This window comes from Acinetobacter legionensis (assembly GCF_057165765.1).
The window spans coordinates 3,114,259-3,171,929 of the sequence record NZ_CM169896.1; the positions used below are offsets into that span (position 1 = coordinate 3,114,259).

The window sequence follows — 57,671 nt, forward strand, 5'->3', positions numbered from 1 at the left end:
CGTTGCGCTTCAACCAAGTCCACTAAACTTTGCACAGAGGCGAAATGTTGCTTGGTTTCCTGTGATTCAGCATTTAAATGAATGTTATAGCGTTTTTTCAAAGCTAAACCTAATTCTAGGGCATCAATAGAATCCAGCCCTAATCCATCACCAAAGAGTGGTGCATTGGTATCAATATCTTCAATTGAAATATCTTCCAATGCCAGCACATCAATGATCATTTCTTTTAACTCATCAGCAAGATTGCTCATTTGTAGATAACTCTTGTTTAATTAACGCTTGATTAAATAAGTTGTGCAAAAAATGATTGAGCTGTTTCACCTGTTTTGAGTTAACAGCAGCATCATCCAATATATCCTGTACATGTACCGCATCTAACACTTTAATCTGAATGTGAAATGGTTCATTTGGAATGTGATACCACTTTTCATTTTTGGTCAGTGTCGAGGGCGTGCATTCTATCAAAATCGGACGAATTGGAACATTCGCTCGAATCGCAATATTTGATGCACCGCGTTGGAACTCATTCAGTGAGGCACCTCTTTCTGTTCGTGTCCCTTCTGGAAATATCAATAATGAGGCTGCATCTTTTTCTTGGAGTTTTTTAACGCAGTCCAAAATAAATTGCTCAGATCCCTCATTTAAAATATAACCTGCACTACGTACTGGCCCCAATGTAAATGGATTGCGCCAAAGTGCTTTTTTTACAATACAGTTGGCCTTTTCCATTAAGCCAATCAAAATCACCACATCAATCAAGGTTGGATGATTTGCAATGACTAACTCTTGACGGCTATGGGCCAGCTTTTCCAAGCCTTCGACCTCATAGGTCATGATGCCCAATTTAACCATCATTTCAGTAAAGCCTTTAAAGCTATATTTAATGGCTTTTTGCGCACGATCTTGTCTTTTTCTTGTATCAAATGTGCTCACTTTCACCAATGGTGCAACCACACCACCAATCACAATTCCGCCCAAGCCAAAACTTGCAAAACTAAAACCTGTAGCACCAACACGCCAAGCGTAATTTAACTTTTTCTTTACTTTATTGATATTTAGCATTTGACCCAAGCACCCTTTTCCTTCAGGTTTTGATTTTGCCAAAACGCATTAAAATCTTGAGCTTCTAAATATTTGCTTTGTTGCGGTTGCAGATTTTCTACAGCGATTTTTAAATTGGCATTTTCTAAACTGACCACTCCAGCCAATGAAAAAGCTTTAAAATTCTGATACTCATCGTATATTTCAGGCAATGCTTGGTCATAATAAATCACCAAGGCATTTTTGGCATTGTGGTGGGTTTTTAAATAAGCATAAGCTTCGACTAAAGCTTCAGACCATGACGCTGCCAAACTGGTCGCGAGCGTATCATCTTGACAAAATATAGAATACAAACCTGAAACTGCATTATGTACGGAAGTTGAAAAAAGTGTCGGAGATGGGGTCTGGTCTGAAAGGACATCTTTTAAAATTTTAAGTGTTTTTTCTTCATCGCCATATTGTGAGCTCCAAACAATATAGTCGACCTGAATCCCCTGCAAACTTTGAATTGCACTATTCAGTGCAATTTTAGCAATACTTGATAACCGTCTACGTTGCATCGCAGGAATTTTTTCAAGTGCTAAAAATGTATCACCATCTTCGCTCAAGGTGAGCCTAGAAATATTTAATTGAAGCATGTTTTATTCATCAACATCAGCTAATTTAATTGGCTTAAAAAGCCTTCTTTAGACAAATTATAACATTTGAATAACAATAAATACAAAAAATACAATTGAACTTTGTCAAATAATTAGTTCCTTAATTAAAAGATCCTCTTACAATACTATTTTTTACTGCAACAGTTTATTCAATCCCATTTCATCAAGTGGCGTATTATACTTATAAAATGTATTTTGAAAGCTTGTTTACTGTTAATTATCGCTAAGTAATGCTATTTTTTAATGTGACTGTGTTGATGACATACTCAGGGTTTTATACAAAATATTGGCTAGAAATAACAAAGCATTTTGAAAGTGCATTTCTATCTAAACAGCATATCTTTGCTACAACAAACCTAAGCCTTGAGCACAGCTATTTATACAACTCTAGATTGTAATTTTCCTGTAATTGCTAATTTTAAATCACAATCAATATTTTAAGCTGAACATTAGATATCTTTCATAAATCAAAAAATGATCATGTGGAGTGAATCAATTGGTATTGAAAGTTCCTTCTCCCTCTGGGAGAAGGCTAGGATGAGGGGGGATTTTATGTTGATCCATGGTTTTAAAAAGGACTTATGAAACAACTTTATTGCTTGGCATTCCTTTGCCATTGCTGATTGATTGCTACACGTCATGATCAGCCAAACATACATCTAACAGATCAGCCTGCTGCACTTTCCGCAACCCATTGTGAAAATTTACTTGGAACACCTTTAGTATTTTCATCAAAGCCAAAGAATTTAACACCATCTTCAGTATCTGAATAAGCCGCCATGACTTTACCTGTTTTGGTATTGATCGCAATGACGGCCTTACTCGAACCCGCCCCACGTGGGTCATAACCACTGCCTACCAGCCAATCACCCTGACGCTGCATTGCACTGGATACCACTAAAGCTGAAGTGAGATTTGCATATGATTTGCCAACTAATTGCTGAAAACGAGCTTTCCAAGGTGCTGCCTGTATAACGTCATGTGGGTGTTTACCATCTGGTTTCACCATACCCGTTGTTGGAACAGGACGTGTACCACACTTGCTTTTGATTTCTGACTCATAGCCGATATTACCAACTTCTTGCACATCGATAGTACGCCCAACCTTATCGGCACACTCAGCCCATTGTTGTGGTGTTTTTGCCTGTGCAACAATTGGCGTGACCAGTATACCTGCCAATAAAAAACTAAAGATTTTCATGATTTATTTCCTTTAAATATGTACTTAACATCGCGATAACAATACGCTTTAATAACCAGAGCTTTTAACTAGTTTTGGGGTATCTGCTTTTTCGACTGATACCAATTTTGCCAGATCAGTACCATCACTTTCGCCCTTATAAACCGCATATTCTCCAACCGTTACAGTTGCATGTCCTGTATAGCCAATATAGCCTTCCTTGGGTCTTTTGTTGAGTTTCAATGCCTGAGCTGCCTGTTGAGTATCATTGAAACAAAACCAGCGTGAACGGCGATCATCCGGCTTACGCGGTATCAACTGATCTGAAGGCGCACTGGGATGAAAACAGATAACATCACCTGCCACTTCATCATCAAAATAATATGAATATTCTCCATTTACTGTAATTTGACCACGATATTGATCAAATTCCTGTGTGCTTTTTTGCAGTTTCAAGGCATCTGCATGTGCAAACAAGGGCAAAGCTAAAATACTGCCCAGTAAAAAATTAACAGCTTTCATCATTTTTATCCTTTAAAAAGATCCGATCTTTTATTTAAATATATTTTACTTCAAATACTTATCTCGGGTTTATCACAATAGGAGATGTTACTTAAAGCAGAACCGCTATGTATTACCACCAATAAAATATACTGGCGCCCGGTTCGTAATAAGTACTACATGCTGAGTAAACCACTTTACACTCTTGCTTGTTTTTACTTTGACATTCATAAGCAGCTAATGCTTTGGCGCCTGCGGGCGTACGATCAATTCTAATCACAGACTCTTGACCACCTTGAGTCGGATCAGCCAAGGCAACACATTTATTGTTATAGGTAAAGATGACTTCACAATTTTTACCTCCCTTTTTTTGGCAATTTTCCAAGGCTACTTTTTTTGCCCCACGTTCGGTTCTTGTCGCTTGGGCATAACCTGTAGGTCGAGAAGGTGCTGCCTTATCTTCAGCAATCGCGCCCCAACGTTTTTCCCAAAGTGAGGGTTCCCATTTATATGTGCCACCACCGCCACCACCATTACTACCGCCACTTGGAATCGGTGCACACCCTTGCAAGCCTTGCCCACCAATTGGATAATAACCAGGAGGACAATTGCCCTCTGCGGCCACATGGCCTGACCACATCAAAACAACAAACGCCAACACAAGCGTGTTTGCAATCCCCATGAATTGTTTTAAATAGTGTTGCTCTGCGATCGTGAATGTTTTAAACATAATAAAAGCCCTCATGGCCAATAACCATCAATAAATTGAATGATTTTCACTTAGAAAAACAAACAATATATGATCAATTTTCCGATTGATGGAATGTTAATATTTTATCTAACGTTCAAACTTAGATTAAAACTTCTACAACTTTTTTCTGCAAGCCCTTTTTTATTCATTAAATTTTCTATAAGCATTACCAGTAAGATTAAATACAGAACGGCTAAACACAATAATTAAATCATGTGAAAAATCAATACAAAAACATATTTTTAAAACTAAAAAAATTCAGATAAACTCTAACACTGCATACGACATTAAATCGCCAGTAAATATTTCATGCGCTAAGATGATCAAATTAAGTTGTGAAAAATAATTCAACTGATTTTCTAAAAGCAGGAGCAAACTGATCGATTTGAATGAAGACACAAAAGAAAAATCGTGATGTATTGATATACAAAGGAATAAAATGAAACTGACTAGGACATTTACTTTACTCATAGTGCCAATTGTACTCACTGCATGCCAATCCAACAGTGTAAATAAGCTGATCAGAGATCTGCCCTCTCCCGATGGACGTTTTCATGTAGAAGTCCTACAGTGCCGAGCCAACGATGTCATGTTTGGTGGTGCAACACAAGTTCAGGTTTCAGTTCTAAAAAAAGGTGAAACTGAAAAATGTCGATCATTTATTTATGCATTGGCGCAATTTGATGTAAGAACCATCGACTTTGGCGCAAAGGATAATGCTTTACACATAGAGTGGTTGTCAGGCACTGAACTTAGTGTGTGGCATCGTAGTTTTGCAACATCTCAAAGCAAGAATTATATAGGGCCAGATGTACAGCATAGCCAGGCGAACTCTCCAATTAAAGTTATTTTTTCGCCTTTGGCTGCGCAAATTGGAATGCCTTCTCAGATTAAAAAATAAAACGCTATCCACAATAAACCGTTATATAAATCGTCTAGTTTTGATTGCTGTTGTTATGCAACTGCCCTTTATGGGTCAAGTCTGTCCTCCGAGAAGGTTACTGTGATCTAGTTATAGTCTTCTATTTACATTGATCATCCAATAATGACCTATCTATTAGCTCCCAGCCAGAATGCTCAAAGCGGTTTATTTTTTCATGCTTAAACTTAATCAGTAAACCTTCATTGTATGTAGTAAATACTTTTTATGATCACTGGTGAATTTCATGAAATAGATCGCATTTAAGCGCTTTACCTCTTAGCGAATACTTAATCATACCCTTAAAAAGCTGAACTCCTCTGCTATTAATAACTGCTTCAAGCATCTTTCCTATCGCATTATCCCAACTCTAAGCCATTAGCACGCTAAAGCAAATATTCAATAAGATCAGCCCATCATGAGTGCTTCCAATATCCAAATTCAACAATAAACATTTGATATTAAATAAAGTTTAATTCTAATAAAATATTATATCCATCCATTCAATGATCATTTTTATCAAAAAAAACATAGCAAGTTTTATCAATATTAAGCAACGACGTTCTACCCAACACATCTAATAAAAGCCCTCTAAAATAATCACATTAATTCATATACTTTTCATAAAAAGAGATAAGGTCGTCAAATACAAATTAATTATGCACAAAATACAAAGTTATTTATTGTGATGTGCGTCACTATAACCCTGCATTTATTTAAGTACATTACTATTTTATTAAACAGTGCGACTAAGTGTAATTTATTGAAATCATAAAAAATGATTTTAAATAAATATTAAAAATCAACCTTCTAAAATGAATGGGTTTTACTATGAAATTAGCTCTATTAAGTACTGCAACTTTATCTGCTTTAACACTTTCTGTTTCAGCTTTTGCTGCTGATCCTGTAACTGTTAACGGTGGTACAGTACATTTTACTGGTGAAATCGTAAATGCAGCATGTGCTGTAAGTACAGAATCTTCAAATCAAACTGTTGATTTAGGTCAATACCGTACTGCACGTTTAGCTGTTGCTGGCGATAAAACAACTCCAGTACCGTTCCAAATCAAACTTGTTGACTGTGATCCAACAGTTCAAGCAACTGCAGCTGTTGCATTTTATGGTCAGTCTGTAACGTCTAATGCAAACTTACTTTCAGTTGCTGCTGGTGGTACAAACTCTACTGCTGCAACAAATGTAGGAATTGAGATTGCCGATGACACTTCAAAAATCTTAGGTGTTACGGGTGCAAGTTTTTCTACACCTAAAACATTGATCACAGGTGATAACACACTTCAATTCAGCGCACGCTATGTAGCTACAGGTGCATCTACACCTGGTCAAGCAAATGCTGATGCAACTTTTGTAGTGAAATATGAATAATTTATCTGCCTAAGATAATTATTAAATATTTGATTACATGAGCTTATTTACCATGAAAAAGTATATAACCCTGATTGCTGGAATATTAGTAAGTACTCATATTTACGCAGAAAGTTATGTATTTGGTGGAAGAGCTCATTTTCAGGGAGTTTTGATAAATCAAAGCTGTTCAATCTTAATTGAGAATAATGCTGCTGTATCTATTAAAACTCCCAATTCTCCAATTCAAATCAATTTTTCATTATGCCCTGTAAGCATCTACGACAATCTCGCCATTGGTCTATCTGAACAAAATAAGCCAACACATGAGATGTTTTATACAGACCCAAAAGCAAGAAATGATTTTGATATTAATCAAGAATTAAACATTCAAAGTCTTGAACAGACCGGTCTGGATCAGAAATTTATTCGACAAATTGATCGACCTGAACGTTATGACAGTTTCGCTAAAAATAGGATTGGTATTCTCCTCAACCAAACTTCAGAAAAGTCATCCGCTCAAGCATCGAATATTTTAATTTCTGTTTTTTATCCATAAATGAATTCTAAGGACTTATATGAAACTGAACTTATTTAAAAATGGTGTTCTTAGTATAACCTTAGCCTGCTTAGCATCCACCAGCTGGGGCAATAACAATATTATTGGGGGTATATCACTTGGAGCAACTCGTGTTATTTACCCAACCGATGCCAAGCAAGTTTCATTGGCTATTGTCAACAGCAACAATAAAGAACGCTTTTTAATTAACTCGTGGATTGAAAATAATCTAGATGAAAAATCAAAAGATTTTCTTATTACTCCTCCCTTATTTGTCGCAGAAGCAAATAGCGAAAATACATTAAGAATTGTCAATGTTGCCACTAACTTACCACAAGATAGAGAGTCGGTATTTTGGGTCAATGTTAAGGCAATTCCTTCGATTGATAAATCGACTTTGACTGACAAGAATATTTTACAACTTGCTGTTTTATCTCGAATCAAACTGTTTGTAAGACCGATAAATCTAAAAACTAAACCTGAAGCCACATTAGAAACGCTTAAGTTTTCAAAATCAGCAGAAGGAATCATGGTTAACAATCCATCTCCATATCATGTTTCTTTTGTGAACGTTTTTGTTGATAACCAAAAAGTGCCAAATGTGATGGCGAGTCCTTTTGCCCAAACAAAAATTTCAGCGACTTCAGGTAATAAACTGAGTTATCAAACGGTCAATGATTACGGTGGTTTAACAGCTAAAGTTGATTTAGAACTGAAGTAATAATTATGAATAGTCTATTTTCAATGCCATACAATGTTGTATGCGTAAGGAGACATATCAAGCGATATCCAGTGGGTATCGCAATGACTATGCTGATTTCAATCGTAGTCCCAAGAACCAGTCATGCAGAACAGGTTTTTAACCCTGCATTTTTAACAGATAACTTATCCAATTCACAAATCTCTGATTTAAGCAGATTTGAGAAATCGACCCATCAATTGCCAGGCGTGTACCGGGTTGATGTGTATGTCAATGATCAATACGCGTTTACTCGCGACATCAATTTTATTGAAAAATCAGGCATTCAAGATACAACTGGGTTATTTCCGTGTTTAGACAGCAAAACATTGCAGGGATTTGGGGTCAATATTGCCCAATACGAGCAATTGTCTACCTCAAACCCACAATGTGTAGATTTTATTTCAATTATTGAAGGTGCAAATAGCCACTTTCAATTTGATAAACAAAAATTATTGATCAGTTTACCGCAAGCTTCTTTACGCAACCAAATTCGCGGCTATATTCCACCCGATCAATGGGATGAAGGGATCAACGGCTTTTATACCAACTATAATATTTCGGGCTATGACAACTCTAAAACAGATACCAACAGTTTCTTTTTACGTCTGGATAATGGACTCAATATTGGCTCATGGCAGTTCCGACATTCAGGTAGTTTTAACGCTAATTCGCACAATGGTAAAACCACAAATCAATGGAATAATTTAAACACCTATGTACAAAAAACAATTATTCCTTTAAAAAGCCAGCTGGTGCTTGGTGACGGTTCAACAAGTAGCGAAATATTTGATAGCTTTGGTTTCCGTGGCGCACATTTGTCAACTTCTGAGGCAATGTATCCTGACAGTCAGCAAGGCTATGCACCTACTGTTCGTGGGGTTGCAAAAACCAATGCAAAAGTAGTGATTAAACAAAATGGTTTTGTGATTCATCAGGTAAATGTCGCACCCGGACCATTCCTTATCCAAGATTTAAATCCAACCTCAATCAGTGGTGATCTTTTGGTTACCATTGAAGAAAATGACGGTTCGATTCAAAGCTTTCAAGTGCCCTATTCAAGCCTTCCTGTTTTACAACGTGAAGGACGCACAAAATATAGTCTAGTAGTGGGTGAGTACCGCAGTGGATTGGATTCTCAAGATAATCCTTCATTGTTACAGGCAACTGCAATTCACGGTTTAAAAAATGGTATTTCCGTTTATGCTGGGACGCAATTGTCAGATAAATATAAGAGTGCTCTGGTGGGCCTAGGAGCCAACCTTGGAGATTATGGGGCTTTGTCTTTTGACCTTACCCATGCGGACAGTGAGTTGGCAGATCAATCCTCAAGCAGTGGACAGTCTTTGCGTTTTTTATATTCAAAATCATTATTAAGCTCTGGGACAACCTTCCAATTATTAGGCTATCGTTATTCGACCAAGGGTTTCTATACCTTAAATGATGTTGCTTATAATCGTATGAGTGGTTATCACGTTTCCGAAACTCAAGATGGAAATCAAGCCAATACACCAATCATTACGGATTACTACAATTTATATAATTCTAAAAAAGGTCGCTTTGAAGTCAACATCTCACATTCACTTGGAAACTATGGTTCTTTATTTGTCTCAGGCAATCAGCAAACCTATTGGGATACCAACAAAAAAAATGAATGGGTTCAAGCGGGTTATGCAAACTCATGGAAAGCACTGAATTACTCATTCTCAGTCAGCCGTAACAAATATTCTGAGATTAATCAGAGTGACACCATGTATGCCATGAATCTGTCCTTCCCATTGGATAAGTTATGGCCGAAAGCCAATTTCCGTAATCATCCAATCCAAAATGCATACAGCACTTTTTCGACCACACAAAATTCAAATGGTAATGAGTCCTATATGGCAGGTTTAAGTGGCACCTTACTGAAAGATCGAAATTTAAGTTATAGCATCAATCAGGGACAAGTCAGTAAGCAAGGTGATATTGGTTCAGTCAGCCTAAATTACAATGGTAGTTACGGCACAGTAGGTGCAGGTTATAGCTACGAAAAGAACTCAAATCAGTTTACCTATAATGCATCTGGTGGCATTTTAGCGCACCGTGATGGTATTACCTTTGGTCAGCCTTTAGGGAGCACCTCAATCTTGGTTAAAGCACCCGGTGCCAAAGGTGTAAATATCGAAAACTATACAGGCGTTAAAACCGATTGGCGTGGATATGCCATTGTTCCTTATGCAACTGAATATCGTGCCAATCGTGTTGCGCTGAATTCAAATACGTTCAGTAATAATCTCGAAATCAGCAATAACGTTGAAAATGTCGTCCCAATTAAAGGGGCGATTGCCAGAGCAACGTTTAACACCAGTTTAGGTGTAAGAGCACTTATCACGTTATCCCATAACGGCAAGTTTATCCCGTATGCAAGCAGTGTGATTGAAAAAGGAAGTTCAGCCACCAGCATCGTTGCAGACGATGGCCGGGTTTATCTAACTGGACTTCCGCTCAAAGGCACATTGGAAGTGAATTGGGGCGAATCTGCTGAAGGAAAATGTTTGGCAAACTACGATATTTCAGACATGGACCTTAGCAAACCCGTTATTCAATTTGATCTTGAATGTCAATAAGGAGAGATCATATGAAATTTAAGCTTTTAATTTCCAGTATGTTGCTACTTGCTTCAGCTCCATCTTTTGCAGTTGTCTGTTGGAACAGTAAAGGAAATGGTGTTGTGGATGAAGTTTTTTATGATCTATCCAATAGTTTCAGCAGCTCTAATAACGCTGTAGGTAAAATTGTAGAGCTTAAAAAGAATTTTTCTTCGCAAGTTTATGGAACCTGCCCTGCTCATAATTCCAATATTAGTCGAAATAGAACCATGCGTAGTTATGTTTCCGACCTCTCTGTCGTAGAAACGATTGATCGATATAAATACTTACCGATCAACGACTATTTAGTCGGTGCTATGAAAATTACCGATAGCTTTGCGGGAGATTTTTACCCCCCTGCAAATTATGTACAGATGGGTACAGATCCCAATGTAAGTAAAGGCCAACCCTTTGGTATTTGGGATTCAAACTTTACCTTTCGCCTCAAAGTGATTAAACCCTTTATTGACTTTGTGCCTATCCCGAAAAAAACCATGTTTACCGTATATGTCACAACGGGTTCAGCAGATCCATTAAGTATCCCTGTTTATAAGATTAGTTACAGTGGCTCTATTTCGGTTCCACAAAGCTGCAAAATTGGCACAGGTGATTTTTTAGAAATTAAGTTTGGGGAAATTCCAGCCTATGCCTTTAGTCAGGCTGGTCCTAGCAATAAACCCAACAATGTCAATAAACAGAGTCATACCTTAGCAATTCAATGTACCAATATTGATGCCCAAGCAATGCTGACACTTCGGCTTGAAGCTGAAAAAGCCACTGGAGATATGATGATCTCAGATAATCCAGATATTGGCTTTAAGATGTCAGATCAAAACGACAATGTGTTATTGCCCAACAATATCAACAGTGTGATTCCGTTTAATCTCAATCAACAGCCAGCAAATGTGACCATCAAAGCTTGGCCTGTCAGTATCACTGGAAATAAACCAGAAATTGGTCCGTTTAAGTCTAGAGGATATCTCAGAGTGGATTTTGATTAGGAGAAACCAATGAAAAATAAAGCAAGATATATGGCTGCTGCCACAATGATATGTTGTTTAAATATTCATCAGCTCTCTCATGCTCAAAATACCAATGTAGAGCTGGGTCGTGTGAATATTGAACTTTCAGGGATCGTAACTACAGCAACATGTGGCGTGTTAAGTTCTGAACAAGATAAATATATTCAGCTTGGAAGCGTTGCGAGCAAAGACTTACCTAGTATAGGTAGTCAATCAAAGCCAACCCCGATTCATTTTGAGATGAGTAACTGTCCGCCAAATGGTTCTGTGACGATCACTTTTGATGGGCCCCGAAATACTGAAAATTCTGAACTTTTAGCGCTCGATGCCTTAGCCAATAAAGCTGAAAATATTGCCATAGAAATTCGAGATCAAGATAAAAAAAGATTAGCTTTAGGCAAGAAAAGCGAAGCCTTTAGTACAGACATCAATGGCAATGTTTCAGCGATATTTTATGCAAATTATATTGTGACCAAAGCACAAGCCTTAGCAGGCATTGCAAATGCAAATGCTCAATTTTCTATTCAATACGATTAAGAAAATAAAACGATTCATTATTGACGGTTAACACAATTGATTATTCAGACTCTTTAAGGCAAAGCGTTAAGAATTCATCATTCTCATTTGAATGACACCAAAATAGCTGAGAACGTTTATCTATTTTAACCATTCAAATCTCCTCGCAGCTTTAAAGAAAATGAATACATCGCATATAACGACAATTGTTTGATTACTTTAAATAAAAAATAAATACATAGAAATATCTAATGATATGGGGAGAATCCATGAAAACTTTTTTTAAAATAAAAAGTGTGAATAAGGGTATGGCATTTCTATTAGATGATTTTTGTAAAAAAAAAGGGTTAGATTTTTCAAACCCTACTGACTACCATTTAAATGATCATATTCCATTTGGAGAATGGCTCAGGCGGATAAAAGAAATCAACACACAATATCCTCAAGCTGGCGTGGGATTAGACATTGGTGCTTTAGTCCAGCCAAAACATATGGGTATCGTAGCGTATATGGCGCAGTCAAGTAATACTTTAGCAGACTACATCAAAATACTGAGTCGATACGAAAAGCTATGGTTCAATTATATCCCTAAAAAAGTTCTGCTTGATGAAAACTACTTTTCAATCTCATGGGATAAACCCGCTTATTTACAAGTAGGTTTATATACTCAAGAAACGATAGTTGTTGAAGAAATACAGGTTTCTGTGCTCTTTCATCATTTAAAACAACTCATTGATTCAGGTGAAAATATTTTTCATCGTTTAGAACTTGCGATCCCTAAGCCAAATGATATAAAAAAATACCAACAATTGTTTAACTGCCCAATTCAATTTGATGCAAGTCAAACTCGGATTGTGATACTCAGCTCACTACTGGAAACTAAATTAAAATACTATGATCCTATTCTTTTAGAAATTTTATTTGACCATGCCGATATATTACTTAGTAAAATGCCTCAGGAAGATTCATTCTTAGAGTTAGTTAATCTGAGTATGTTGCAAGCACTTGAGAATAATAATGTTCAAATTCACTCTATCGCAAAGTCATTAAATCTATCGGCAAGAGCACTACAAAAATATTTAAAAAATAGAGGTTTATCATTTAAAGAAATCTTATGTAATATTCGGCAAAATTTGGCAAAAAAATATCTGCAAAACCAAAATTTATCCATAACAAAAGTTGCTTATTTACTTGCTTATAAAGACCAAACTTCCTTTAATCGTGCTTTTAAAGCATGGTATGGTGTTTCTCCTTCGATGTGGAGAAAGCAAAATATCAATAAAAAACTGGATATTAATGAAAAGTTTGAAACTCGTTTCAATGAGCAGAATGTTTATGCAAGAGAATAAAATAAGCCCATGCTTTGTAAAACACCGAGAGAATCCAGCATAAGTTGTTATTGTTACTACAAGGCATGAAGAAAAAAACTACAGCGTTCATACATAATACAAACCTTGTACCGCTGTTTTACCCTCAAAGTACAAAGTTTGATTATTTTTCTATAAGCGTAAATGATCCTTTAATCCAAATGCATTACTATGCGCTTTGTAGTTTTATTCTTACGAGTCACAAGAATTCCACAAATTACTACAACTGAGGTTACTCCTAAAGATAAGGTGGTCTCATAACTATATTGAGGCGATAAAAACATATATGCCAATACACTCATAATCACGACAATCACAAACCATGTCAGCCAAGGAAATAACCACATTTTAAAGGTAATTTGCTTCCCTATTTTTTCTAGTTTACGTCTTGAGCGTAACTGAGACACTGCAATCACTAAATAAACCACCAGCGCAATTGAACCCGTTGTTGACAGTAAAAATCCAAAAACTTGCCCAGGGAACATATAATTCACGGCGCAACAAATCAGACCAACAAAAGTTGAAGCAAACACTGCAACTGTCGGCACACCTGCATCATTAATTTTAGTCACAACTTTTGGCGCTTCTTGACGTGTACCCAATGCAAACAGCATACGTGAAGAGGTATATACAGCTGCATTCATACAACTTGCAACTGCAATAAAGACCACCATGTCCATAATCAATTTAGTTTGAGGAACATTGAGACTGACCAAGACATATTGAAATGTCCCCAATTTTTGTAAATCTGGGGAACGCCAATCAACTAAAGCAACCGCAAGGAAAATTGAAACAACAAAGAATAAGATAATTCGGTAAAGCACCAAATTGGTAGCACGTTTAATTTTATCTTGTGGATTTTTAGACTCTGCTGCTGCAATGGAAAGGATTTCAACACCGAAAAAAGAAAATGCTGAAATTAAAATAGCTGATAGAACACCACCCATTCCATGCGGCATAAAACCGCCATTTGAAAATAAATGGCCAATACCACTAACATCGTGCGCTAAAGGCCAAAGCCCAAATACTGCCGATGCACCAATAAAAATAAAAAGCAGTATTGCAACAACTTTAATTAACGCAAACCAAAACTCAAACTCACCAAAACTTTTGGTACTAAAGAAATTGGCTAAACTGAGTAAAATAATAAAAGCAAAGGCATAAATAGCACTGGAAACTTGAGGAAACCATGCATGTAAAATTTCAGCACCTGCAATTGCTTCGATAGGGATCACCAAAACCCAAAACCACCAATACAACCATCCCACGGTAAAGCCTGCCCATGGGCCAATTGCTTTACGGGCATAAGTAGAAAATGAACCTGTATCTGGTTGCGCAACAGCCATTTCACCAAGCATACGCATCACCAGAAAAACGATAATACTGGTAATAATATAAGCCAGTACAGCAGCAGGACCTGCTTTGGCAATTGCAGCTGAAGAGCCCACAAATAAACCAGCACCAATAACGCCACCGATACTAATCATCGTGATATGTCGATTGGAAAGTCCTTCACCTAATTTTGTTGTTTTAACACCATTCATATTTTATTCCTTAAAAATACTTTTAAAATCGTGATCTACATTGTTAAATCCTTATTAAAAATAGAGAAAATTAATGACCTTCCCTCTATACACAAAAAATTAATTTAAGGTGGGCATTGAAAACAGCTTAGCTTCACAAACGTGTGAAGAAGGCCAACACGGGGTAATGGTTTTACGACGCGTATAAAAATGCACTCCATTTGGCCCAAAAGCATACCCATCACGGGTATATATACAGATGCCATCTCCATACTCATGATCATTAATCAGTTGCATCGCCTGTTGCATGGTTTCTATGCGAATCACTTGTAGAACAGGGTCAAAAATTTCTTGCTGATAACTGGTCATGTCTGATGAAACCTGATCAATTAGCGTTGAGTCAACAAAAAATCCAGTCTTATAACCTATAGGTTTGGTATCACAACCATCGACAACGATTTTAGCACCTTGATGTTCAGCACTTTGGATAAAAGCTTGAACTTTATCGTTATGTGCTTGCGAAATGAGCGGTCCAAAGTCATTTTGTTGATCTTCATGATAACCAAACTTCAGTTGTGCAATTTGAAGCACCTGATTCACCAACACGGTATTAGCAAGCGCAAATTGTTTACGGATCTCTACTGTGGCTGGTTGATATAGAGGTTGTTTTCTTGCCGACTTAACAACCAGACTGTCTTGAATAAAATATCCAACCCGCTTGAAGGATTGTATTGCATTAACATCAATCAACTTATCACCATTAAAATTTTCTAAATTGTTCATTACATTTCCTTATCTATTCTCATTCCCTTCTATACCACGTGATTTAGTGTCATTTTTGCTTAAGCGCTCATCTTACTTATTTCACCTGATAAATTGCTTCACCTACTGCATTCATCAAACTCGTTAATTGCACTTCTGTGCTGTTAAACATCGGTCCAAACTGAATGGTATCCCCGCCAAAACGGACATAGAAACCGGCTTTCCACAGTTTCATTCCAATTTCAAAAGCTCGAATCGTGGCATCGCCATCACGCGGTGCCAATTGCAATGCACCAATCAATCCACAGTTCCGAATATCGACAATATGAGGTGAACCTTTTAACTCATGGACAAGCTTTTCAAACCTTGGCGCTAAGTCAGCAGATTGAGAAATTAAATTTTCTTGTTCAAGAACATTCAGCGTTGCTAGAGCAGCGGCACAAGCAACAGGATGGGCTGAATAAGTATAGCCATGGGTGAATTCAATCGCATGTTCGGGTAGATCTTGCTGCATAAATACATTGTAAATTTCATGGCTTGCGACCACACCACCTAATGGAATTGCACCATTGGTAATCTGTTTAGCAAAGGTCAAAAGATCTGGGATAACTTCAAAATATTCTGCCGCAGTCCATTTGCCTATGCGCCCAAAGCCTGTAATCACCTCATCAAAAATCAGTAAAATATCGTGTTGGTCACAAATTTCTCTCAAGCGTTGTAAATAACCAACAGGTGGCACGATACACCCTGCTGAACCTGAAACAGGCTCTACTATTACTGCTGCAATATTAGAAGCATCATGTAATTCAATCAGCTTGAGCATTTCATCAGCCAGCTCAACCCCACCCGTCTCTGCACAGCCTTGGGTAAAACTTAAGTGCGCTTGCAAAGTGTGAGGCAAATGATCAACATCCATCAATTGACCAAACATTTTACGATTGCCGCCTATTCCACCTAGACTGGTCCCCGCCACGTTTACACCGTGATAGCCACGTGCCCGACCAATCAATTTGGTTTTGCTTGGTTTTCCTTGAATACGCCAATAGGCACGTGCGATCTTGATGGCAGTGTCCGCAGATTCTGAACCTGAGTCGGTAAAAAATACGTGCTGCAATTTTTCCGGCATCAGCTGAACAATTTTTTCAGCCAATTGAAAAGATAAAGGATGTCCAAATTGGAATGCAGGTGAGTAATCCAATTTTGCCAATTGCTTACTCACAGCCTTCTGGATTTCAGGCCGTGTATGCCCTGCACCGCACGTCCATAGCCCTGACAATGAGTCATAAATCTTACGCCCAGTACTGTCAATTAAATACGATCCTTTTGCACCCACGATCATGCGCGGATCTTTATGAAAATTACGGTTTGCAGAAAATGGCATCCAATGGGCTTGATAATTTAAATTCATCTGCTCATTTGACTGACTGGCTTCCAATGCGTCATCGCGGTCATTTGATGTATCGATATGGAACATAAGTACTCTTCTTGTTTTGTGGTTATCTCTTGAGTGTACAAAGCGAAATAGTTTTGATAAATTCAAAATATCTTGAGTTTAGATATAAAAAAGCAAAACTAAATGAAACCTAAAAAATTAAACCAAGTTACTGATTTTGATATAAAGTTACTCAAAATATTTAAAACAGTGTGTGATTGTCACAGTTTCACTGCTGCCGAAAGTATCCTTGGGATCAGTCGTTCTGCCATTAGTCTGCATATGAGTGATCTGGAAAATCGCTTAGGGATTCGACTCTGTCAACGTGGTCGAGCAGGCTTCTCCATCACCGATGAAGGTCGAGAAGTTTTACAATATATTGAAGTACTGACCGCTTCGATTGAGGACTTTCGTGCCAAAATCAATCAAATGCATAATCAGCTCAAAGGTGAATTTAATATTGGTATTATTAATAACTTAGTCACGATGCCTAGTGCATATATCACCAATACATTGGCACAGCTTGCGGAAGAAAATACAGAGGTGGTTATTAATATTAGTATGAGCACAGTGTCAGATATTGAGTGCCGTGTTTTGGACAATCGCTTACATGCTGGTGCGATTCCGTTGGTAAGTCCATTGTCAGGTCTAGATTATTTTCATTTATATAACGAAGAGTCTTCACTCTATTGTGGACAAAACCACCCACTCTTTCAGCATTTAGGTGAAATAAGTTTAGATGACTTAAAACGATGCAATACAGTTCTTCCCAATTACGCGATTACCCCCGATGCAATGAAGTTACATCAACGCTTGAACAGTTCAGCGACAGCAAGTGATCGAGAAGGTATTGCTTTTCTGATTCTTTCAGGAAAATTTATGGGGTTTTTACCCGATCATTATGCGAAAAAATGGGTCCAAGATGGTTTGATGCAACCCATTTTAAAGGAGAGAATGCATTATAGTACACCGATATGTCTGATTACACATAAAGGGAAAAACTATAATATTATCTTAAAAACCTTTATGGATATATTAAGAAAAACCGTTCAACCGATAAAATAATATACAAACATTTAAATTTGGTTATTTTTAATACGAATTAAAATATAATCCAACCTAAATAATCAGATTATATTTTAACTTATCACACAACATATTTTTTAATTTATGTTATTTATTTCACATATTAATTGGCTTAATAATAATCTACCACCAATATTTTATGCTGATCACTCTCCAAATCTTGAATTTTTAAATGCGCCATACTATTGGCATTTTTATCAACTAAGCTATTGAAATTAAAGCTATCTATTATGCTGGTTTTTCTCAGTACATCAATCGTATTATCAATCACTTTGCAATTAGAATTATTAGAATCCTTTTCACATGTAAATTCTACAATTTGCCCTTGAAAATGAATCTCCTCTGCGTAAGTGGCTAAACTTAAACTCGATATCGTTGTAAATGTTATTAATAAAAAGGATAGTTTTTTATTTAACTCCATCTCATTCCCCTCTAAAGAAATGGTGTAGTTAATTAATTACATAACCTTATTATTAATACAAGATTTTCCAATCAATAAATAAAAAAATAATTTTAAAAAATATGATTTACATCAATTAATCATATTCAATTGTGACGGTTGCCATAGCTCGTACTTTTCCGGGCATCACTTTGGTTGCAGTCTGATAGTAACGCGCAGTCATTGGCACATTATATTGAATATTATCATTTGACTTTAACGTGCCTAATTCTAGCTTGTCATTTTTAGCAATCACTTTATTCGAATTTTTATATTGTGAAAGCAATTGTACGCCCACACCTGATGCACTGCTTCCTGCGGTATTTGTATTCGCAAGTACATTTTGAGTGCTACTACTCACCGCATCATAATCAAAGCTTAGGCTGATTTTATTGCTTTCTTCATAACCACTAGGGTTTTTACCACCATTACACAAAATGTTGAGATCAAAGGCTTGCTCACCTTGCGTTGAACCGACACCTTTAAAATCAACCTTATTTACGGTTGGCAGTGCCACGGTTTTATTAATATTTCCCAATATTTCACATGAAGAAGACGCAATAGTAATCGCATTCCCATATACCGTACTGGTTAACCAAGGCGGGCTTGGGCGTTCACCAGAACGATAACTACTATATGTGCCTGGAACCAGTGCGCCAGATCCTGTTGATGTTGCCGTTTTAACAATTTCAACAATAAAAAAACCTTCAGCCAAAACACGTCTACCACTCGCACTTCGTGTATAAGGATAATAATCGGCAAAACCAGGAGCTGTTGGTGCTTCCCGGTATAAGCGAATTCCAATCCCATCAATATTGGTGTTATAAACCGAATTACCGATCGGGCTAAGTGAATAGTTTTGAGTTAAAACAGCACCAAGTGTCCCATAACTACCACAACTATACGTCGAACCATTGGGTCTAATTGGAAAAGAGGCTTTGCGTAAAACCTTTCCTACAGGGTCACTTGGTCTCACCACAACACGTCCTACTGCCATGCTCACATCAACAGTAGAGAAACCACGATCTGGTATACATGCAGCATACGTCCCTGAACTCACAGTCCCAGCAATGAGCAAGAGAATACGATTTAAAACTTTACCGTTCATTGACATACACCTTCCGCCATAATCATATTTTGCTTTTTGTCTGCTGCTTGCGCAGAAACGTCATATTGAATGCGGCATTGCTCGTTGGCATTTTCGCCCCATTTTACTGTAACCGAGTCTGCTGTAGTATTGGTTCTTAAGTAAACCATACTACCTTGTGCAACCATCCCAATATTTTCACCTTTTGTATCAAATACTTCTGCTGCAAAAGGTAAGGTATCACCATTTTCTTTTTTACTGCGGATATAAATTGCTTTACCAATTTTAGTTGCAAAACTCACTTGTGAAATCGAACCTGCATAGGGTGCGATACGCTGACTTGTACCATCCAACTCCACATCTGTCGACATTCCTTGAGGATCAAGAGTAATATCATTTAAACGATACGGTGTTACATATGGAATCACAGCATAACCAGATTTATTGATACTTAAACCTGTTGCATTATTTACTTTTGCACCAGCTGCTTCAGGCGCATACACCAAGACCATGGTTTGTCCCTGATCTGGTCCAAACAAAACACCTTCAGGATGAGCAACAATATTACCACGTGCCGTCAACATTGCTTGTTGGTAACGGTCTGCAACACTGTATGATCCACCAACGGTCGCATAGTTTGTACGATATTGGGCATTCAAATTGGCACTAGGATTATCACCATAGCGAGTAGATACAGATGTACCATAGTTAAAACGATCGCCCACTATGCCACTTACCCCAACAGTCGCATTATCTTGCGTCATAATCGAGTTAAAGTTCGCTGAGTTTTTCTTAAATGAAAGTGGCAATGAAAGGGTCAGCATATACTCAGTATCACTATTACTTATACTTGTCGCATTGTTTTCAACAATACGTTTAATTGCTGATAAACCATAAGTTAACCCACGATAGCTATTGCTATATCCGACTTGATACTGACGCGTTGTTTCTTGGCGATTCCAATAATCCACCCAAGAACCTGTTGCATAAATATTCCCCCAATCACGCGGTAAGCCCTGATTCAGAGTGATCTGAAATTCACTACGTTGTTTACCTACATGCGCTGAGCTAATGCCTTTATTATCTAGGTCTTGTACCAATATCGCATCACGTAGCTTATAAAAATTTTCTGTAGAATAACGATATGCAGCCAAAGTCAAATTGGTATCTGTTGGCGTAATTAATTTACTATAACTGATACGGAAGCTTTGCCCACTTTCACTCTTACGACGTTCAAAATCTGCTTGTGAATGTGTCACATCGACTGCGATTGCACCAATTGGCGTTGCAAAAGCACTACCCAAAGTTACTGCTGAATAGTCTTCTGAAAACTGTACACCACCATAAGCAGTGATTGAGTTATTGATACCGCGTTGATATTTCCCTTGTACAATAAATGGATCTAAATCAATATCTTTATCGCGGAATTGACCCATTGATACAGAATAACGACTCATTCCTGGGCGAAGCATTTGAACAACAGATGCATAAGGAATTGAATAGCGTTGAATCTCGCCATTGGCTTCTAAAATAGAAACTTCAAGTTCACCACCAAACCCTGTTGGGTAGAGATCATTAATTTCAAAACTACCGGGTGCAACAGTCGTTTGATAAATTAATTGACCTTGCTGACGTACTTCAACCTTAGCATTGGTTTTTGCATTACCTCGAATACGTGGTGCATAACCAATCATACTGTTCGGTAACATACGGTCATCACTGGAAAAATCCAAACCGCGATAACCAAATGAATCAAAAATTTCACCATCGGTAAAGCTTTCACCTAAAGTCAATACGCCACGGTATTGAGGAAATGCACGCTGAACATAGGTGTTAATTGAGTCATAGCTTGATTTAGATTTATTTTCTGTCGTGGTGCGGTCTTGCCACTGCCATTGACCATTATGGCGCAATTGCCAACCTGCCAAATTTGCACCAGCTGTAACCGAAGTAAACGCGTTTGTGGTTTCTTCCCCACCTTGCATTTTATTAAATGTTTTATATGCACTAGCATTATAAGATAGAAATGCAGCATTGATCCCACGATCCCATACGCTTGGATCGACATAGCCTTGGGCATTCTTTTGCATTGCAACTTGTGGAATTGAAATATCTACACGTAAACGTGAAGTATCAAATTCATAAAAAGAATCTTCAACCCATTCCTCGATTTTCTGACAACCAGTCAAAGCAAAGCTATCGCCTTTTTTTAATACCTCTGCTTTTACGCCATATTCTAATAATTGATTTGAGTTAAAGCAGGTAAAAGCATTTTGATTATTTTCAGTTGCTTTAAACACCATACGGTGTTTACCAAACCAGTTACCATTGACATAAATATCAACATTATAGTCACCTGGTAAGACAGGGTTACCATATTTAAAGCGGTTTACATCTATCTTTTTGGCATCGCCAATTAAAAAAGCCGAATCAAATTCTGCTTCTGCAGCAGCCGGAGACTTTTCAGCCTCTTTTAAGTCAGTTTCAGATGCATTAACTAAAGCAGGAATGCTGAGTGTAATAACCCCACAAGCCACATAGTAACTAATATGTCGCTTGATCCACTTGTAGCTTTGTTCATTTTTTTGCATAAAGAAGTCTGCCTATCAACAAATGAATAGGGTTTTTTACTCGCTTAATATCAGATAAATGGAATGATTAAATCATCACTGCGAAGGTGCTTTAAATTTCTCGTGTTCAAGAAACTTAAAGACTTGTGCAATCTATTAAAATTTAATATTTCGCTCTATACGACCACCATAATCATTGATTGTGGTAAAGGTCATCTTAGAGACATTAGAATTTTTTAAATTCACAGTTCCATCAGAAAATGGTTTCAACATTAAGCCTTGTGAAATCAAATCAACGCGTTTGCCTGATTGATCCTGCATAATAGAGGTCAAGGTAATATGAAATGGTGTTGGGTTTTTTACAGTTAACTGAGTACCGTTATTGCTCCACTGTAATTTTTCAGGTGCCAAAGCGACATCTTCTTTAATTCCAGTTGGGCGATAAAAAAACTTAATACGTGATCGAATGGCAAGTTGTAAAAAGTTGTCTGGTATAACATTCTGATCTTTCGCAGAAGGTTTTGGCGGAATATCAAGAATATTTAACCAAAAAAGTGTTTCTTGAGTTTTACTTAACTCATTTGTATTAGGCAAACTGGTAATCCGTAAAGACTGCCCTTTTTTAGCTTCTACACGCGATATAGGCGGTGTAATCATAAAAGGCGCTTTTGATTGATCTGGAGTCGATTTCGCATCTCCCTCATCAATCCATGCTTGAACCAATGCAGGATTATTTCCGTTATTACTTACTTGTAAAGTAATTTCACGTGCATCAGATGGATAAATCACACGTGTACCATGAATGATGATTTCAGCATTTGCTGCACCAAACGGAATTAAAAATGCGAGTAAACCTTTTTTAAGAAAGGAATGATTCAAGAACATAACGATTATCTCTATCTAAAACAAAGTAAAAGAGCTAGTTTGCCAGGCAATCTAGCTCCGTACCATTCAATAAAAAATTATTGATAGATAATAGTGTATTGAACAGAAGTAGTTACTTTACCAGCAGCAGATGCATCAGTTGCATAATATTCAGCATAGTAATTTAGGTCTGCTGCACCTTTGTCAGCAACATCTACCCACTGAGAGTTAGCTTGTGCACCAGAAGCACCAGCAGCAAGTACAGGGATGAATTGGTTATTTGAACCTAACAATTGAACTTGTACGTTTTTTGCACCAGTTGCATCTGTGTTGTTTAAACGACCTGTACCAAAGTCAACTGTTGAACCTGGTTCAAAATAAGTTGCAACTTTACCTTCAGAGCAGTTCGCCAAGTTGATCGTGAATGGCGTACGACCTGCGATATCACCAGTTTTAGCAAGAGTTTGCTTAGATACTGTTGGAAGAGTAACAGTGAAATCTTTACCTTGTGGAGTCACGATGTCACAAGTTTTGTCAGTCACTAAACCGTTAATTGTGATTGTGCCATCTGCTGCAAAAGCACTAGAAATTCCTAAAATTGAAACTGATGCTGCTAAAAAAATGTTTTTCATACCAAATATCCTATACAAACAAAAAATGATTAGTGTTGGTCGATGGCTATTATGCACACTGGGACAAAAATGTAAACAAAGTCACACTTTTCATAATAAATAGATACAAGCGTATATAAATTTGTATTTTTTGAGATAAATTATTTAACCATATATTTCAATATGTTAAATAATCATTAAATTGATATTTCAGTTTTATTTAAAGAATTTTTTTTTGTAAATTTTTCATGAAAAAGTTAAATTCACGTTATTTCAGCCTCAATTTAGAGCTGTTATCAATCTAGTAAAGCATCTTTTTAAGTTAATTTTGCTCGTAGAGTTTGATCAAAATTAAGCATGCTTATTTAAAAAATTTAGAATGACTGCAACCATGCAACGACTCTACCCTCCCCCTGACTTATCCTAAGAATCAAGCACAGACATGTTTTAAGCACTATTTTTATTATTCGTGTTTCATTGCCATTGGATATTTTCAGTGAGCAATACTTGCTAAGAGAGAAGATTAATATTTGTATTTAGGAACAGGTTTATGGAGGAAATGTTCTTAGGATATCCATGTGCTCTTCAATTTTTTAATGTTAAAAATCATGTAAATATTTTTTCTAATAAAAGTGTGAATTAGTTAACATATTAAAATATGTTGTGTTGGCTTCTTTTAAGCTGCCTGTATGGCAGTAGACTAGCACGACTGTGGTGGTAGAATCCGTCTACATTTCTAAGCTGCCTACTCGGCAGTGAACATATTCAGATTTCTTTACGGTGAGAGAGTGTCTTTCTAAGCTGCCTACTCGGCAGTGAACTGTTGAGTGTACAGCTGCCCCACAACTTGAGGATTTCTAAGCTGCCTACTCGGCAGTGAACATACCTACACTCACATTTGTGTTGATTGTGTGTTTCTAAGCTGCCTACTCGGCAGTGAACAATATGAGAATTACATTACTTGGGGTAATGATTTTCTAAGCTGCCTACTCGGCAGTGAACAGATACATCCGCGTGTAGCGACCATTGAGTGCTTTCTAAGCTGCCTACTCGGCAGTGAACAATGGTGAATCAACAGTAGAGGCTTTTGCTTGTTTCTAAGCTGCCTACTCGGCAGTGAACACAGTAAAAACATTGTAAAGATTTCTTGTAAATTTCTAAGCTGCCTACTCGGCAGTGAACTTTACCCTTGCAAAGCTCTACCACTTGATCATTTTCTAAGCTGCCTACTCGGCAGTGAACCGTCAGTAGGCGGTGTTACGTTGTCAGGATATTTTCTAAGCTGCCTACTCGGCAGTGAACTCGACTGGGGCAATATGATGGATGGTATGGGCTTTCTAAGCTGCCTACTCGGCAGTGAACGATTTTAACACTAATCCTGAGTTGCTTATGTCTTTCTAAGCTGCCTACTCGGCAGTGAACAGCATAGAAAATAAGAATGTATTGTATTTCATTTTCTAAGCTGCCTACTCGGCAGTGAACGTCATCTAAGTCATCTTGACTTAATTCATCACTTTCTAAGCTGCCTACTCGGCAGTGAACGAATCTGTTCGATCGGCATCATGCCCGGCATTTTTCTAAGCTGCCTACTCGGCAGTGAACTTAAGTTGCGAGGAAGCCAAAACAACTACATTTTTCTAAGCTGCCTACTCGGCAGTGAACGTTTAGGCCCGTCGAACCTGTTGATGTAATTTTTTCTAAGCTGCCTACTCGGCAGTGAACTTATAACAGTACCTCAAGCAATTAAACTTCTTTTTCTAAGCTGCCTACTCGGCAGTGAACCTGATCCAATCAACGGTCAACTTGATCTTGCTTTTCTAAGCTGCCTACTCGGCAGTGAACAAAGAGCCTATAGGAAGCATGCTTCTTGCGAATTTCTAAGCTGCCTACTCGGCAGTGAACGTACAATTAATCATGGGCAAGTTCAAGTCGATTTTCTAAGCTGCCTACTCGGCAGTGAACGAGGAGGTTTTTTAAATGAATATTATATCTAATTTCTAAGCTGCCTACTCGGCAGTGAACAGTTTTTAGAAAGCAAAAAATTAACTGTATTATTTCTAAGCTGCCTACTCGGCAGTGAACTGTTGTTCATACTTAAAACCACAACGATCTAATTTCTAAGCTGCCTACTCGGCAGTGAACTGTGTTGGTAACAAAGCAACATATGTCTTCATTTTCTAAGCTGCCTACTCGGCAGTGAACAAAGGTGAAAAGCGTATACACACGGTTAATGTTTTCTAAGCTGCCTACTCGGCAGTGAACGATAATTAGTACAGAAATTAACGTTGTCTGTTTTTCTAAGCTGCCTACTCGGCAGTGAACATGTAATTGATTTGGTGTAGATCGTTCCTGCTTTTCTAAGCTGCCTACTCGGCAGTGAACGACACAATAGAATTTTAAATCTTTCCGTTGTGTTTCTAAGCTGCCTACTCGGCAGTGAACACTTTTTTAATTCCATATTCTGACCATTTATATTTCTAAGCTGCCTACTCGGCAGTGAACCAGAATATGGTGCAACCGGTTTTGGACTATATTTTCTAAGCTGCCTACTCGGCAGTGAACTAGAACCGCATTTACAAGCTAAAGTCACCAATTTTCTAAGCTGCCTACTCGGCAGTGAACTGATGCTTTTTTGAGCAGTTTTGTTTTGTGTTTTTCTAAGCTGCCTACTCGGCAGTGAACCGTATTCATCACAAGGAACAGAGTGCAATACATTTCTAAGCTGCCTACTCGGCAGTGAACAAGGAACATTAAAAAATGTTCTATCCGGTGCATTTCTAAGCTGCCTACTCGGCAGTGAACTTTTTGTTCTCTGGACATATTTGTCTGTTGGATTTCTAAGCTGCCTACTCGGCAGTGAACTGTCAAATTGTTGCGTGTGATGTTGTTGCAATTTTCTAAGCTGCCTACTCGGCAGTGAACGCTTTAAACCGATGAATTCATATTCTTGTTCTTTTCTAAGCTGCCTACTCGGCAGTGAACTATAATTTTAAAACAAAAAATAAAGTTATAACAGTGAGTTAAGACTAAAAACCTATAAAAGACCAAAGTTTCAACCCACAATCATAACTTATTGATTTTATTAAACTGTTAAAGAGTGAAAAAATATTGGGTTAAAACTCAGGTACTGTAGACATAGAACTTAATCCATATGTACTAAAAACCTGAGTTTCAGATTTTTCAGTGATTTGCTTTTCTATAAATAGCTTAAAACGCTTTTTATCTTGTTCATCCGATGTACTTAAACTTAGCATCTGTACATAAGGCAAATCAGTTGTTGTCACTACTTGAAGATAACGGCTCAATGCTTCTTCAAAGCTGATATCTCCTCTTTTCACTCGATGGCGAGCCAAACGTTCAGCGTTGGTTTTAACTTGTTTACGTTTATAAATTGCGTAACTCATTACTTTTTCAGGAACAGGCCGCACACCTGTGATATGCACATAATCAGGAAACCGATCTAACCATTTTCTTATATTCAACGTTTCCAGTGCTGCTTCTGATTGGGCAAATATGCGTATTTTTTTACCAATACCAATACGAGATTTCTTGCCTTCTATCTTCTCGTAAACATATTGAGGAAAAGATACACCAAAACGGATCTTTTGCTGCTCATCCGACTGTTCAGTAAAAGCGATATGCAGCTGAGTATAGATTTTTGACCAAAGAAAATATGGCGAAATCTCAGCCTGATCAATCAGTGTGATTTCTTGATAACATTTCATTATTAGTCCTTAGCACTTTGACCAAATACACCACCACGAACTAAAACAGCCATAACATAATGTTCTTGCTCTGTATTTTCTAAAGACTCACCTAAAGCGTATTTATCGAACAAGGTAAAAAAGTCTTTTTTGTCTTTTGGTGTACGGTAAGCTTTTCCAAGATTGGTTACGGCTCCATATGGTTCAATTGCAATTGCCGTTTTTTTCTCATCAAATTCAGGGTACCACGTATCAATAGTACGTAATGCATTCCCTATTTTTTGAGAATGCATTGCTGCCACATCATTAACCTGATAAAGAATTTTACTTTTGTCTCCCTTACCTTTATCTAGTACTAACTCTTCACTTGGATAAACTTCCTGAGCTTTACCCACCAGTGCATAAGCATCAACTTTAATCAATAAATAAGCTGTTTCACCTTTTAATGCCTTTGCAATCTGATCTGCTAAAACTTGTACTTTTTCATCCGCTTGATCAAAATCATTTAATGGGTATGCTAAGGCATTAAATGTAATCGCAGGTTGATCATTAATCGTTACAACAACTTCAACTTTTTCAGCGCCTACACGGTTACGCCATAAAAAACGCGCATTTGCTATATTTAATGCATAACGTTTAGCGAGCTCGTTAAAGCCATACTGCTCAATATAATTTTTAGCAGCAAATTGATATGAATTTAAAAAACTTTCGTTATTACAAGCAGATGGATTTTCAACACCACCTAAAACTTTAAGTGTGAATGAAACTTTTAGAGTATCTTGATTTTCACCTAAAGCACATGCATCTACTTTTTGTAAATTTGCCTTTTCAACTTCTGCATTTAATTTTAATGGATCACTTGCTACAGCGGGTTTTAAGCGATTTGAAATTGTCCCTCGCACTGATTTTTCGATTAGTTTTAATGCTGTTTGTTCAGTGCGTTTCTCCCAACTCGTACCATAGAGATAACCATCAGATGGGACAAGTTTCTTTTCAAATGCGAGCACACTTGCAACCGCTTTTTCATTTTTAGCCATGAGTTTTTCCTCTTTTTGATATCAAATTAGTTTGTTGTGATGTTTTGGCAAAGATATAAATTGTTTTCTAAGTCAACATGATATTGCCATAACAATTGATCAATATGTTCTATACGATAAGGCATTACAAATTCGCCTAATGTAAGAACACTTTCAGCAAAACGATGTGGTGTACTGGCATTACGTTGATTTTTCGCCAGCCCCAAATTAGAAATCCCCTGAAAGCCTACGGTAATTGGAACCAACCACCCCTGTACTTTTCGTTTTGATGCCCATATCACTTTATCGTCATCATCAATCTCAGAACTGTGTGTGACTTTTAAATAATCTAAAATAGCATCCAAAGCATTTTTACCTTCATTCATACTTTCGATCACTAAATCTCGACGCTCAATCAGCACATGTCCAAGCATCAATTTATTTAAAATTGGCTTTAATTCCCGATCCTGATGTTCATCTTCATCAAATTGCAGTATTTGGCAGTTTTTAACATCTAAAACATCTCCACTAGCAAACTTCATACTACAAATAAGCTTATAAACATCCTCTAAAAATTGTTCTTTTTCATCTGGATCTATATTTTGACATTCAATTAAAAGAGACACCTCCAAATGACAACGTGCTTCTTCAATAAAAGCTGGTCTACTACCATCTTTATCTAAAGGATTCGCTGTAGCCACGATCGAATGAACAAAATCTCCTCGCCCTTTATAGGTTTGCAAATTAAAGTCATGACAACTCACTGCCAATTTGTTTAAAGAAATGTCATAGTTTTTACTTTTTAACTTACGCTGCAAGGCATGAACTGCGCCCAGCCAAGCCGTCATCGCTGGAAATCCAATGGTATAAGGACTACTCATTGCATTGGCATTGTGAAGCTTTAAATGAGGAATCAATAAAAAATGACGCATTAAAAATACTCCTTTGCTTGTTGCAATGATTTTTCAACCCGTAGTTTTACATCAAGCAACTCAGCAGTTCCCAAGGTATAGGCATCACTAATCAGTTTTTCATAGCTTCGTACTATCCAGCGCGCAATTTCTCGGCTTAACTCATCACGCCAATCAGTATCATCTGCCCTCTCTGCGCTATAAATGCTATCCAACCACATACGCTGAAGTTTAGGTAGGTTTAAGTAATAAGTCTGATTTGACCAGCCTTCAACTGAATATTCTCTAGTTCTATGTGCTTGTAATAATATTTGATCAACAACAAACTGAATAATATTTCGTATAGCAGTGCGAATATCAATATTATTTAGATCCAACTGCATAAATTTATGCAATTGAACAAAACTTTCCTGATAGTTCTTTCGATATAAACATTGTGCAAAAAAATCTGTTTTCGGTAGTCGAATTGCTCTTTTTTCAAGCACTGGCGGACAACTAGATAATAAATAAGCTCGCCCTGCATTTTGACTATTTAAAACACTGACATTTTGAGGTTGTGTGCCGCCATAAGCAGTTACTGTAAGCTCATAAATATCCGCATATCCCTCAGCATGATGCTCATTTTTCTTCCGAAGTTCCTTGGCTTGTTTGGTGGTTTCTGAAAAACGTATTTCATCTATTGTTTGTTTTAATCGAGTCACCAGTCCTGATGGGGTTAAAATCGATAATAAATGGTATTCACCCTGACCAATGGGGAAATAAACCTGTTTCACTAAGTGATCAGTTTTTACTGATGTGTCTGTTGCTTTTATTTTTAAAAATGCCGTACTGAATGACTCAAAATTTAAGTCATCATCCACAAGCAACTTTTTTAAATCTTCATCTTGTTGTTCAAAACCTTCTAATACCGTAAGTTTTTCTGTCAGCGGTAAAGATAAAAATTTAAATACGTCCATTGCAGCCGCATTGCCAAATACATCGAATGAATAGTTCACATTTCCGCTGCGTAAATAACCATCATTTTGCTGTTTCGCTTGAGCAATAACACTTGAGGTTTTTGCGCTTGGATGACTAAATTTACTTGGATGACTGACCATAAAAAGCTGCGCAACACGTTTTGCTGCGTCAGGTAACCACACTTTCAAACTAAATTTATCATCTGCTTGACGTTGTAATTCTGCAATTACATTTTCACTTTCTGCTTTTTTTAAACGGTCTTTCAACCAAAGATCTTTTCGTTCATTTAAAAAATGATGAATATGTTCTGTCATGCTTCCCTCTTTAATTATTGATCTAAAACAATAAGTCCAAACTGTTCTGAATATATAAGTTGCTTATCTTCGTCATATTCGGGCAGCATAATCTCCCCATAACGCTCTGATAATCTTTCTATCTTTTCCTCAATATCTTCATTTTCAGGAAATTTATCAAGTGCTAAACGACGTAAGATGTCGTGATAATCTCGATTCAACCATAATCGTTGTTGTTCTAATTCACTCAATTTAGAATAGTCAATCTCGTGAATCTTGTATAAACCACTTCGATCAATATACCTCCCAAAATCATCTTTTTCACAAAATATAAGCCTGTGATTTTTCCAGATTGCGAAAAGCTGAATATTAGCTGAACTTTGCCTAAACGGATTAAATTGCTGAGGCAAAGCTGTTAAAAACCATTTTTGTGTTAACCAAGCATTGAGTGGTTTTGAGCCGACTTTGTTATATGAAGTTAAGGCATCTGCCATTACAGCATGCTCTAAATCTGCCAATTTTTTTATGGATTGAAGTGGCTGATTTGCTTTGATTCTTGGAATGGCATTAATTTGTTGTAAATGTTCAGGATCAATCAATTCTGATAAATTTTTTGTTTCTAATATAAAGTTTCCTTTAGCAGAATTAACTTCAAAACCAGGTTTCTCAAAGGCAACTTTAGCTCGGTGCAAGCCTTTTAAGTTATATTGCAATAAGGCAATGTTTGGTTTTTGAATGTCTACATCTCGTTTGCGATGTCGTAAAACTCGTCCAGACAATTGGATAATCGAGCGATAAGAAGAGGGTTCAACAATTGCCCAATCAAAGTCATGATCTCGTCCCACCTCTTCCACAGGTGTGGCAACCAAGATAAAAATGACATTTTCATCAGTCGTCGAATCTAAATGTTGACGAATCACCTCATCTGAAAATGCAGCTGCTTGTTCCCCTGCTTTTTCTTTACGTTTTAAAATATGATCTAAATGTTGTTCTTGTTTACTGCGTAACAATAAAACTTGACGGCTATGGTATGCCATCACACGAGGTGTAATACCTTGTGACCATTCGGTCTTAAGTAAAGATCGAGTTAAAGCAACGCATGGGGAAATATTGGCAACTCGTATGACACCGAAAGAAACTTTTTTCCCAGTTTTAACATCTATACTGTGATGGTCATAGTGTAAATGTTCAACATTCTGTTGAATCCGTTTAAAATATTCAGCTTGTAAACTTTGATCTATACGCTGGATTTCTTTTTCTGCAACAATATCTGAGCAATCAACAAGATAAGCTTTGTGCTTAATTATTTGTTTACTTAAACCAGCTGCACGAAGTTCTACAAACTGATCATGTGCATTTTTATATTGTTGTATTGCCTCTTTTTGCTGAGCCAAATCAATTGTTTGAATTTGTGTTTTAAACTCATCAACCCACATCGTAACAATATCTACATTCTTTAATTTCTTAAATGCGCAATATAAGGCCCAACCTTGCTGATATGTATTAAAAAAACCTTCAGCCAAAGCAGGTGGAATCGTTGCTGAAGAAATCATCACTTTTCGACCTAACATTCCAGCTAAATGTATAAGCCGAGCTATTGCAATTAAGTCTTGACCATTAAAATCATCGACTTCATCAATCACCAAATCGGAAGATGAAAGCCTTAAACTTGGTAAAATATATTTTCCACCACGTTTGGTTTCTGTAGAAGCCATAATATGGTCAATTGTACAGACTAAAACAGGCTTATATAAAAAGGCTTTATTTCGTTCCTCTTGGTGTTGTGGAAATAATGCATTCATAAAGTCTGCTTGTGGCATAGATTCATAATTCAATTCATTGTCTAATAACGCTTCTAATGATTCTGAACCTATTTCTTCAACAGTATGAAACTCATCTTGATGATGTTCTTTTTTATTTTGATGATGCAGTTCCTGAATAGCTTTTGAACCAATTAAAACCGCAAGCTCATCATGACTTAAACCAATATCTTGGCGGTAAGAATCACCTGTTTGTAAGGTTAATGTCCGGAGCCCTAAAGCTAGAATATAGCGTAATGATTGAGCATCTTTAGATAAGGCTTGCATAATTTTGGAATTGGCAATGGTTTTACCTTTACCAGTACTCGCCATGTTGACAATAAACCAGCCTTGATTTACAGCACTTTCATTTTTTTGAATAAATTGTTGAATGCCCTTTACTGCTTGGTCTTGCCATTCAAAACCTTGAGGGCTCTTCTTTTTTAATTTTTGAATATCATAAGCTGGCTCCATCTCATCTGCCAAACGACTTAGTGATTGTGCAACTCTCATTGCATTATCAGTGACCCGAACAAGATGCTCATCTAAAAACTGTTTGGCTTGTTTGGTTTTCGGATCAGTATTTGCTCTCAACGATAAATTGGTTTTCCAATTTATATCGGCATTACAAGAGGAATAATAGTGATCACCCAACATGAGACACAATCTGGCATGATGTAAAATGACCCGCCAACTACCATCTGCAAAAACTTGGTCTGTGGCATCAGATGCTTGTAATAGACGTGCTGACCATTTTTTGATTTGCTTTGTCCATTCAGTAGACTGACTTAATAACCCTTGATCAAACTCAAAACAAAGTTTTAATCGCTGTTTATAGTCATCTTCATCAAATTTATTTTGATAACCCCAATCTGCTTTAATGCTTTTAAATAAACTTGTAACCGTTTCTTTATTAACTTCAGCATACTCTTTGCGTCGTTGTTCTTCTTTTAACGCAGGTAAACGGTGATGCGATACAATCAACCATGCAACCAATTGTGCTAAAGGCGGAAGTTGGTCCAAAACTTTAGATTGATCTGAGTTTTTGCTAATTGTTTGCTTGAGAAGTTCTTCATCCCAACTTTGTTGTATCAATAATTTTAGCCATGCTTCATCTGACTCAATATTGCCAGATGAATGCACTAAAGCATTTAGCAATAAACATGAAATCCACTCATGCCGTAAAGGATCACCTTTAAACTGATTATTTTTTTCCAATAATTTTTTTTGAAATAAAACCGTTGCCTTCCCCCAATCATGTAATAAGGCAGACACAGCCACTAGTGCTTTAATTAAAGGCAAATAATGCCAGTCATTTTCCCATTTATTTTGAGCAAGGCTTGTCTTGGTCGTGTTTACAGGAACAATTCCCTGTCCATTAAACTTATTTCTATTCCCAACAATCCACAATAACTCACTTCGACGTCGCCCCCGAATCCAATGGCAAGACACCGCTGTATTTTTAGTCACTGTTTTTCTAAGCAACTTTTTAACTGCAATTAAACCATCTTCGGTAATCACCGTTTGCCAAGTGTTATCACCAATTCGGTCAGCAAATGCATCCAATACACGACGCGTTGGAGAAAGTGCTTTCTTTTCGCATTGGGAAATAAAGGTTACGATCATAATGCTTCATCCTTTTCATCATGATTTTTGCAAGCTTGCAACTTCACCTGATCAAACATCCAATCAAGACATTTATGCTGTGTAAATTTCTGTAACAGCAATGCTCTAAAGTCTTGCTCCTTTAACCCGTCTTTGGCACAAATAAATGCCCACGGCAACACCACCGCATCCTTAATTAAATCAGCTATATCAAAAACCAAAGCACCACGCCGAGTTTTACCATGCATAACTGCAAATGAATGACTGACACCTAAGACCCAAAGTGTAGTTGCAGCCAAACCATAGGCTAAATAATTACCATGATTGAGGAAATCATTGGCTAAATCACCATATTCAGCATTTCGTTCAAATTTGAGTTTACAACGTGTTGCCGCGATTTTATAAAGCTGCTTGGTGGTCTGCGCTTCTGCCAGAAGTAAATCGCCAACTTTGGTCATATTGGGAATCTTCTTTTCAAAACCACTTAAAGCCTGTTGAATATCCTGATCATCTAAATAGAATCCTTCTGCTTGTAAGTCCCGATCTTTTGCCCAAACTTTACGAATATATTCAACCCTCGCAACTTGAAATTGTTTGGCCACATCTAAACGCTTCTTTTCATCAAACCAAAAGCTCATCCAGCCTTGCATATATTCAGTTGGACGATATTCACTTTGTGGTGTTAACCACTCCACTTCACTGCCTGAAAATAAAGGTGTACCTCCACCGCCACAAAAACCGACCAAAACACCTGCGCTACAGAGCATCCGCATTGCAGCCTGAGTAATCGACGTTCCAGTTCCCAACAAAATCACAGTTGTATTGGCAATCGGAATATTCCAGTACTGGTTTTCATTTTTTGTTTCGGTTAAATATAAAACACGGCCATCTTTTTGCATCACCCGTGCATGTTCTAAATAATATAGGTTGGCTCTTTTCGAATGAAGAATTGCTTTTAAATCTGATGGGTTAAGTTGTTCCATATTATTAGTAGTCATAAAGTTTTTATAAGACCAATTTAGTTGAAACATTCTAAATTTCCAATCTTTTTTAATTTTAAACGACACTTTACGTCGCCTTATAAATACAATAAAAATTGTTCATGTTCCTATAAATCTAGCTCAGCTATTCAGAGTAATACTAAATGTTAATTTTAATATCTCATCCAAACATGCATATTGACATTTTAAGACGATTTTACCTTTAATGACATCACCTCCATACAGTGTTAATATATAAGTATTTTAAAATTAAGCGGTTTTAGCATTCGATATTTAAAGATTAGCTCAATACCTATCTCATAAAATTCTTGAATATTTTTTCTATTATACTAATAACTTTAAAATCCAATTAATCTAGAACTTAAAAAAGGTTTTCACAACATAAAGCTCCCATTTAAAATAATTAAAAATATTGCATCTCCTATAATATTTCAGAAATTACTAGGAATAATTCTAAATAATAAAAATCAAAACACCTATAAAAATATTTTCAAGACTCAACTAAAAATCATTACTAAAATTTAAATTAAAAAACTAAAAAAAAATTAAAAATCAAGATAATAAAGAATTTTCATAAATAGACTCTATTTTATTTAACTATAAGTCTTATAGTTACTTAAATACCAGCCAAAAAAATCATTAAATTTCATGAAGAAAATTTGTGAAAACATAGCACTTAGCATGCAAATAAAAAACTTACAACTGATAACTGATAACTGATAACTGATAAAGATATAAACTCCATTAATTTAAAATTTAATAATTTACTCCTAATAACATCACATAAAATTATTCATTTTTTGTACTTAAAATAAATTTTATTCCTCAAGCCTCAGCAAGATAAGCGAACCTAATTTAGTAAAATAATTATAGAGAAAATTATTTTCCACTACATCCAAATAAAAATGAATTTCTCTACTTACCTCTTTATAAATCCATATAAGATCATGCTGACAATCTTTAGTACAATTCTGCATGAAATCACTCAACTCATAATCAATTTATTTTCTCAAAATTCGTATAAAATTTTTACGTGATATATGGTTATTTACTGTATAAAAAATGAGAGTTTCCCCCATCACTTTATGAAAAATTTTTCGTAGACTATCATCATATACATCAATTTTAATTAGTAGAGTTCTTTATAAATCGTAGGTTGATGAAAAATTTCCCTTTCCAAATTAGTGTGTATTATTTATCATCAACTTTATAACATTTCAAAGTTAAGCATTTAATTAAGTACGCAATAAATACAAAGTAAATACATAATTTCTATAAAATAATACCTTTAAACCAAGCTATTGATAGTTTTTTAATCACCATTTATCTCGTTGCATAAAAAATATTTTACTCCATAAAAAAGACAAACTTTTAATTAAATAAAAAAGCATCTTATGTATCTATATTATAGATAACACATAATAAAAAACAAAAAAATAGATTAAATTTATATTTTATTATAATTTAATCAAAAAATTTAAAAAAATAATAAATAAAAAGCATGATAATTATTTTAAAAATATTAAATTAAAAAATTATCCATAAAATTTTAACCCCCAAAGCTATTAATTAAAAACTCAAACCGACCATAAAAATTAATTTAAAATAAAAAGAGAGACAACGGTATTTATCAAAGAAGATGAAATTTATTTTAAAAATATTTATTGAGATTATTCTTGATTATTATTTAAATTACATACAATTAAAATCCAAAACAAACTCAATCCAATCTAAAGAAAATAATAAAAATAATAGATAAGTTGAATTCTCATTTTTCAAAATAAACAATTAACCTTAAATACAAAAATTAAATACCTTTAGATATTTTACATATACGTTTTCCTTCTAATTGTACATCGCTTAAAATGAAGAACAGCCATTTTGATTAAAGATGTCCGCTCTTTAATTAAGTACAAAGTTTAAAAGTATTTTGTTAAATATTTTTTTCTTAGGTTTCTTTACGGTATTGACGTAAAGTACGTCCAGTATGCTTTTTAAAAAAACGACACATGTAGGAAGTATCATTAAAATGCATTTGGTCAGCAATCGCTTGAATAGAGAGAGAACTCATTTTAAGTCGCTCTTTAAGCTTAAGAATCACCTGCCGATCTATGAGTGTTTTAGGACTATCATTAAAAAACTGCTGACATAATTGCGATAGGTAATAAGGACTAATATTTAAGGCTTGCGCATAGAACATAACCTCTCTTTCAACTTGACTGTGTATTGCGATCATTTCCCAAAAGTTCCAACATAGTTTTTCTTTTCTTGTGTACTCGTTCTTAGATAAAGTCTTTTTGTGATTTATGAGTTCAGATAGCGCCAGAAAGAAATTTTGCAAGTGATTGCATAATAATATTCGCTGATGCTGTTGTGTAGAATTTATAATAAAATCAGTTTGAGATATCCACATTTTGATTAAACTTGCCTGTTCGGCATTGGGAGAAAAATGCGGCATTTGATTAAGATATGCAAATAAAGCGTTTGGTAAAAGCGAGGCAACTTCAGCAGCAAAATCGCGATTAAATATACAATAATTGCAAGAAAAATCAGCAGATTGATTTTTTATAAGGGTTAATGAATCTTCTGCAAGAACCAGAATATCTCCTGCTTGCAGATGGTAATTTTGAAACTGAATGCTCAGATCTGCATGACCTTCTTTGACAAAAATAAGTGAACAATACGCTAACAATAAAGGTTGATTTAACGAATCACTTAGATTACTTGTCCTCCATAGATAATCTTTTACATTTTGATGAAGAAAATTTAGATCACTTTGCATTTTGAATAAAATTTATTAAATATCTGCCTAATTATAATGATTTTGTTTTGAAAAGTACCGAAATTGCCAAAGTTTGGGAATAGTAATAAGCGCCTAAAATACCTATAGTTCCTTTTGAAATTTGATGAATTTTATAAGCGACTTTAAAATATGATTTTGACAACTGAACGGTTAATTTTACGACCTTGGCAAGAAAGTGATGCAGAAAGTTTATATGAATATGCAAAAGATGAACGCGTTGGGCCAATTGCGGGCTGGCCGGTACATGAAAGTCAGGCACAAAGTTTAGAGTATATTCAGACAGTTTTTGCACATGATGAAGTCTATGCGCTTGCAAAAAAGCATGACAATCGAGCCATTGGTATGGTTGGTCTACTGATTGGGCAAGACAGTAATTTCGATATTGCAGATAATGAAGCAGAAGTGGCTTACTGGATTGGTGTTCCCTTTTGGGGAAATGGTTTTATACCTGAGGCTGTTCAGGCAGTCATGCAACATGCCTATGAAGATTTGCAATTACAAGCTCTATGGTGTGGTTACTTTGCAGATAATGAACAGTCACATAAAGCACAAGCAAAATGTGGCTTTAAGCATCATCATACTGAAACAGATAAATATAATCAGTTTCTAGCAGATTACCGTACAGAGCATATCAGCTATTTATCGCGTGAAGATTGGATCAAATTGCCTACGCATTACAAAGCAGGCGAATAGATGGATTAGAGTCAATTGAAGTTCGCCAACATCAGAGATATTAATAAATAAATTAACATCATTATCCAAGCTTAACTTTATTGTTCTCTCTGATGTTGCTGTTTAATCAAATTATTTTTGAATAAATTTAAAGTAAGGGGCTAGGTTAGCCCCTTACTTTAGTAATTCAAATTCACGACAATTAATGCCAAAGCTGCAGGAATCGCTTGTATATAAATAATTTTCTTACTTGCAGTCATACCGCCATAAATCCCAGCAACCAACACACAGCCTAAAAAGAAATTCGCCAGTGATAATGCATAAATTGCAGGTGCACATAAAGACCAAAATAAACCAGCAGCTAAAAACCCATTATATAAACCTTGATTTTGTGCCATGACTTTGGTGAGCTGTGCTTTTTCAGGCGTATTCCCAAATGCTTTTAAACCGTATTGTTTGTCCCATAAGAACATCTCTAAAACTAAAATATACACATGTAACAGTGCAATTAAGGCAATTAAAATTTGTCCAATCATCGTTTTTTCCTTATTTTTAAAATTGGTCATAGATCAGTCTTACAACTGATCTACCTCAAATATATTTATGGTTTTAATAATACTTTGCCTTGGCGTGCACCTTGAGTGGCTTTGGCTGCCGCATTTTGAATCTGATCAAAACTAAAGATGCCTTCAACAGGCAACACCAATTTTTTCTGAGCAGCTAAAGTCAACAATTCTACAATTAACTCTTTTTTGCGTTCAGCAGACAATTGCTTATTGACCACACTCGCCCAGAAGCCTTTTACTGTGGCTTGTTTGAAAATAAGATCACCTGATGAAATTTGCATCAGTTCACCCGTCATACTGCCAAATGAAACCAATACACTATTTTCACTGAGTAAAGCCAACATTTCACCACTGGCTTTACCGCCAATTGAATCTACCCCAGCAATTAAAGGTTGATCTGCGTGTATCGCTTTTACTTGATCTTTCCAATCCGCTTGATCAGTCGCCACTACATTTTGAATACCTAAACCATTCATTTCTGCAACTGCATCACTACGGCGAACTAAATGAATGACTTTTTGACCGCGAGCGTGCGCAATCATCGCAACAGTTTTACCCACAGCGCCATTGGCTGTGTTTTGGATAAGCCACTGATCTTGTTTTAAATCAATAAAATCTAACAACATCAGTGCACTAATCGGCATACCAATCAATTGTGCAGCGGTTTCATCATCTATTGCATCAATTAAAGGAACCACACTATGGGCAGGTGCAATAAAGTATTCTGCCCAACTGCCATGGACCGCAGCCACTGCAACACGTTGCCCAACAGATACAGCATCGACACCCTCACCAACAGCATCAATCACACCAACGGCTTCACTCCCCCCAATCGCAGGAAGTGTTGGCTTATAGCCATAACTGCCTCTCACCGTCCAAACATCATGGTTATGCATCGGAGATAAAATCATTTTAATACGAACTTCGCCTGCTTTAGGCTCTGGCTTTGGCATTTCTGCTGATGCTAATACGTCGACAGGTTCGCCAAAAATATGATGAATAATACTTTTCATTTGTTGTTCCTATATAGGTTTTAGTAATTGCTGTGTGGTTTCTAAAGCCAGATAAAGTGGCTGTTTGTTCTGTGCAAGTTTCGCCAATAAAGCTGCGCCTAACCAGAGTTGATACATGGTTTGTGCCATTTTCTCAGGCTCAATATGTTGTGGAATTGAGCCATCCTGTTGTCCGTCACTAAGTAAATTTGCAATGCGTTCTGTCAGCTTGGTTACACCAAAATTTAAAATCTGACGCATATCTTCCGATAAATCTGAAACCTCAGCTGCAAGTTTTACAATTAGGCAATTCTCAGCCCAACCACCATCGTTATGGCATGGATCATCAATCCATGCTTGCCAAAGTGCAACTAAACGCGCATAAGCACTCCGCTCTTCTTGTAGAATTAATTGATCGATTTTCACTTTATAATCAGCAAGGTATTGCTGTAAAAGCGCACAACCAAATGCTTCTTTGGAAGAAAAGTAATAATAGAACGAGCCTTTGGGTACACCGCAAGTCGTTAAAATTTCCTGTAAGCCGACGCCGACAAAACCTTTATGTAATACCAACTTAAAACTAGTATTTAAGATATGTTGTCGAGTCGCTTCACTTTTATCTGATCGTTTCATATACACACTATAAATTAATAATAGACCAGTCGTCTATAAATTTATAAAAAATTTAATTAAGAAAATTTGTTGAGGTTTTGAGTGTATTTTAAGGTGTCAATTGGATTGTTATTTTAGTGAATGGCTGAAAATATCAGCCATCCTTCGATTGATTTAAAACTTTGCGCGTAAGGTGAGCGTTGCATTTCGAGGATTACCAAAACGAATAGTTCCATCACTATAAATTTGTGAATAATATTCTTTGTCAAAAATATTATTGATATTCAATGCAATATTCACTTTATCACTTAATGGATAACTCGCCACCAAGTTAGCAATCGTATATCCAGGCTGACGATAAGGATGTTCGCTATAACGACCCACTTTCCAAGTACTTTGATAATTTGCACCGCCGCCTAGGATTAAATTATTTGCAAACTTATAGGTCGCAAATAAACGTGCAATATGTTCAGGCGTATCCTCATTAAAAACCAAACCTTGATTTGTAGGGTCGTTTGTATATTCCGTAGTATTGTATGTATAGCCGAAACTTAAATTAAGATTGGGGATAATTTCACCACGAATCTCAGTTTCAATCCCTTTACTGATCACCTCACCCGATGCAACATTACAATAAGCCTCACCACCATTAAACGGACACTGACCTTTCGAACTTTCATCTCGTATTGACCGATTTATTTGATTGGTTTTAAATCCAGCAACTGATGCAATTAAACGATCATCCCAAAGACCTGCTTTCAAACCAATTTCATAAACATTACCTTGTACTGGATCAAGTAATGTCTCATAACGATCTTTAGCATTTTGAACAACAAAAGTATCGGTATAACTCGCATATGCAGTCAATGCATCATTGATATCGTAAGTAAGTCCAAAGTAGGGTGTTAAAATATTAGATTTCTTATATTCGTTTACACTTTCATAATTGCTTTGGCGCACACCTGCAATAACTTTGAGAGGATCAATAATATTTAAGCGAGTGGTGAGATAGAATCCTGTCTGACGTACCTGATCAACACTGGTATTTTGATAACGTGGCGCGATATAAGGTAATTGATAAGGACTGTAATTTTTGATATTGACGTACAAATAGTCACGCGTCGGTGTTTCCCCCCCACCAACCAAACTATAATCTTCTAGAACTTGGTCCCAACTTGTCCATGCCCCTGTAATATTACTTTTGCTGTGATTTGCGCCAAATACTAGGTCATGCTCACGGCCAAATAATCGATATGTACCTTTTGCAAAAAAATCATAAATATCTAATTTTTGCTCATAGTTATATCCGTACTTATAAACAGTTGCCAAAGCATTATCTGCACTTGTCGTAGTTGAAGATAATCCCAGTGATGTAAATGCCATATCCATGACATATCTTGCCTTCAAATAGCTGGCTTTTACTTCCCACCCATTATCAAATTTATGGCTAATATCTAAGAAGCCTTGTGTATTGGTTTTATCCCAAAAATCTCTGTAATCACAACCACAGTTAGAATTATCGATGCCTATTTTAGTACCATTAAAATAGTTAGGAATTGTATTGACGGGAACTGCATGTTCACCTTGACGTGAATATCCAATATTCAATAGCGTATTTTCAGTTAAATCACTGCTCACGATTCCATATAAAACATTAGAATCACGAGTAACAGATTTCATAAATGAATCACCATCTTGACCTGCCACCACTAGACGACCACGCACGCTCCCAGATTGATTCAATGGACCAGAAACATCCATTTCTCCACGTACTGTGTTCCATGAGCCATAACTTACAGCACCACTTGCTTGAAAAGTTTCTGTTGGTTTTTTACGAATAAGATTAATTGCACCAGACGGTTCTCCTGAACCTTGCATTAACCCTGCTGCCCCTCGTAATACTTCAATACTTTCAATGGTTGCCATATCTGGTTTAGATGAGGTGACATTACTTGCATTTACAGCAACCCCATCATATTGCAATATATTTGAATTCCAACCATCTCCAACATTAAACCCTCGAACTGAAAAGTTGGTTCTCTCCGTATTATCCCCTGTTAGCAAAATCCCTGTTGTATTTAATAATGCATCACCCAAATTTGTCGCACCCATATCTTCGATTTGTTTGCGTGTAATCACTGAAACAGATTGTGGGGTTTCTTTTATACTCAAATCGAGTTTAGTAGATGTACTGGCATTCTTTTTAGTGTAGTTATTTTCTGTATTATTTTCTGCTGTGACAACGATCATGGGTAAAGCATTTGTTTGTTCTGTTGTTGCTTCCGTCGCAGCATAACTTGTCCCAATCCAACAACTATAAAGTGCAAGATAAATAGCACTTTTAGCAAAGATCCGATTTTGAGAAATCCATCTACCCATGAAATAAAAACTCTTAATCTAAATAAAAATCATTATCGTTATATTTCACATAAAAACAACATATATCTCTATATTCCTCCATTATTTTCTACTTAAAATTCGTTTTGTTAGACAAAGATATAAAATGGACAGCCTCTCAATCTGAAAGGCTAAGAAGATTTCTAGATGATAGTCCTGAATAAACTTTGATATAATGTTGAGGTGGATCTCCCACCTCAGCGTAAATCATGTTTCAGCTTTTATTTAATAATTATCTTAAAAATCAAAAATATAAATAATTATTAATACTTTTCAAGTAAACCAATAATCCCTGTCGCGATCATATCAATCGCAATAGTCCCAATTAACAAGGCAGATAAACGTCCAACAATATCAAAATAGCGATCAATATATTTCGCATGGCTATAACGTAAGTGGTCATGCCCATACTTCATGATCATTAAAATGCCACAGCTAATAAATAAGGTAAAAGCAATCAACACCGCGGATTCGAGTAAAGACATACTCGCTCCTGTCACCACAGCTGCACTAATTGTGCCTGGACCAATCATAAATGGCATAGCCATGGTACTGGCCAAATGTGCAGGCGTTCCTCTCATTTCTCCGATAGTATCTGCACCTTGAAATACAAAACGATAGCCAATCACCAAGAAAATTAACCCACCAAAAATCTGAAATGATTCAAAACGAACATTTAAATAAGTACTAAAAATTGCTTCGCCACCCCATGCAAAAAGCATAAAAACCACATAAGCAATCAAAGCACCTTGTGCTAAACCTTTATTAAATACTTTAGTTTCAGTGTGTCTGATCATCCCGATCATATAAATACTCATCAAAAAAGGATTGAGTAAGGAGAAAAACAAAACAAAAGGATGAATATAATTTGAAAACATAATGGCTTTCCATAAAACAAAAGCAGGAAATAAGTGACTTGCTAAAAATTGTACTTCTCAATGAACAGATATTTTGTCTAACTAATCATTAAAATTGTAAATTACATTAGTTTTTAATAACTTATTTTTACAAAAAATATAACATTTAAGCTAAAAAACTCAGGACCTTATAAAATGGACTCATTGTTATCTATAAAAAAATATTTATACAGTTTTAGCGTCCCATTTAAGCTGGATATGGTTATAACTAATATTGCACTCATTAGCATTTGGATTGTTGATAAAATTACACTTAACGGCTGTTCTTTGCTTTAGTCATCATCTTAATAGCCTATTTCTAGTCTTAACATCTTTTATCATTTAATTTAGCTTTAATCACTGCAAAAAAAATTTAGCGAAAGGAAACACAACTATTATTTTCAATCCTTTTGATTCATTTATATACGTTAAACTCATTACACAATTACATCAGATCTCATACATTTTATTCATGATTACCCAACACATAAAAACCACAAAAAAACTAAAATTATAATCAATTGATATTTATTAAAATTCTATGACATTGAAATTTTAAATGTAACTTAGCGTTATCTTTTAATTATTTCTGCTCATGATGAATTTTATTTTTGACTTTGGTTTAGAGATTTTTTAAACACAGTCATTCATTAGGATTAAGCCATTTATGTCTAAAAGAAAAATTAAACCACTTGAAATCGATGATGTCGAAATTATTGATTATGATAAGACTAAAAAAGCCATTAAAGCCGCAGCCTTAGGCAATGCAATCGAATGGTTTGATTTTGGTGTTTATGGTTATGTCGCTTATGTATTAGGTAAAGTCTTTTTTCCAAATTCATCGCCGAGTATACAAATGATTGCAGCACTCGCAACCTTTTCTATACCTTTTATATTTCGACCTTTAGGTGGATTGTTTTTTGGGCATTTAGGTGATAAATACGGTCGTCAAAAGATCCTAGCGATCACCATTATTATCATGTCCGTCAGTACTTTTGGTATTGGCTTAATCCCAGCCTATGAAAGTATAGGAATTTGGGCCCCTATTCTGCTACTCATTGTAAAAATTGCTCAGGGTTTTTCAGTCGGAGGAGAATATGCTGGAGCTGCAATATTTGTAGCGGAATATTCACCAGATCGAAAACGTGGTTTCATGGGAAGCTGGCTGGATTTTGGTTCTATTTTAGGTTTTGTTGTTGGGGCGGGTGTCGTTTCAATGATTAGTTTTTCCATGGGGGAAGCGGCCTTTGTCGATTGGGGCTGGCGAATTCCTTTTTATTTAGCGTTACCACTAGGACTAATTGGCTTATATTTACGTCATTCTTTAGATGAAACTCCGACTTTTCAGGCGCATGCTGAAGAACAGTCACTATCTAAAAAACCGCAAAAAGTGGGTTTCAAACAAATTTTCCGTGAACATAAGCGCAGTCTATTGGTATGTGTTGGTCTAGTTCTGTGTACCAATGTCACCTATTACATGCTACTTACCTATTTACCAAGTTATTTCTCACATAACTTAGGCTACTCAGAGAATCACGGCGTTTTGATTATTATTGCAGTAATGGTCGGAATGCTCTTTGTCCAGCCATTCGTGGGAATGCTAAGTGATAAAATTGGTCGTCGACCATTTGTCTTTGCAGGGAGTTTTGCACTGATTGTTTTGTCATATCCAGCCTTTATATTGCTTGCCACAAATAATGTTTATTTAATTTTCTTGGGTCTGTTGATGTTGGCACTTTCACTCAATATGCTGATTGGAATAATGGCTTCAACCCTACCCGCATTGTTTCCAACTGAAATTCGCTATAGCGCACTTGCAATTGCCTTTAATATTTCAGTGGTGATTGCAGGTTTAACACCTACCATCACAGCAACGTTGGTTGAAACAACTCAAAATATTATGGTGCCAGCCTATTATCTGGTGATTTGTGGCTGCTTTGGTGTTATTACTGCGATTTATCTTAAAGAAACAGCAAATTTACCACTTAAAGGCGCCAAGCCAATGGCGGTTGATCCTGAAGAAGCTGAGGAACTTCTAGAGCAATATCATGGAAATATTGAGCAGAAAATCGAAAAAATTGATCAAAAAATCGAAGAACTACAAGAAAAACGTGATCACCTTGCCAAACAGCATCCTGATATTGATTGATGATTTTTAAATGGGCTTATTCAGCATGATCGTGTTGGATAAGCCTCCATATTTGTGACAAGCAAGAACATAAATATGTTGGAGTGCATGGTATAGACGCCACGAGAATATTAAAGTGCCCTAAGAAATTGATTGAGCATTTTATGAGATAAGTGTTGTTCTATTACAGGATAAGACAATATGGCAGAATTAACAAAATCATCTTTTTTTCTTACGTTTTTTAGTTTTGCTGTTTCTTTTGGAAAAAAGAATTTTCCCAGTTCCCAACCCACGGAAATAGTAATTGCTGAGATAAATGAATAAAAGAAAGAAATAAAAAATAGGCGAGATGCTCAACAAGCTAATAATGAACTCCCAGAACAATACGCCTATTCTATAGTTGTAACTCCATTCTATGAGTGCACCTTTACGACTACCACTTTGAAATGAAATTTCATCATGAACAAAGTGCCATATACTGCCAAGAAAACATAAAATAAAAATGCTCGAAACTAATGTTTTTTTGATTATTGGTATTTCTAACCAAGGATATTTATATGAAGAAGAAAATTCGAATTGTAAGAATAAACTGTAAATTTTTTTTTGGAAGTTTTCTTGAATGCCATACTTTTTTAAGAATAAACAGCAGACATAGCAACTTAAGAAAAACATAATGATTGTAATGTATATACTAGAAAGAATAGTAAAAAATGGTAGTGGTCCTTTTGAACCTACTGTAATCAACAAATTTTCTGTGATGTACTTATAAATGGAATATTGCCAATCATTTCTTGGATACGCGGGAAATAACAATAAAGGCGGGATAAATAGAAGAATGGAAAGTTGCAAAAGTAATTTATTTTGTCTTTTTTGCTTTGTTTGGTATTTTTGCATTTCTGTTGATAGATAAGGCTTTTTAGACATTTTTAACTTGAAAACTTACAATCATTTTATGTTCACTAATATCTAACTTTACCCTAAAGATTAAAAACTTCTAGCCAAAAAACCTATTTGGTATATGCCAGTGACTTTGTCTTTAATAAAAATATATCAAATCCATGAGCCTTTTTCTTTAGTTAATTCAAATATATTTTTTTGATAATATCAATAATCTTTATTCTCTAGAGAGACTGCCTACCTTTGTATGATGTGTGCTGCTGAAAATGTGCATGAGGTGACCATCACCACCAACAGCGGATTGACCTATACCTATAATTTTTAGCTATTGAAAACGACGATTTTTCATAAATTAAGAGAATAAAAAATATTCCCTTAATTTAGCTCTAAAAAAAGTGATAATTTAAATATTAGAAATTTAAAAAATATCGTTCAACTCTTATAGTAGATATATTTTTAAAAAATAATTTTCGAGCTTAAGCCCAGCACTAGAGCATTATCCACATAACTCGTTGCCCCAGGATTGATTACATATTGAATATTAGGTCTAAGCATCAACCATTTCATTGGGAAATATGAATAGTTCAACTCAATATTATATTCAGCATCCTTGTTAATGGCTTGCTGTGTTTGGCTGTAACGATCACTCACATGAACTCTATTCGCAGCAAAACCTACAATGTCATTGGGATAATGATTTAAAAGTCCAATGTACTTTAAACCCATCTGTTGCATATTTCCAACTTTGTTAGTGGTTTGATCATGAAAACTAAAGTTCACAAAAGCGTATAGCCCCTGATGACTTGAGCCATTTTTAGTTAACTGTTGTTCTACGACTCCCCACATCCCATATGTGTGAGATTTTGGTTCTCCTGTAACGATGTCTTTTTGATTTTTGAGATCATCAGCCGTATTGTAAAATGCACCTATACGATAGATACCAGCTAAGTTATTAATCGCCTGTTTCGGCTGCCAGACAAGCTCAACAGGAATATTGACGCCATCGGCATCTTTTGTATCCAAATTCCATCCTTCACTTTCTTCCAAGTTTGTTTGGTTATATTCAAATACACCAAATTGTATAAAAGCCTCAGGGTTGAAACTATATTTAGACATTACAGCCCATTGGCTTACAGGTGCATTAATCCATTTACTGCCTTGCCATTTCCCCATTTGCGCACCGCAAAAAGAATTATTTTGAAAGTCACAAGACATCACATTGAAATAAGTTCCCATGGCAAAACGCCCAACTCGAATACTGGTAGTTGCGTTACTAAAATTCTTTTCGATCGATAGTTCTGCAAGTCTTGTACCCGAATTTCCTCGACCATAATTTGCCTGTACATTGGCCAATTGTGGTACTTGCGGATCGGAGATCTGTTCTACTGATACACTCTGCCCTTGTCTTGCCATAATTAATGCTCGAACACTCAGCCCGTCTAGATTTATCAATTTTTCTAAATCTAAGGTTGAACCAAGTGAAAACTGGCTAACATATGTTGGATCTTGTCGTGAGACATATCCACCGTCTGCCAAGTAAGCAATATCGAGATTTAAACTACCATCAAATTTGATCCCTTTATCTGCTAAAGCTGTTCGTTCACCTTGCCCTATTAAATTTTTCCGATTCACATCGAATAAGTTTCCAGCAAAACAAGCCGTATTTGTTCCAATAAGTACACCAATAAGACATAAAAAATTAATTTTGTTCATTGCACAATCCCTGCAAATTTTGAAAATAAGTTTCCCTAAATAACTAATTGAATAAGCTATATTTTGAATGGTTAAATGGAGTAAAAGTGGTATGAGAAAATTGCAGCATGGCAAGACTCCTGTCGTACACCATGCTCAATTCACTAACAAAATTGGATTCTCTTAGGTTAAGTGATTTTTAATTTTCTCTTTAACTGCTTCAACAGAAATACCATATCGATCATGCAATGTCGGCAGCGCACCTGCATCTAAAAATGCATCGGGCAAACCAATCATGTCAAAACGTGGATGTTGCCCATTTCTTAATAACAAGGTTCCAACTGCTTCACCTAAACCACCAACTACAGAATGATTTTCAGCAGTAAGTACAGGTCGTCCTCCTTTAGCTACCTCATCTAAAATGGTCTGTTCATCAAGAGGCTTAATGGTTGGAACATGTAGAACTGAAACCTCAATTCCTTCTTTTTTAAGTTCTTCAGCTGCCTCAAGAGCGCGCATCGTCAGCAGTCCTGTAGAAATAATCAACAGGTCTTTGCCAGGTTTAATCACTTGAGCCTTACCTAATTTAAATTGGTAATTATATTTATCCAGTACCAATGGAACTTGACCACGTAACAAGCGCATATAAACAGGACCTTGATGAGCAGCAATCTGTGGAATAGCCTGTTCAATTTCCAAGGCATCACATGGATCAATGATCATTAAATTTGGCATTCCACGGAAAATTGCAATATCTTCTGTTGCTTGGTGACTTGGCCCATATCCTGTAGTTAAACCAGGAAGGGCTGCTACAATTTTTACGTTCAAATTATCTTCGGCAATCGCCATACAGATAAAATCGTAAGCTCGGCGTGAAGCAAATACAGCATAAGTCGTGGCAAAAGGAACGAATCCTTCTCGAGCTAATCCAGCAGCAGCACTCATCAGGAGTTGTTCTGCCATTCCCATTTGAAAGAATTTGTCTGGGTTTTGGTTAGCAAAAATATGCAAATCTGTATATTTGGATAAATCTGCTGATAATCCAACGATATCATCACGCTCTTTCACCAAGGCATTTAAAGCATGTCCAAATGGTGCAGGTTTGGTTGGTTGGCCTTCAGCAGCAATCGAAGCAATCATTGCAGACGTTTTTAATTTTTTCTTTGGAGAGTTCGCTAATTGGCTCATGGATCTAAACTCCTTATTTGCCGTAATGGGTTAATATATTTAAAGCTTCATCCCATTCGCGTTCATCCACGCGAATAAAATGTGTTTTTTCACGGCTTTCTAAAAATGAAACACCTTTACCCATTTTGGTATCGCAAATAATTACTCTTGGGCATGCTCCTTCGTAGCTTTTCGCCTGATCAAAAGCATCAAGTAAAGCTTCCATATTGTTGCCATCTACGCGTTGGGTATACCAGCCAAATGATTGCCAACGATCTATAATCGGTTCAAAAGCTAGAATTTCACATGAATGCCCATCGGCTTGCTGATTATTCACATCAATAATTGCAATTAGATTATCTAATTTCCAATGTGAAGCCGACATTACGGCTTCCCATGTCGAGCCCTCATTGAGCTCACCATCTGATAAGAGGTTATAAATAAATGACTCTGATTTCTTTTGTTTTAATCCAAGGCAAGCACCTACCGCAATACCCAAACCATGACCTAGCGAACCTCCTGTGATCTCCATACCAGGGGTATACGTTGCCATGCCTGACATAGGTAAACGACTGTCATCAGAACCATACGTTTCAAGTTCTTCAAGTGGAATCACGTTTGCTTCAATCAAAGCAGCATATAAAGCAATTGCATAATGACCTATTGAAAGATAAAAGCGATCTCGCCCTTCCCATTCAGGATTCTCAGGCTGATATTTCATTGCATGAAAATAAGAAACTGCAAGTAGATCGGCTGCACCTAAGGCCTGTCCAATATAACCTTGGCCCTGTACTTGTCCCATACGTAACGCATGTTGACGAATGTTATATGCACGTTGCTGTAGTTCAGCAATACGAACTTCTTTATTAATATTTGACATGATTAACTTCTCTTATTAACGATTAACAAGTTTTGCTGGAACGCCCAGTACTAGGCTGGCACCGACAAATAAAACTGCTGTGATTAAGAACATGCCAATCGCATTCGAACCTGTATTAGTCGTAATCCAGCCGATAAGAAACGGAGAACAAAATCCAGCGAGGTTGGCAAAACTATTGATTCCAGCAATACCCGCAGCAGCTGAAACACCTCCTAAAAAGTTGGTTGGTAACATCCAAAACAAAGAAGATGCGGTGAGTACACCTGATGCTGCAATACATAAACAAATCAGCGATAGGGTTAGATTTGAGGCAAACAATGTTGCGAAGGTCAGTGCAACTGCACCAGCACACATAGGAATAATTAAATGCCAGCGACGCTCTCTAAAGTGATCTCCGCTACGGCCTGCTAACAGCATTACAACTATGGCACATATATAAGGTAGGCTGGTCAACAAGCCAATATGCCAGTTGTCGCTAATACCTGAGTTACGAATTAATGTCGGCAACCAGAAAGTAATTGCATATTGTCCCATTACGACACAAAAGTAGATTCCCGCAAGTAACCACAAGCGTTTATCACTAATGAAGTCTTTAATACTGCTATGCCCTTCTTTCTGTTGATTATCTTGAGCGATTTCTTGCTGAACTAAATTCTTTTCAGCACTTGTTAACCAATGTGCATCTTGAACAGAGTCTTTTAAAATGATTAGCACCAATAAACCAACAAGTACCGTGGGTATCGCTTCAATAACGAACATCCATTGCCAGCCATACCATCCCTGCACATTGTTCATTTGATCCATGATTAAGCCAGATAGAGGACCGCCAATCATTCCCGAAATTGGAATCGCAATAAACCAAAGCACGGTCATACGGGCCCGACGATAAGATGGGAACCAATATGTAAGATAAAGTAATAAACCTGGTGCTAACCCTGCCTCAGCAACACCGAGTAAAAAGCGCAAGGTATAGAATTGCCATTCTGTTTCAACAAATGCAAAACAGCCTGATAAAATACCCCATGTAATCATAATTCGGGCAATCCAACGTCGAGCACCAACTTTATGAAGCACAATATTGCTAGGTACTTCACATAAGAAATATCCTATAAAGAAAATACCTGCTCCGAGTCCATAAACAGCTTCACTAAACTGTAAATCACTCATCATTTGAAGTTTGGCAAAACCAACATTTACACGGTCTAGGTAAGCACAAAAATAACAAAGCATTAAAAATGGCATCAGCCGAAATGCAATTTTTCGATATGCAGATTTACGAATAGCATCTGTATCAGATGAAAATACGGTATCCATCATGCGAGTCCCTTTACAATTGGCCACAATATCCTCTCATGGCCATGTCTCTATTTTAGATTTTCTAATACTGTGTTTTAGTGAATCAACATGCCGCCATTTACGTCTAAAGTTACACCTGTTAAATAGGCTGATAGATCACTGGCTAAAAATAACGCTGCATTTGCAACATCTTGTGCTCTGCCTAAGCGACCAAGTGGAATACCTGCAAGAATGTCATGACGACGATCATCATTTATTAAACCACCCGTAATATCTGTTTGAATAAGACCTGGTGTAAGTGAGTTGACACGAATATTATCTGCACCAAACTCGCGAGCCATCGCTTTACCTAATCCTAAAACCCCAGCTTTGGCAGCACTGTAGTGTGGACCACCAAAAATACCACCACCTCGTTGTGCCGAAACGGATGATAAGCACACAATACTTCCTCCACCGTTTTCTTTCATTGAGGGAATTACTGCCTGAGACATAATGAGTGTTCCTCGCAGACTGACATCCAAAATACGGTCATAATCATTACGTTTGATATCTAATGTTTTTACAGGTTGGGTAATGCCTGCATTATTGACCAAAATATCAATTTTTCCATAGTGTTGAAGGGCTTTTTCCACAGTAGCGTGTGCTTGTTCTTCATTTGCAACATTTGCTGCTAGACCTAAATGACCTTCGCCCAATGCTTTAGCTGCATTCTGGCTTTGCACAAGATCTAGATCAACAATAATGACTTTAGCGCCTTGCTGTGCAAAGATTTCTGCTGTTGCACGACCAATACCACGCTCTGATGCAGCACCTGTGATTAACGCTACCTTTCCTTGTAGTAACATGTCTATTCCTCTTATCTTCAACATATTTATTCATCATTAGATTCTCTTTTTTCACGGTGAGCAGCAATAAGGTTAAACTCAACTAGGCATGAATTTTATTCATGCCTATGATATTTTTAGTTTGTATTCGAAAGAAAAATGGAATTTTAAATGAACAATAGTGAAAAAAATTACAATCAGGTACCTGCAATAAAAACCTTACAAGCGTTTGAGCAAACTGCTCGATTAGGAAATGTGGCAAAAGCGGCAGAAGTTTTGAATCTCACACCATCTGCTGTCAGTCATCAAATAGCAAAACTAGAAGAAATGATTGGTCAAAGCTTATTTATAAGAGGCGCACGAGGAGTGACCTTAACGCCTTCAGGTGAACGTTATTATCAAGATGTCACCACTATCTTGCATAATTTGATGTTAGCGACTGAACAAGCATCAGATAAAAGCCCAAAAGATAGTTTATATATCCATTCATCACCTAGCTTTGGACTTCTGTGGTTATTGCCAAAATTAGAATCATTTAAAGAACAATATCCTCTCATTCAAGTGAATTTATCTTGCTCTTATGAAAACCTTCATTTTACGCGTGATAAAATTGATATTGATATTCGTCATGGTATTCCAAATTGGACAGGTGTCGAAATTAGAACTTTTCGAAGTGAAAAATTAGAAGTTCTTGCCTCCCCAAAACTACTTGAACGTAGTCCAGTATCTGAGCCTAAAGATCTACTAAAAAAAGAATTAATTTTGTCAAAGTCTACTCTCGTGACATGGCCTCAATGGTTTGCACACCAAGGGCTGAGTATTCCTGAATTTCCTTATACTTTTAGTTTTGATCGCTCATACATGTCGCTTGAAGCTGCAACTCATGGGCTTGGATTCGTTCTTGAAAGCAATTTACTTACCCAAAATTATCTAGATTCAGGAAAACTTGTCAAAGTCTTTCATGATGACTTATCCGTACCCATATCTGCACACCACTTAGTTTATCCACGTACCCATGAGAACATTCTCAAAGTGAACCATTTTTTAAACTGGATTGGTGACGAAATCATTAAAGATAAATAATGATCACTCAGAGCATAGTGCATCCATTTAAATCAAACTAAGACCTATTCGCTTATAATAAAAGGTCTTTCTACGATACCTTGCCACTCTTAAAAAATGATTTCTAGCATGGTTATTCATGCGAGCTATTATAAACCTGCAAAGCACGTTGAATCTAATCCAGTAAATTCGCTCCTTCGCTTAAAGTTAAATGTACGTTATAGACAGATGTTCAATAATTTTGTGTAGAGTTTTTTTCTACACATTAGTTGTAAAGGTAAGTATAAAAGCAATCCATAGGATGCAACATGATAGTAAGGCAACATGCTGTAAAAGTACGGATATTGCTAAATCCTGTGGTTATAAAAATAAATGTACTCAGCTCATCCAACTCATCTAAGCTGACATATCAACAACCCAAAGCCCTACAGTTGACTAATCCACCAATGGACATGTGGTTCTTCAATGCTTTGACTAATTTGTCTCTGACAAGTTTGACCATTAACAATCCATACAGGTCATTCAATATAGTAGTCAAATAAAATGTATTCTGTCCATGGGCTCAGTTTAAGATCATTATCAAGACATTTTAAAAGCCTCTAAATCTTAATCCTGAGCTGTTAATCAGAGCTTTTCCTGCTCCTGAGCATTCATATAAAAAATTCAATCAAACCAAGCAAATTATTTTAGCAAATCATATCAGCACTTTATTTTAGGGCTTATATAGCTTTATTTTTAAAATTTTATATAGAGTAAGTGAGACAAAATCAAAGCAAAAAAAAGACCCTTAAAAATTTAAGGGTCTTTTAAATATTTGGCGGAAGCGGTGAGATTCGAACTCTGTAAATAACTATTTAATAGATTCTATCTAGGTTTAATTCATTATTTATCAAATAGTTAAAATCCAATAGAATCTTATAGATTTTATAATTTGTGCCAAATTTTGTGACAACGCCTTTTTTAAGCAATATTTTTTATAACAAGAATTTGGTAGAGATGGCGTCATTTGAACTAGAAAAATAACATTATGTTTTGGCTACATTTTATTTACATACAACTTTAATTTAACCAATTTTAACCCTTCGGCTTTTTAAGTATCCTGAGCATGAGGCAAGTCGAGGGTATCTCAATTTTTCTCTGATCTTCACTCATTTATATAGAGCAATGCAACAATATCCAAACTCTCTTCACCTCCCACCTCAAAAATGGCATTGCTATAGCTGCCTTGCCACATTATCCAAAGCCTCCAGATAAAACCCTGCCTGCCTTGCTCTGTTCATCAGTCTATTTGACAAAAGTAAATATTATTCAATTCGGTTCGTTTATTCATGTAAATTATTCATAACTCTATTCAATAAAAGCACATAACTCACAATCTAGCGATTTGCTAGTGTGTCCTGCTTTCTAGCTCCAAATGCTAAATGTTTTTTAAAGCAGGATATGTATGTCTTTTTCTATTGAGAAACAATCTACAACCGATCTAACTCCGAGTACATCTACATGGAGTGCAGTGATCGTGATGTCTCTATGTTGCGCGGTTCTGATCGCCTCTGAATTTATGCCCGTAAGTTTGCTGACGCCAATTGCATCTGACCTCAAGATGACTGAGGGGCTGGTCGGACAAGCGATTGCAATTTCAGGGATTTTTGCTGTTATTACAAGTTTGACGATTAGCAAATTTACTCGAAAATGGGATCGCCGTTCCGTGTTACTGGGACTAACGTTTCTGATGATACTGTCTAGGGTCATTATCACTTTTGCCTACAACTCCATTTTATTTATGTTGGGGCGAGCAATTCTAGGAATCGTTATTGGTGTTTTTTGGTCAATGTCCACAGCCATTGTGATGCGACTGGTACGATTCAATGATGTATCAAAACCATTGGGACTTTTAAACGGCGGCAATGCCTTAGCAACCACAATTGGGCACGTCCAAGCATTGGACCAGTACATGCTCCTAGAGCCTGAAACACACGCCAAAATACAATTTGCTCAATGGATTGGGACAATGCACAACCAATTGAACCAATCACAAAAAGAATTATGCCTATAAACAAAGGAATTTTTCGTCCTATGCGATCGCTTATTGGACCCCAGATCAACTGTGCCAATGCAAAGCCAGCCAAAAATTCTGTGACTGTTAGCTCAACATTTCCATTTAACTCTTGTGCCATTTGAGACATTGCAGGTAAATAAATATCGGTTGAGAGTGAAGTGAATGCCATTAATGCACCCAAAATCCCCATAAAAAACCAGCTTGCAGTGTTCAATGCAGTATTAGGTTTTTGAGAATGTGTGGGAGAAACAGGCATTTTTGAGACTCGATTGATCATGTTTAAAGGATAACTTAGTTTGTTGCATGGTTTTTCAGGAGCTGTTGAATGTCAGGATTATTTACAGACAAGTCTTGCAACCATTGTGCGATTGTATTTTTGGCTTGGTTGGCCCGTTCACCTTCCATAACAAATAGAATTCCGTCCCGTTCAATGCCACCTCGTAGCTCAATACTCTGCATGATTTGGCATCCGCGACAGTACTGGTTGAACTGGGCAAGACTTTGTCCCATGCCATAGCTCGCATTGTTATTGAATGGCACAATCATCTTGCCATTTAGATCAGCTTCGTATCGATTGAGAAAACTTTTAGTCGGTGGTGGCAGCTGCATGTCCCATGTTGGAAAGCCAAAAAAGATGGCATCATATTGCCCAATATTTTCGATTCGGGTTTTTAATGGCGGTAAATAACCATTCTGATTTTCCTGATCAACTTACCTGACAATCGCTTGATAGTTTCCAGGGTATGGTGTCTGCAACTCTAAAGCGACCAAGTCGCCACCGACTTTTTCCTGTACCATCTTGGCAAGTGCTTCCGTATTTTTAGTTCGGGATAGATAAACAATCAGGGCTTTAGGATTGTCTACATTCACGGGTAGATTGGGTGAAGGATTGATATTTTGTGCGGCTTGTGAGTTTTCCGCACTTGGACAACCCATCAAGCCAATTGCACAAATAAAGAATAGAATAAAACGGATACTGATAAGCATCGCCCATCCTCCTTAATCCAGTTTATTTTTATGCAACCATTGCGAAAGTAGTTCTGCGATCTGCTGATTGTTTAAATCAGAAAACGGAAAATGCGTATTACCGTAAACCCCAATATTAGGCAAATGCACCAATTGGGCTTTACCCCCATGCTGATTTATTTTATCTACCCATAACTGAGCCATTTTCAGACGTACACGCCAATTGTCCTGTCCCGCATTTTGCTGTCCTGCATAGTTATTTTTCTCAGTAGGAATATTATCGCCATAATAGACAATAATCGGCATTCTGATCAGCTTCTGGAAATCTGCCATTTTGACTGGGGTTGGTGACAATGTCCCTGTTGCACTTGGCATGGGTTCAGGCAGTTCATTTTCAGGAAAGACAAAACCACTGCCAGGTTCATAAGCAACAATACCTTTGACCTGATTTGATTTTATTGCCGTCCACCAGCCTGGCCCTCCGCCCTGTGAATGGGTAATGAGTACTGCATCGCCTGATTTTTTCAGGACTTCAACCATTGCATCACTAATCACCTGCTCATCATAGGCCCCTGTATTCGGCGTCATTTGACGGAAATACTGGTTTAAAGCAGTTCGGTCTTGTGAAAACTGTACTCCCCTAAAAAGGTTAGGATACTGTCCTAAACGAAACATATTGAACCATGCCTGATCATTGGTGATTGCTGGCACTTCCGCTGACACAGTTGATTGTCCCGCCTGTCCCCGACGTGGTTGGTCGACTACATACACTGGGAAATGCTGGCGTAGGAAAAGGGTTTGGAATCCCTCACGACCATCAGGTGTGGTTCCCCATGTTTTCGCTGATTGTCCTGCACCATGC

At 36.6% G+C, this 57,671-nt stretch carries 47 protein-coding genes, 2 pseudogenes and 1 CRISPR repeat array (2 of these 50 only partly in view); of the genes and pseudogenes, 13 read left to right on the top strand and 36 right to left on the bottom strand.

Annotation, left to right across the window (positions count from 1 at the left end; genetic code table 11):
- The 6 genes from AC2G3J_RS14235 to AC2G3J_RS14260 form a co-directional block, all read right to left on the bottom strand.
- On the bottom strand, positions 1 to 251 hold the 5' portion of the coding sequence (locus tag AC2G3J_RS14235; protein WP_004819853.1) for a phosphopantetheine-binding protein. The gene continues 10 nt to the left of window position 1, outside the view; 251 of the gene's 261 nt are visible here — the first part of the coding sequence; the start codon lies at positions 249 to 251; the stop codon falls past the left edge of the window.
- On the bottom strand, positions 235 to 1,062 hold the full coding sequence (locus AC2G3J_RS14240; protein ID WP_166783360.1) for a lysophospholipid acyltransferase family protein: 828 nt from the start codon (positions 1,060 to 1,062) through the stop codon (positions 235 to 237). Before AC2G3J_RS14240 ends, AC2G3J_RS14235 begins: the two co-directional genes overlap by 17 nt.
- Positions 1,056 to 1,679, bottom strand: a complete 624-nt coding sequence (locus AC2G3J_RS14245) for a beta-ketoacyl synthase chain length factor (RefSeq protein WP_419328437.1) — start codon at positions 1,677 to 1,679, stop codon at positions 1,056 to 1,058. Before AC2G3J_RS14245 ends, AC2G3J_RS14240 begins: the two co-directional genes overlap by 7 nt.
- A gap of 688 nt (positions 1,680 to 2,367) precedes the next feature.
- Positions 2,368 to 2,901, bottom strand: coding sequence for an Ivy family c-type lysozyme inhibitor (locus AC2G3J_RS14250; protein WP_483770164.1), 534 nt, complete (start codon positions 2,899 to 2,901; stop codon positions 2,368 to 2,370).
- A 48-nt stretch (positions 2,902 to 2,949) separates the two neighbouring features.
- Positions 2,950 to 3,402: a hypothetical protein gene (locus tag AC2G3J_RS14255; protein ID WP_336952632.1), complete on the bottom strand. Its 453-nt coding sequence runs from the start codon at positions 3,400 to 3,402 to the stop codon at positions 2,950 to 2,952.
- Positions 3,403 to 3,514: 112 nt separating this feature from the next.
- Complete coding sequence (locus AC2G3J_RS14260; RefSeq protein WP_336952634.1) at positions 3,515 to 4,111, bottom strand: DUF4189 domain-containing protein; 597 nt, start codon at positions 4,109 to 4,111, stop codon at positions 3,515 to 3,517.
- A gap of 460 nt (positions 4,112 to 4,571) precedes the next feature.
- On the opposite strand from AC2G3J_RS14260, the gene AC2G3J_RS14265 reads away from it, so the two are divergent.
- The 8 genes from AC2G3J_RS14265 (at position 4,572) to AC2G3J_RS14300 (ending at position 13,225) form a co-directional block, all read left to right on the top strand.
- Entirely contained in the window at positions 4,572 to 5,033 is a 462-nt protein-coding gene (locus AC2G3J_RS14265; protein WP_483770165.1) for a hypothetical protein, read from the top strand.
- A gap of 849 nt (positions 5,034 to 5,882) precedes the next feature.
- Positions 5,883 to 6,434, top strand: coding sequence for a type 1 fimbrial major subunit FimA (gene fimA / locus AC2G3J_RS14270; protein WP_016539504.1), 552 nt, complete (start codon positions 5,883 to 5,885; stop codon positions 6,432 to 6,434).
- A 52-nt stretch (positions 6,435 to 6,486) separates the two neighbouring features.
- Entirely contained in the window at positions 6,487 to 6,972 is a 486-nt protein-coding gene (locus AC2G3J_RS14275; protein WP_336952638.1) for a fimbrial protein, read from the top strand.
- Between the two features lie 19 nt (positions 6,973 to 6,991).
- Entirely contained in the window at positions 6,992 to 7,693 is a 702-nt protein-coding gene (locus AC2G3J_RS14280) for a fimbria/pilus periplasmic chaperone (protein ID WP_419360912.1), read from the top strand.
- Positions 7,694 to 7,698: 5 nt separating this feature from the next.
- The gene (gene fimD, locus AC2G3J_RS14285) at positions 7,699 to 10,317 is read left to right on the top strand and encodes an outer membrane usher protein FimD (RefSeq protein ID WP_483770166.1); all 2,619 of its coding nucleotides are present in this window, start codon (positions 7,699 to 7,701) and stop codon (positions 10,315 to 10,317) included.
- An 11-nt stretch (positions 10,318 to 10,328) separates the two neighbouring features.
- Positions 10,329 to 11,339 (top strand): fimbrial protein, encoded by a 1,011-nt coding sequence (locus tag AC2G3J_RS14290; protein WP_483770167.1) that lies wholly within the window; start codon positions 10,329 to 10,331, stop codon positions 11,337 to 11,339.
- Between the two features lie 9 nt (positions 11,340 to 11,348).
- The gene (locus tag AC2G3J_RS14295; RefSeq protein WP_336952642.1) at positions 11,349 to 11,897 is read left to right on the top strand and encodes a fimbrial protein; all 549 of its coding nucleotides are present in this window, start codon (positions 11,349 to 11,351) and stop codon (positions 11,895 to 11,897) included.
- 248 nt (positions 11,898 to 12,145) lie between these two features.
- Entirely contained in the window at positions 12,146 to 13,225 is a 1,080-nt protein-coding gene (locus AC2G3J_RS14300; protein WP_336952643.1) for a helix-turn-helix domain-containing protein, read from the top strand.
- Positions 13,226 to 13,395: 170 nt separating this feature from the next.
- Here the strand turns inward: AC2G3J_RS14300 and AC2G3J_RS14305 are convergent, their stop codons facing one another.
- The 3 genes and pseudogenes from AC2G3J_RS14305 to aptA all read right to left on the bottom strand — a co-directional run bounded on the left by AC2G3J_RS14305 (position 13,396) and on the right by aptA (position 17,002).
- On the bottom strand, positions 13,396 to 14,787 hold the full coding sequence (locus AC2G3J_RS14305; protein ID WP_419328428.1) for an amino acid permease: 1,392 nt from the start codon (positions 14,785 to 14,787) through the stop codon (positions 13,396 to 13,398).
- A 99-nt stretch (positions 14,788 to 14,886) separates the two neighbouring features.
- Positions 14,887 to 15,384 (bottom strand): annotated as a pseudogene (locus AC2G3J_RS14310) (aldehyde dehydrogenase family protein); the annotation flags it as partial.
- 241 nt (positions 15,385 to 15,625) lie between these two features.
- Positions 15,626 to 17,002: an omega-aminotransferase AptA gene (gene aptA, locus AC2G3J_RS14315; RefSeq protein ID WP_483770168.1), complete on the bottom strand. Its 1,377-nt coding sequence runs from the start codon at positions 17,000 to 17,002 to the stop codon at positions 15,626 to 15,628.
- Between the two features lie 102 nt (positions 17,003 to 17,104).
- On the opposite strand from aptA, the gene AC2G3J_RS14320 reads away from it, so the two are divergent.
- Complete coding sequence (locus AC2G3J_RS14320; RefSeq protein ID WP_483770169.1) at positions 17,105 to 18,025, top strand: LysR family transcriptional regulator; 921 nt, start codon at positions 17,105 to 17,107, stop codon at positions 18,023 to 18,025.
- A 133-nt stretch (positions 18,026 to 18,158) separates the two neighbouring features.
- On the opposite strand, the gene AC2G3J_RS14325 is transcribed toward AC2G3J_RS14320, so the two are convergent.
- The 12 genes from AC2G3J_RS14325 to AC2G3J_RS14380 form a co-directional block, all read right to left on the bottom strand.
- On the bottom strand, positions 18,159 to 18,467 hold the full coding sequence (locus AC2G3J_RS14325) for a hypothetical protein (RefSeq protein ID WP_336952647.1): 309 nt from the start codon (positions 18,465 to 18,467) through the stop codon (positions 18,159 to 18,161).
- Between the two features lie 115 nt (positions 18,468 to 18,582).
- A complete protein-coding gene (locus AC2G3J_RS14330; protein ID WP_483770170.1) occupies positions 18,583 to 19,593 on the bottom strand; it encodes a fimbrial protein in 1,011 nt (336 codons plus the stop codon).
- On the bottom strand, positions 19,590 to 22,163 hold the full coding sequence (locus AC2G3J_RS14335; protein ID WP_336952649.1) for a fimbria/pilus outer membrane usher protein: 2,574 nt from the start codon (positions 22,161 to 22,163) through the stop codon (positions 19,590 to 19,592). The genes AC2G3J_RS14330 and AC2G3J_RS14335 overlap by 4 nt, the downstream gene beginning before the upstream one ends.
- A 135-nt stretch (positions 22,164 to 22,298) precedes the next feature.
- The gene (locus AC2G3J_RS14340) at positions 22,299 to 23,027 is read right to left on the bottom strand and encodes a fimbrial biogenesis chaperone (RefSeq protein WP_336952650.1); all 729 of its coding nucleotides are present in this window, start codon (positions 23,025 to 23,027) and stop codon (positions 22,299 to 22,301) included.
- 77 nt (positions 23,028 to 23,104) lie between these two features.
- Positions 23,105 to 23,638, bottom strand: a complete 534-nt coding sequence (locus AC2G3J_RS14345; protein WP_336952651.1) for a fimbrial protein — start codon at positions 23,636 to 23,638, stop codon at positions 23,105 to 23,107.
- Between the two features lie 712 nt (positions 23,639 to 24,350).
- Positions 24,351 to 26,599: a CRISPR direct-repeat array (repeat unit 28 nt; unit sequence TTTCTAAGCTGCCTACTCGGCAGTGAAC).
- A gap of 131 nt (positions 26,600 to 26,730) precedes the next feature.
- A complete protein-coding gene (gene cas6f, locus AC2G3J_RS14350) occupies positions 26,731 to 27,342 on the bottom strand; it encodes a type I-F CRISPR-associated endoribonuclease Cas6/Csy4 (protein WP_483770171.1) in 612 nt (203 codons plus the stop codon).
- A gap of 2 nt (positions 27,343 to 27,344) precedes the next feature.
- A complete protein-coding gene (gene csy3 / locus AC2G3J_RS14355) occupies positions 27,345 to 28,358 on the bottom strand; it encodes a type I-F CRISPR-associated protein Csy3 (RefSeq protein WP_483770172.1) in 1,014 nt (337 codons plus the stop codon).
- 26 nt (positions 28,359 to 28,384) lie between these two features.
- A complete protein-coding gene (csy2, locus tag AC2G3J_RS14360; protein ID WP_483770173.1) occupies positions 28,385 to 29,269 on the bottom strand; it encodes a type I-F CRISPR-associated protein Csy2 in 885 nt (294 codons plus the stop codon).
- Positions 29,269 to 30,519 carry a type I-F CRISPR-associated protein Csy1 gene (gene csy1 / locus AC2G3J_RS14365; protein ID WP_483770174.1) on the bottom strand — a complete coding sequence of 417 codons (1,251 nt, stop codon included), beginning with the start codon at positions 30,517 to 30,519 and terminating at the stop codon, positions 29,269 to 29,271. Before csy1 ends, csy2 begins: the two co-directional genes overlap by 1 nt.
- A gap of 14 nt (positions 30,520 to 30,533) precedes the next feature.
- Positions 30,534 to 33,923: a type I-F CRISPR-associated helicase Cas3f gene (gene cas3f, locus AC2G3J_RS14370; protein ID WP_483770175.1), complete on the bottom strand. Its 3,390-nt coding sequence runs from the start codon at positions 33,921 to 33,923 to the stop codon at positions 30,534 to 30,536.
- The gene (cas1f, locus tag AC2G3J_RS14375; RefSeq protein WP_483771082.1) at positions 33,920 to 34,885 is read right to left on the bottom strand and encodes a type I-F CRISPR-associated endonuclease Cas1f; all 966 of its coding nucleotides are present in this window, start codon (positions 34,883 to 34,885) and stop codon (positions 33,920 to 33,922) included. Before cas1f ends, cas3f begins: the two co-directional genes overlap by 4 nt.
- Positions 34,886 to 36,851: 1,966 nt before the next feature.
- Positions 36,852 to 37,685, bottom strand: coding sequence for a helix-turn-helix domain-containing protein (locus AC2G3J_RS14380; protein ID WP_419360922.1), 834 nt, complete (start codon positions 37,683 to 37,685; stop codon positions 36,852 to 36,854).
- A 150-nt stretch (positions 37,686 to 37,835) separates the two neighbouring features.
- Between AC2G3J_RS14380 and AC2G3J_RS14385 the strand changes: the two genes are divergently transcribed.
- Positions 37,836 to 38,399 (top strand): GNAT family N-acetyltransferase, encoded by a 564-nt coding sequence (locus AC2G3J_RS14385; protein ID WP_483770176.1) that lies wholly within the window; start codon positions 37,836 to 37,838, stop codon positions 38,397 to 38,399.
- Between the two features lie 158 nt (positions 38,400 to 38,557).
- Here AC2G3J_RS14385 and AC2G3J_RS14390 read toward each other — a convergent pair whose 3' ends face one another.
- The 5 genes from AC2G3J_RS14390 to AC2G3J_RS14410 all read right to left on the bottom strand — a co-directional run bounded on the left by AC2G3J_RS14390 (position 38,558) and on the right by AC2G3J_RS14410 (position 43,823).
- Positions 38,558 to 38,914 carry a DUF1304 domain-containing protein gene (locus AC2G3J_RS14390; RefSeq protein WP_336952653.1) on the bottom strand — a complete coding sequence of 119 codons (357 nt, stop codon included), beginning with the start codon at positions 38,912 to 38,914 and terminating at the stop codon, positions 38,558 to 38,560.
- Positions 38,915 to 38,979: 65 nt separating this feature from the next.
- The gene (locus AC2G3J_RS14395; RefSeq protein ID WP_336952654.1) at positions 38,980 to 39,957 is read right to left on the bottom strand and encodes a zinc-binding dehydrogenase; all 978 of its coding nucleotides are present in this window, start codon (positions 39,955 to 39,957) and stop codon (positions 38,980 to 38,982) included.
- Between the two features lie 9 nt (positions 39,958 to 39,966).
- Positions 39,967 to 40,569, bottom strand: a complete 603-nt coding sequence (locus tag AC2G3J_RS14400) for a TetR/AcrR family transcriptional regulator (RefSeq protein ID WP_262085351.1) — start codon at positions 40,567 to 40,569, stop codon at positions 39,967 to 39,969.
- A 153-nt stretch (positions 40,570 to 40,722) separates the two neighbouring features.
- A complete protein-coding gene (locus AC2G3J_RS14405; RefSeq protein WP_483770177.1) occupies positions 40,723 to 42,927 on the bottom strand; it encodes a TonB-dependent siderophore receptor in 2,205 nt (734 codons plus the stop codon).
- A 281-nt stretch (positions 42,928 to 43,208) separates the two neighbouring features.
- The gene (locus AC2G3J_RS14410) at positions 43,209 to 43,823 is read right to left on the bottom strand and encodes a MarC family protein (protein ID WP_336952657.1); all 615 of its coding nucleotides are present in this window, start codon (positions 43,821 to 43,823) and stop codon (positions 43,209 to 43,211) included.
- 685 nt (positions 43,824 to 44,508) lie between these two features.
- Here AC2G3J_RS14410 and proP point away from each other — a divergent pair.
- Complete coding sequence (gene proP / locus AC2G3J_RS14415; protein WP_483770178.1) at positions 44,509 to 45,990, top strand: glycine betaine/L-proline transporter ProP; 1,482 nt, start codon at positions 44,509 to 44,511, stop codon at positions 45,988 to 45,990.
- A 198-nt stretch (positions 45,991 to 46,188) separates the two neighbouring features.
- Here the strand turns inward: proP and AC2G3J_RS14420 are convergent, their stop codons facing one another.
- The 6 genes from AC2G3J_RS14420 to AC2G3J_RS14445 form a co-directional block, all read right to left on the bottom strand.
- Positions 46,189 to 46,893, bottom strand: a complete 705-nt coding sequence (locus AC2G3J_RS14420; RefSeq protein WP_483770179.1) for a hypothetical protein — start codon at positions 46,891 to 46,893, stop codon at positions 46,189 to 46,191.
- A gap of 429 nt (positions 46,894 to 47,322) precedes the next feature.
- Positions 47,323 to 48,579 carry a carbohydrate porin gene (locus AC2G3J_RS14425; RefSeq protein ID WP_483770180.1) on the bottom strand — a complete coding sequence of 419 codons (1,257 nt, stop codon included), beginning with the start codon at positions 48,577 to 48,579 and terminating at the stop codon, positions 47,323 to 47,325.
- A gap of 162 nt (positions 48,580 to 48,741) precedes the next feature.
- Positions 48,742 to 49,746 carry a transketolase family protein gene (locus tag AC2G3J_RS14430; RefSeq protein ID WP_336952662.1) on the bottom strand — a complete coding sequence of 335 codons (1,005 nt, stop codon included), beginning with the start codon at positions 49,744 to 49,746 and terminating at the stop codon, positions 48,742 to 48,744.
- Positions 49,747 to 49,759: 13 nt separating this feature from the next.
- Positions 49,760 to 50,605: a transketolase gene (locus AC2G3J_RS14435; protein ID WP_336952663.1), complete on the bottom strand. Its 846-nt coding sequence runs from the start codon at positions 50,603 to 50,605 to the stop codon at positions 49,760 to 49,762.
- 15 nt (positions 50,606 to 50,620) lie between these two features.
- Positions 50,621 to 51,919 (bottom strand): MFS transporter, encoded by a 1,299-nt coding sequence (locus AC2G3J_RS14440; protein ID WP_336952664.1) that lies wholly within the window; start codon positions 51,917 to 51,919, stop codon positions 50,621 to 50,623.
- A gap of 77 nt (positions 51,920 to 51,996) precedes the next feature.
- Positions 51,997 to 52,746 (bottom strand): SDR family NAD(P)-dependent oxidoreductase, encoded by a 750-nt coding sequence (locus tag AC2G3J_RS14445; protein ID WP_419819526.1) that lies wholly within the window; start codon positions 52,744 to 52,746, stop codon positions 51,997 to 51,999.
- 150 nt (positions 52,747 to 52,896) lie between these two features.
- Here AC2G3J_RS14445 and AC2G3J_RS14450 point away from each other — a divergent pair, with 150 nt between their 5' ends.
- Together AC2G3J_RS14450 and AC2G3J_RS14455 are read left to right on the top strand one after the other, a co-directional pair.
- Entirely contained in the window at positions 52,897 to 53,808 is a 912-nt protein-coding gene (locus AC2G3J_RS14450; protein ID WP_483770181.1) for a LysR substrate-binding domain-containing protein, read from the top strand.
- A 1,423-nt stretch (positions 53,809 to 55,231) separates the two neighbouring features.
- Positions 55,232 to 55,711 (top strand): annotated as a pseudogene (locus AC2G3J_RS14455) (MFS transporter); the annotation flags it as partial.
- On the opposite strand, the gene AC2G3J_RS14460 reads toward AC2G3J_RS14455, so the two are convergent.
- The 4 genes in view from AC2G3J_RS14460 to AC2G3J_RS14475 are tightly spaced (at most 48 nt apart) and all read right to left on the bottom strand, a layout consistent with a single transcriptional unit that may run on beyond the window.
- Positions 55,650 to 56,120, bottom strand: coding sequence for an MFS transporter (locus AC2G3J_RS14460; protein WP_483770182.1), 471 nt, complete (start codon positions 56,118 to 56,120; stop codon positions 55,650 to 55,652). The pseudogene AC2G3J_RS14455 and the gene AC2G3J_RS14460 overlap by 62 nt on opposite strands.
- Positions 56,121 to 56,134: 14 nt before the next feature.
- Positions 56,135 to 56,506, bottom strand: a complete 372-nt coding sequence (locus AC2G3J_RS14465) for a flavodoxin family protein (protein WP_483771083.1) — start codon at positions 56,504 to 56,506, stop codon at positions 56,135 to 56,137.
- Positions 56,507 to 56,554: 48 nt separating this feature from the next.
- Positions 56,555 to 56,830, bottom strand: a complete 276-nt coding sequence (locus AC2G3J_RS14470) for an NADPH-dependent FMN reductase family protein (RefSeq protein ID WP_483770183.1) — start codon at positions 56,828 to 56,830, stop codon at positions 56,555 to 56,557.
- A 12-nt stretch (positions 56,831 to 56,842) separates the two neighbouring features.
- Positions 56,843 to 57,671 carry the 3' portion of an alpha/beta hydrolase gene (locus tag AC2G3J_RS14475; protein ID WP_483770184.1) on the bottom strand. 275 nt of this gene lie beyond the right edge of the window, so the window shows 829 of its 1,104 coding nt (coding positions 276-1,104); its start codon lies beyond the right edge, outside the window; the stop codon is at positions 56,843 to 56,845.

Excerpts from the sequence above, each read along its gene's own strand:
- AC2G3J_RS14425 (WP_483770180.1), bottom strand. The coding sequence starts at position 48,579 with ATGAACAAAATTAATTTTTTATGTCTTATTGGTGTACTTATTGGAACA.
- AC2G3J_RS14420 (WP_483770179.1), bottom strand. The coding sequence starts at position 46,893 with ATGTCTAAAAAGCCTTATCTATCAACAGAAATGCAAAAATACCAAACA.
- AC2G3J_RS14290 (WP_483770167.1), top strand. The coding sequence starts at position 10,329 with ATGAAATTTAAGCTTTTAATTTCCAGTATGTTGCTACTTGCTTCAGCT.
- AC2G3J_RS14410 (WP_336952657.1), bottom strand. The coding sequence starts at position 43,823 with ATGTTTTCAAATTATATTCATCCTTTTGTTTTGTTTTTCTCCTTACTC.
- AC2G3J_RS14275 (WP_336952638.1), top strand. The coding sequence starts at position 6,487 with ATGAAAAAGTATATAACCCTGATTGCTGGAATATTAGTAAGTACTCAT.
- AC2G3J_RS14345 (WP_336952651.1), bottom strand. The coding sequence starts at position 23,638 with ATGAAAAACATTTTTTTAGCAGCATCAGTTTCAATTTTAGGAATTTCT.
- AC2G3J_RS14335 (WP_336952649.1), bottom strand. The coding sequence starts at position 22,163 with ATGCAAAAAAATGAACAAAGCTACAAGTGGATCAAGCGACATATTAGT.
- fimA (WP_016539504.1), top strand. The coding sequence starts at position 5,883 with ATGAAATTAGCTCTATTAAGTACTGCAACTTTATCTGCTTTAACACTT.
- AC2G3J_RS14295 (WP_336952642.1), top strand. The coding sequence starts at position 11,349 with ATGAAAAATAAAGCAAGATATATGGCTGCTGCCACAATGATATGTTGT.
- AC2G3J_RS14445 (WP_419819526.1), bottom strand. The coding sequence starts at position 52,746 with ATGTTACTACAAGGAAAGGTAGCGTTAATCACAGGTGCTGCATCAGAG.
- AC2G3J_RS14250 (WP_483770164.1), bottom strand. The coding sequence starts at position 2,901 with ATGAAAATCTTTAGTTTTTTATTGGCAGGTATACTGGTCACGCCAATT.
- AC2G3J_RS14470 (WP_483770183.1), bottom strand. The coding sequence starts at position 56,830 with ATGCTTATCAGTATCCGTTTTATTCTATTCTTTATTTGTGCAATTGGC.
- proP (WP_483770178.1), top strand. The coding sequence starts at position 44,509 with ATGTCTAAAAGAAAAATTAAACCACTTGAAATCGATGATGTCGAAATT.
- cas3f (WP_483770175.1), bottom strand. The coding sequence starts at position 33,923 with ATGATCGTAACCTTTATTTCCCAATGCGAAAAGAAAGCACTTTCTCCA.
- aptA (WP_483770168.1), bottom strand. The coding sequence starts at position 17,002 with ATGTTCCATATCGATACATCAAATGACCGCGATGACGCATTGGAAGCC.
- AC2G3J_RS14405 (WP_483770177.1), bottom strand. The coding sequence starts at position 42,927 with ATGGGTAGATGGATTTCTCAAAATCGGATCTTTGCTAAAAGTGCTATT.
- AC2G3J_RS14300 (WP_336952643.1), top strand. The coding sequence starts at position 12,146 with ATGAAAACTTTTTTTAAAATAAAAAGTGTGAATAAGGGTATGGCATTT.
- csy3 (WP_483770172.1), bottom strand. The coding sequence starts at position 28,358 with ATGGCTAAAAATGAAAAAGCGGTTGCAAGTGTGCTCGCATTTGAAAAG.
- csy1 (WP_483770174.1), bottom strand. The coding sequence starts at position 30,519 with ATGACAGAACATATTCATCATTTTTTAAATGAACGAAAAGATCTTTGG.
- AC2G3J_RS14260 (WP_336952634.1), bottom strand. The coding sequence starts at position 4,111 with ATGTTTAAAACATTCACGATCGCAGAGCAACACTATTTAAAACAATTC.
- AC2G3J_RS14255 (WP_336952632.1), bottom strand. The coding sequence starts at position 3,402 with ATGAAAGCTGTTAATTTTTTACTGGGCAGTATTTTAGCTTTGCCCTTG.
- AC2G3J_RS14435 (WP_336952663.1), bottom strand. The coding sequence starts at position 50,605 with ATGTCAAATATTAATAAAGAAGTTCGTATTGCTGAACTACAGCAACGT.
- AC2G3J_RS14325 (WP_336952647.1), bottom strand. The coding sequence starts at position 18,467 with ATGGAGTTAAATAAAAAACTATCCTTTTTATTAATAACATTTACAACG.
- AC2G3J_RS14280 (WP_419360912.1), top strand. The coding sequence starts at position 6,992 with ATGAAACTGAACTTATTTAAAAATGGTGTTCTTAGTATAACCTTAGCC.
- AC2G3J_RS14330 (WP_483770170.1), bottom strand. The coding sequence starts at position 19,593 with ATGAACGGTAAAGTTTTAAATCGTATTCTCTTGCTCATTGCTGGGACT.
- AC2G3J_RS14395 (WP_336952654.1), bottom strand. The coding sequence starts at position 39,957 with ATGAAAAGTATTATTCATCATATTTTTGGCGAACCTGTCGACGTATTA.
- AC2G3J_RS14440 (WP_336952664.1), bottom strand. The coding sequence starts at position 51,919 with ATGGATACCGTATTTTCATCTGATACAGATGCTATTCGTAAATCTGCA.
- cas6f (WP_483770171.1), bottom strand. The coding sequence starts at position 27,342 with ATGAAATGTTATCAAGAAATCACACTGATTGATCAGGCTGAGATTTCG.
- AC2G3J_RS14430 (WP_336952662.1), bottom strand. The coding sequence starts at position 49,746 with ATGAGCCAATTAGCGAACTCTCCAAAGAAAAAATTAAAAACGTCTGCA.
- AC2G3J_RS14400 (WP_262085351.1), bottom strand. The coding sequence starts at position 40,569 with ATGAAACGATCAGATAAAAGTGAAGCGACTCGACAACATATCTTAAAT.
- AC2G3J_RS14305 (WP_419328428.1), bottom strand. The coding sequence starts at position 14,787 with ATGAATGGTGTTAAAACAACAAAATTAGGTGAAGGACTTTCCAATCGA.
- csy2 (WP_483770173.1), bottom strand. The coding sequence starts at position 29,269 with ATGCGTCATTTTTTATTGATTCCTCATTTAAAGCTTCACAATGCCAAT.
- AC2G3J_RS14240 (WP_166783360.1), bottom strand. The coding sequence starts at position 1,062 with ATGCTAAATATCAATAAAGTAAAGAAAAAGTTAAATTACGCTTGGCGT.
- AC2G3J_RS14340 (WP_336952650.1), bottom strand. The coding sequence starts at position 23,027 with ATGTTCTTGAATCATTCCTTTCTTAAAAAAGGTTTACTCGCATTTTTA.
- cas1f (WP_483771082.1), bottom strand. The coding sequence starts at position 34,885 with ATGGAACAACTTAACCCATCAGATTTAAAAGCAATTCTTCATTCGAAA.
- AC2G3J_RS14385 (WP_483770176.1), top strand. The coding sequence starts at position 37,836 with ATGATTTTGACAACTGAACGGTTAATTTTACGACCTTGGCAAGAAAGT.
- fimD (WP_483770166.1), top strand. The coding sequence starts at position 7,699 with ATGAATAGTCTATTTTCAATGCCATACAATGTTGTATGCGTAAGGAGA.
- AC2G3J_RS14320 (WP_483770169.1), top strand. The coding sequence starts at position 17,105 with ATGAAACCTAAAAAATTAAACCAAGTTACTGATTTTGATATAAAGTTA.
- AC2G3J_RS14390 (WP_336952653.1), bottom strand. The coding sequence starts at position 38,914 with ATGATTGGACAAATTTTAATTGCCTTAATTGCACTGTTACATGTGTAT.
- AC2G3J_RS14380 (WP_419360922.1), bottom strand. The coding sequence starts at position 37,685 with ATGCAAAGTGATCTAAATTTTCTTCATCAAAATGTAAAAGATTATCTA.
- AC2G3J_RS14450 (WP_483770181.1), top strand. The coding sequence starts at position 52,897 with ATGAACAATAGTGAAAAAAATTACAATCAGGTACCTGCAATAAAAACC.
- AC2G3J_RS14460 (WP_483770182.1), bottom strand. The coding sequence starts at position 56,120 with ATGATCAATCGAGTCTCAAAAATGCCTGTTTCTCCCACACATTCTCAA.
- AC2G3J_RS14265 (WP_483770165.1), top strand. The coding sequence starts at position 4,572 with ATGAAACTGACTAGGACATTTACTTTACTCATAGTGCCAATTGTACTC.
- AC2G3J_RS14245 (WP_419328437.1), bottom strand. The coding sequence starts at position 1,679 with ATGCTTCAATTAAATATTTCTAGGCTCACCTTGAGCGAAGATGGTGAT.